Below are 41,579 nucleotides of genomic sequence, written 5' to 3' on the forward strand. Positions count from 1 at the left end.
TGGAGTGCGGAAAACAAAATTAAGTATATTTTTAGCTTTTATTCGATTATTGACTTAATAGCAATTTTGCCATTCTTTCTAGGAATGATGGATATTAGCTTTATCCGCCTACTCCGATGGTTTCGGATTTTACGGTTAATCAGATTTATAGATAGGAAATTTTTATTCGCCAGTATCAGTACCGAAGATGGAATGATTTTTGCGCGAATATTATTTACATTATTTGCAATTGTTTTTATTTACTCTGGCTTAATTTATCAAGTCGAACATCCGGTTAATCCTCAAAATTACGGTACATTTTTGGATGCATTTTATTTCTCTGTTGTCACAATGACAACTGTCGGATTTGGCGATGTTATTCCAATTTCTGAATTAGGGCGCTTGCTAACAGTATCGATGATTTTTACAGGAATTGCGCTGATTCCTTGGCAAGTGGGAGATTTAATTAAGCGAGTTGTGAAAACTGCTAATCAGGTAGAAACAGTTTGTTTAGGTTGTGGTTTGGCTTTCCATGATGTAGATGCTGGGTTTTGTAAAAGGTGCGGGACTAAGTTACCGGCTTTGCAGGATTGATTGAGACGCGATCGCTACCTGCATAATATTAATCTAGGTTAAAATAATCTGTCTTTGCCAGCCGCACAGGAAACGCTATATAACCAATGCCTAACCTCAACCTCATTTCAGAATATAAAAGTTTTGGTGGGAAACTCGGCTTTTACAGTCATCATTCCTCCACCTGTAACGGTGAAATGCGCTTTGCTGTCTATCAACCACCACAAGCAACTCAAAAACCTGTGCCGATTCTCTATTTCCTCTCTGGATTGGCTTGCACCGAAGAGAATTTTATGGTAAAGGCGGGAGTGCAACGCTTTGCGGCTGAGTACGGTTTGATATTGGTCGCACCAGATACGAGTCCGCGTAATACTGGGATTGCAGGTGAGGATGATGACTGGGACTTTGGCACAGGTGCGGGCTTTTATGTTGATGCTACAGAAGAACCGTGGCGTCAACACTACCAAATGTATACTTATGTCGTCCACGAATTACCGGCTTTAATTACCGCAAACTTTCCCACCCAACCTGACAAACAAGGCATTTTCGGTCATTCGATGGGGGGACACGGGGCGCTTGTCTGTGCGATGAGAAACCCAGAACTTTACAAATCAGTATCAGCTTTTGCACCTATTGCTGCACCGATACGTTGTCCTTGGGGTGAAAAGGCTTTCAGTGGTTATCTTGGCAACAATCAAGAAAGTTGGCGTGCTTATGATGCTAGTGAATTAGTCAAAAAAGTCGGATATCACAGTTCAATTCTGATTGACCAAGGAACTGCTGATAAATTTTTAGCTGAACAATTACTGCCAGAGGTGTTTGAGCAAGCTTGTGCAGATGTTAATCAGCCGCTAAACTTGCGTTACCAAGAAGGCTATGACCACAGTTATTATTTCATCGCCAGTTTTATTGAAGATCATATCCGCCACCATGCGATCGCTAATGGAGTTTAATATTTGTGGATCTTTATCACTGATAAAAATGTATGGAAAATAAAACCTAAAACAAAATTAGGTTCTCATATTCCTCTTGATAAGCGAATACAGTTCTATCTTCAATCTTCTTTTCATAAAGCTAATCGTCTTCAGCGACAACTAACAATCGATGATATCGTTGCAGAAGTGATTCCTTATCTTCGTAATGGTATAACTCCCCCGCATCAAAATCTATTTAGTGAACTTGAAAAAATTGCTTATTCTCCTGATGAATTGCATCGCAATTAAATACTTATTCCCAATTGTCGTTAAAGCTTGATATTCCCTAATTACTTCAGTGCGATCGCCGAAATAGCTTTTGCGATCGCACCATTCACTTGGCGATCGTCAACAACATTATTTTTATTTAGCTGATATTAACCGTATCATTGCTGAGTGCATAGCAGTCAACCGCCGCACAATCTGATCAATCTCCAAATCTAATATGCTGTAATCAATGACTGCCTGACGAATCGGTGTATGTCCTTGATTGATAGCTAGTTCTTGGATACGGGCTGTACGCAGTGCTTGTAGGTGTGGTTGGATTTTTTGCAGCGTTTCTTCTAAGTCAGGCAAGGGCGGTGGAGTAATTTCCTGATGTACTGAATCAGCTAACTGCTCTAACACTAGCGAAATTTGGCGGACAAAGGTTTCTAATTCCGGGAGTGGCACTGTTCCTCGAAAATGTTCGAGATGTACTGCTAAAACTGTCACGGCGTTAGTAAAACGTCCCATGTACGCCAGCAGCGTCATTACTGGTTCGACTAATTCTTTGTGCATTTGGGGTTCGCGCAGCAATCCTTGGAACGAGGCTTGGGCATTGCCAATTGCCAGTCCAGTTTGTCGCCGTTGACTGATAATGGTAGAATCACGGTCTTTTGTCCCCTGGTAAACAGCCATCACATCGCTAAAGTATTTGTGACATTCTCGTAGTGCCGTGGCGAGTTGACTGGGTAAACGATCGCGTTCCCAATTTGGCCAGATAAAGTAATGACTCGCAAAAGCCAGTCCCGCCCCAATTAATGTATTCAACACCCGAAAGCCAGCAAATTGCCAACCAATCGGATGACCAATATCGATAATTAGTAAGACAAATATTGATAAGAAAACCACCGAATACCCATAGTTGAAACGGATCAGGGAAACGCCAAAAAATACTGTCAGCAGAATGATTGTGTCTAATACAGGCTGACTCGTGATGGTTGCAAGTAGAACAGCAGCTAACACAGCTCCCAAGATAGTCCCGCCGACTCGCTGGAAAAACCTCTGGAAAGTTGCACCCAAGTTCGGTTTGAGGACTAGCATGATTGTCAGTGTCACCCAATACCCCATTGGTAAATTGGTAATGCTGTATAATATTACGCCTACAGCTAGACTCACACCAATGCGGAGAGCATGACGAAAGATTGCTGAGTCTAAGGTGAGGTTTTCTCTGAGTAAACTTAAGAGCGATCGCTGTTCGTCTTCAACTAAAAGAAGTCTATCTATATCACGTTGACTTCTCTTGCTGTGATCTGCCAGAGATTTAGCTGTCTGAGCCGTGTATTGCAATTGCTTGATCAGCTTTTCGATCATCAGCACCAAGTTACTGAGAGCAACGAGAGTTGTGTAGTCTGTCTCACTCCCAGCAATTGCTTTTCTTTGCAGACTTTCTTGTTCCTTGAGTGCCTCATAGATGCGGTTGAGATTTCCGAGATCGATGCTAGCAGGCTTGCGAGATATGACTTTCGCTATGGCTTGAAGAATGACTGATATTTGTGCGAGTGCATCGTCTACTAATTGCTGGACTGTGTGATATTGCTGTTGTTGGAAGTGAGTTTCTATTAATTCTGTTAAGGCAATAACTGAGCCAAGCAAGCGATCACCATCCTGAATTAGCACCAATAACTGCTCATTCATCCAACTCCGAGCCGACTGTCCAATCCGTAATGTACCTAAAGTAGTCCGTGCTGTCTCTAATGCCTGTCTAATTTCGAGAATATTTTCAGTTGTTGCTACTTTACCTGCAAATGCCTGAATGTAGTTGGCGAGCGCACTGAAGCAAGAAGCCAAAGCTATCCGTAGTGGGTCATAAGGTCTAAAAGGCCACATTACTAAGGAAAGTAGCATCGCCCATCCACCAGCAATTAGACATAGCAGCGATCGCATGAGTGCAGATTCTAAGTCTCCTGACTGTGCGATCGCGGAAACAAATGATATCCCTACCACCAGACCGACATTTGCACCAGCATTACCGTACAGCGACACAAAACCGGAAGCAAATCCCCAGAGAAATGTCAGCACCACAGTTAGCGCTGGCACTTTTGCGACTAGAGTACCTACAAATATTGAAACAGCTATTCCCAAAGTAGCCGCCACCATCGCCTTCGCTTTGATCTGGTAAGGGCCACCAATATTCGCCAAGTTGACAAAGTAAGCCATTAAACCAAGCAATAATCCGCTTTCCCTTTGGTTGATGAGTTGCCCAATTAGCATGGGAACCCCCAACGCTAACGCAGCTCGCAAACCGTTGGATATTGCTGGTTTTCCTGGCTCTGACTGGATCAGAAACCTGAGAAAACTACTTTGATTCAACTGGATTTTTTTTGTTAACAAAACAAAATTTTTATCTGGATTTTCTTAATATTCTTATATATATAGCCGTTCTGGAAGCGATAAGATCAAAAATAAATTCATGTTGTGTTTATGGCAACCCAACTCAGTGAAGCCAAATCCCGAAATGAACTGGTAATCTCTTGGTCAGCCTTACCCAAGGATTTTCAACTAGAGGATGAACCCGTGGAGAATACAGGTCAGCCACTATTGGCTGGTGCTTTGCGTGAAAGCCTAGAAATCAGTGGATTCATCCAACCCCAGATGTTGATCGCTTCAAACTTTGGTCTTTGTGCGACAATCAACGGCCAATTTATTGCCAAAGCACCCGACTGGGTTTATGTGCAGTCGGTTAATGAAGTTGTGAGCAATCGCAAAAGTTATACACCCAATTTAGAAGGAAATATCCCAGCGATCGTTATCGAATTTTTATCTCACGCTGAGGGTGGAGAATATTCGGTAAAGCGAACTTATCCACCAGGAAAATGGTTTTTCTACGAGCAAATTTTGCAGATTCCCATCTACATAATTTTTGAACCAGATGGCGGTTTATTAGAATATTATCAACTCGAAAATAAACGCTATGAGTTAAAGCTACCTGACGAAAATGGTCGTCATTGGATTGATGTAATGGGCTTATTTTTGGGAACTTGGCAAGGAACAAAAGAAGCTCACACTGGTTATTGGTTGCGCTGGTGGGATCAAGCTGGTAATTTATTACCGTGGGCTGTGGAACAAATTGAACAAGAACGCCAACGCGCCGAACAAGAACGCCAACGCGCCGAACAAGAACGCCAGCAAAAAGAACGACTGATTGCTTATTTGCAATCTCAGGGTATTGACCCGAATAATTTGCCTCAGTAGGGGCACAGCAATGCTGTGCCCCTACGCCAGATGTGGTTCAAATACATGAAAACTGCTGTAAGTATGAATTTGCTCTGCTTCTAATTTAGAACCCTTTTTGTCGGCGCAATTCATAAATTGCCCCGACGAATAATTATGCAATTTTGCAAAACAAACCAGTTTAAAAATCAAGCAGTCACAATATAAGGTGAGTTGATCGCTGCTACACGATCAGCATCTACCAAAGCTTGATATACCATCACAGCCACCTCAGCGCGTGTAGCATCGCGGGTAGGATTGAGTTGTTTGAGGTTCGGGTGATTGACAATAATCTGCTTATCTATAGCTTTTACTACCTCATCCTTGGCATATTCAGGAATCTTTGCTTGATCATCGAAAGTTTTGATGGCGGTTGCACTATCACCAGATAATTTCAATCCATTCACTAGGGAGACAATCACTTGTACGCGCTGAATATTTTTGTTGGGGCTGAAGCTATTATCAGGAAAACCAGAGAGAAATGAACCTTGATATGCCTGCTGAATTACCTTAGATGCCCAAAAGTCTGCTGGTACATCTTTGAATTTGATCGCGGGGCGGTTTGACGATGGGTTGAAAGCTTTTACCAGTAATGCGGCATATTGCGCCCGTGTCATTGTCGCATCTGGTTTAAATGTGCGATCGGGAAAACCATTAACTATCCCCAATTTGACTAATTCCCGAATAAACCCACCCGCCCAATGATTACTGGTATCAGTTAATTCGACGGTAGGCGTTGGAGTTGTTGGCGTTGGAGTTGTTGGCGTTGGAGTTGTTGGCGTTGGAGTTGTTGGCGTTGGAGTTGTTGGCGTTGGAGTTGTTGGCGTTGAAGTTGTTGGTGTTGAAGTTGTTGGCGTTGGTGTTGGAACCGAACTATCTGCAAACTCTACGTTTCCCGTAACTTTAGACGTATCTATTTTATTTCCCACAGAAACCAGTTTATTGGAACTGACATTTTGCAAATCAAATTTACCGTTATTGCGTAGAGTATTGCCTCCTGGGTTATTGGTAGTGCCGATATCTGGTAGGGCAGTTCCAACTATAGTTAGACCATCGTCAGTGTTATTTTCACTAACATTATTACGCAATAACGGACGGGCACTACCAGAGATGACAATTCCAGAACGGTTTTCATAAATTTTGTTATCTCGAAGTATAGGTGATGCAGTATCACTAATAGCAATGCCAAAACCTGTTTTAAAGTAGGTGTTATTTTCAATTTGACCTTTAGAATTTTTAGCGATCGCAATTCCATTGGCTGCATTCTGACTGAACACATTACCTAGAATAACTGGGTTAGCCTCCCCTGTAGCAAATACTCCCTCTCGCTTACAGTTGGTGAAGGTGCTATTAGCAACAGTAGGGGCAGTTGATTCAATCCAGACACCACTACCACGGCTAGCCAGATTTGTGACAGTGACCCCCCGGAGTTCGGCTTTATCCAGCAGCACAAATGTCACATTCTGACCAGCAAAAGTACGGCTCAGGTAGTTACCACTTCCTTCAATCAAAATGCGATCGCCTTTGTCGGCTTCATTGCCCACCACTGTTATACCAGATGCGATCGTTAGCGGAAAGACTTCACCGCTAGCAGCATTATAATTTCCATCTGCTAGTTGAATCTTGGTGTTATCTTTAGCTACCTTGAGGGCTTGAGTAATAGTTTTGAATGGGGCTTGTTGGCTACCAGCGTTGGTATCGCTGCCTGTTACTGGATTTACGTAAAAAGTTTGAGCCATATTTATACTTCATAAAATACATAGCTATCCTAGCGCTAACCATGAAAGTCGGTAGCGGTTAATGAATTAGCGGATCTGACTTTTCCCCCTTAGTACAGAACACCACAAAAAGGGTATGGAATTTAATTATTCGTAGTTGGGTAGAACTTTAGTGTTACCCAACATCAAGTCTGAATATTTGCGAACCCCTTTTACTGTGACGTGTACTTAGAGTGTTGGGAAGGGATTAGGTTTTTTGTGGGCTTTTCCATACAACGTGAAAAGTCAGAGATATTGATGAGTATTTTCGCGATCGCTTAAACAAATGTTAACTTTTATCTTCCGTAGGTTGTCCTAATAACATCCCTAATTTTTTGTTGGCATATCTTAACAAACTTAAGTGCGATCGCTTGGAAACTGAAGCAGACAACCGTACTGTCTAAAGAGATGCCAAAATTATAGTTTGGTAACATCTGAAACAGCAGGAATCATTGACAAGCTGAGTATATACCCAATACAATTATTTATAATAGAACCTAAGATAGAGTTAATTTAAATAATCTGCCCAGAAAATAAAGACAAGCAATATTAAAGATAATTTGGATAAAACAAATGAACACCAAAATTATTGCTTTCTTGGCAATTACAGCAGCCTTTGCAAGCTTAGGAAGCCAGGTATACGCACAGTCACCAGCATCAAGCTTAAATCGAGGACAATACAAATTAACTGGTGATTCTCTAGTTGGAATTGATCATAGAACAGCCCAAAATGACTTTAAAAGCTTTTTTGAGCAAACTAATCCAGCAAGCATCTCCAACAATAATAGAAGGAACAATAAAACTCCAGTCAAAATCCACTTTAACGAATCATTATCACTGCCAGACACTTCTGTTTTCTTAACACCGGCTCAGTCGGGGAATGAGAATGATGGATTGCAAGTGCAGTTAGATATAGACAGAGAATAATTCAGGAGTCAGAATTCAGGAGTCAGAATCAAGACGCTCTCTACGAGACGCTGTGCGGAGATTACCCCCGTTTAGGCTACTTGGTGTGCGGTTTTTAACCGCCCTTTTAATCTTAAGTTGATTAAATCCGCCTTCCTGAGTCGATAATTCTGCAATCATTTTGCAGTAAAATTGATCGTCTAGATAGAGGAGGGCTTTGAGATGACTCGTGTCATCATTGTGCGCCACGGTCAAAGCGGTTATAACACCGAGCGGCGTATTCAAGGACGCACTGATGCGTCAACATTAACCGAAAAAGGTCGTAACGATGCTAGTAAAGTAGGCAAAGCCCTCAGCAATATCTTATTTAATGCAATTTACAGCAGTCCCTTGCAACGAGCGAAACACACAGCAGATATTATCCATAGTGAGTTAGCTACTCATCCTGAACAATCTGCTGTAGTCCAAGTTTCTGATTTGCTGCTGGAAATTGACCTGCCTTTATGGGAAGCACTGTTAACTGCTGAAGTCAAACAGAAATTCGCCGAAGACTACCGCACTTGGCACCAACACCCCGACGAACTGCGGATGCTGCTGAATGATGCACAAGGGACAAGAGAACATTTTCCCGTTCTTGCTTTATACGAACAAGCACGGCAATTTTGGCAAGAAATTTTGTCTTACCATCAAGGCGAAACTATTCTCATAGTTGGACATAACGGAATTAATCGCGCCCTGATTAGCACAGCGCTATCTATCCCTCCAAGTCGCTACCATTCAATACAGCAATCTAACTGTGGCATCACCGTACTGAATTTTGCTAGGGGATTGGGCGAACCAGTCCAACTAGAATCTTTAAATCAGACACAACACACCGGAGAAATTCTACCCTCATTGCGACCAGATCATCAAGGAATACGGTTGTTGCTGGTGCGTCACGGTGAAACTGACTGGAATCGCCAAACTAGGTTTCAAGGGCAAATTGATGTGCCCCTCAACGACAACGGTAGACAACAGTCGCAAAAAGCAGGCGAATTTCTCCAACAAGTAGCGATTGACAATGCTTGCAGTAGCACAATGCTGCGTCCTAAAGAAACAGCAGAAATTATCTTAAAACAACATCCTAATGTCAAATTAGAATTGCAAGATGGTTTAAGAGAAATCAGTCACGGACTTTGGGAAGGAAAATTAGAAACCGAAATAGAGCAGGAGTTTCCGGGAGAATTGCAGCGCTGGCGGCTAGTACCGGCGCAAGTGCAAATGCCTGAAGGGGAAAATTTGCAACAAGTCTGGGAGCGCAGCGTTGCAGCTTGGCAATCAATTGTACAAGCTGCATCAACGAATCAATTCAAAACTGTTTTAGTAGTAGCTCATGACGCTACTAACAAAACATTGCTTTGTCACATTCTGGGTTTATCGCTGGAAAATTTCTGGAATTTCCGCCAGGGTAATGGCGCAGTCAGTGTTATCGACTATCCTTCTGGAATCGATGGTTTACCAGTATTGCAAGCGATGAACATCACCGCTCACTTAGGTGGAGGCGTACTAGATAAAACAGCAGCAGGGGCATTGTAATAAAGTTAGGAGTTAGGAGTTAGGAGTTAGGAGTTAGGAGTTAGGAGTTTGGAGTGAGGAATATAGCAGTTCTCGTTTGGATGCAACACATAGTCAACTTAAGGTTAAAAGGGCGGTTATAAACCCCGCGCCAGGTGCAACAAGAGTGGCTCGCCGATGCCCAGTCGCTCATGGGGGAAACCCCCTGTTCCCGCACTGGCTTATCTACACAGGTAAAACCCACCTTAGTGGGTTAAGAATCCTTGATTTTGTATTAGTCCACGGAGGTGGACTTTGTTTGTGTAGCCGCGAATTCTATTCGCCAGGGCTGAAGTTGACACGCATGAGCTTTTTCTGTGCCTCTACGAGTGGTCTGTATTCTATGCAAATAACTCATAACTCATAACTCCTAACCCCTAACTCATAATTAAAAACTTTTATGACTGAACTGCTGCAACAAGTACGGGTGATTGACCCAGTTTCTGAAATCGACGGACTTTTTGATGTGCTGATTGCTGATGGTTATATCCAAGCAGTAGCTTCGCGCATTTCTGATATCGGTTCCGATACTAAAATCAGAGATTGTCAAGGATTAATTCTCGGTAGTGGGTTAATAGATTTGTACAGCCACTCTGGTGAACCTGGCTTTGAAGAACGGGAAACTCTCTTGTCTCTTTTACAAGCTGCTGCTGCTGGCGGCTTTACCAGAATTAACATTTTACCCGATACATCCCCAGCTATTGATAATCCTGCGCTTGTGGCACAGTTGCAGCAGAAGAGAGGTGGGGAGATGAGGAGGATGAGGGAGATAAGGGAGAAGGAGAAAATTAATTTGGCTCCCCCTGCTTCTCCTCTGCCTCTGCTTTATCTCTGGGGTGCTATCACCTTAGATGTTGCTGGGAAACAAATGACGGAATTGGCAGATTTAGCGTCGGCTGGCGTTGTTGGTTTTACGGATGGTAAGCCTTTAGAAAATTTGGCGCTGGTACGGGGAGTGTTAGAATATCTCCAGCCGTTGGGTAAACCAGTAGCTTTTTGGCCTAGCGATCGCCAATTAACAGCAAATGGTGTAATGAGAGAAGGGTCAGATGCTCTGCGTTTTGGTTTACCCCCAATCCCCGCCAGCGCGGAAACTACTGCGATCGCAGCAATGCTTGAATTGGTAGCAACCATAGGCACGCCAGTCCATATCATGCGTGTTTCCACATCTCGCAGCGTGGAATTAATCGCTTCAGCCAAGGCTGCTGGTTTACCCATCACCGCCAGCACCACCTGGATGCACCTTTTACTGGATACAAAAGCAGTTAAGAGTTATCACACCAGCTTGCATTTAGACCCGCCTTTAGGTAATCTGCATGATGTGGCGGCCTTGCGTGCTGGGGTGCGTGCGGGTGTGATCGATGCGATCGCTATTGACCACACACCCTACAGCTACGAAGAAAAAGTCCAAGCTTTTGCCGAAGCACCAGCCGGAGCAATTGGTTTAGAGTTAGCATTACCTTTACTGTGGCAATATCTCGTAGAAACTGGAGAATTTACAGCTTTAGAATTATGGCGGGCATTGAGTAGCAGTCCAGCCGAGTGTTTGGGGCAAAAAGTAAGTGCGATCGCACCTGATCAACCAGCAGAACTTACTTTGTTTGATCCCCAGCAAACCTGGAAAGTCGAACGCAAAAGTCTTTATACACTTTCACAAAATACACCCTGGTTTGGACAACAGCTGAAAGGTCGTGTTGTGCAAATCTGGTGTTGAAATAATTCGTAATTCGTAATTCGTAATAGAGCCTCCGGCACGCTACGCGAACGTAATTAAGTTTTGTAACGGGGATTTAGCGCTGCATTGCGGTCTTGGGGTCTCCCCCGCCGCAGGATGCGCGAAGCGCTGTAGAGGAGCAACTTTGCAAGACAGACCTCATGCGGGGGACTTAAACCCACGGCTGCTAATAAAAAATCAAGAGTTTCATAACCTGCAAAGGCACGTTTTGTCTGTATAGCCAAGCCAGTGTGTTGGGCGGGAAATGCCCGACTTGAAGCACCTAGCGTGCGATTTCTAATCGCCAGGATACTTCTTTTTTGTTAAACTTCTCTACCACCTGTATGTGAGGAAGTTAACGTTAATAGATAGCCGTCTGGCCCAGTCAAAGTAAATGAACTGTGGATTCTCCCTGGTTCGATCTCAGAAACAGTCAGTCCCCACTTCTTAAAAGTATCTCTGGTGGCAGAAACATCATCTACCATCAGATCAAAAGGCGCATTGATTCCAGGCGCGATCGCCTCTGAACTTGTTCTCAAAACTAAGTGCGTTCCTCCCCGTAATTCTAAAACAGCTAATTGTTCTGATTGAGCGATCGGCCGCAGCCCTATCTTGACAAAAAAATCGCTAGCCTCTGGTATATTACTCACATATAATCTCACATGACCAATCGCCACAGGGGGACGGGCATCTTTTTCTTTTGCAATAGTTTCTGGTAGTGACATAGCTTTAATCCAAAAATATTTAGTTACCGTTTAACTCTGTTGACTTCAGTAGGTTTGCTATCTTCCAAATCAGCTTGGTCAAATTCAGCAGTTTTGGGCAAATTTATCTCAACTTTTGATAAAGTATCAAGTTCTATTTTAGCATTTTGGAATTGTCCATCTAAAATATGTCCTCCAGTTTGACGATTTGCAGTTATAAAATGAAAGTGATAGCCATTATAATTTACTCCTTTCATATATTTGGGTGTCCGAAAACCTACTAAAGTACCATTGACATTCCTTAACTCAAAAATTGATTGTTCTTTGACTACATCTGCTAAAGGACGATAGGGTGGGGTTTGTTTGGGAACACTTCTAAATTTGAGATAAGGAAAATTACCTTGAATACGAATAGCATAAGGATAATTTTTAGTCGGTAAGCGCTGATCTAACGATTGCTGCAATTGTTGATAATTAATCTGCCCTTCTAGATTAATTAATGTTTGTGGTTTAAAAAAGGTGACTGTAGCAAAAGGGCTTGTCATCGAATCAGGAATAACAGAGGCAACTCCATCAGATTTTACCTGATAAAACTTGCCATCTAATCCAATTATTTCTCCATCCAGGTAATTGACTGTTCCCAAACCAAAATTACCGTATTTTTTTAATTCTTTAAAATTAGTATTTCCCTCATAAATACCTATTGACAAAGCACTAATTGTAGATGTTTGAAATAGGGTACTTGATGAGGTATGTTGCTGAGTTCTCCCTGGAAGAATGATACCTAATAATACAGTTATGGTTAAAATAGTTATCCATAAATAACGCTTAAGTTTCATAAGATAAAATTATTACTTTTCAATGCTCGTGTACTACGTAGGAAAATTCCTAGACTGCTGGAAGGCGGCTTCTCCTAAAGTAGGAGGTTGACAGCGACTAGCTTACTACGTAGCAATAAATGCAAGCATTGATGAAACAAATCTTTTCGCGGGGTGCTTGATTCTTTTGTCTGTATTGTGATAGTTTTCTTTCTACGCCCTAAAATTACTATAAGTCTATCGAGTTACAGTAGATTGTTAAATATCATTAACCTAGTTGTAGGGATTTGGGGTAAAGAAGGACTAGCGAAATCTATCGACTTTATTATTGTAGGCAGTACATCGTGAACCACCGATCTAGAAATTCATCTCTAAGCCAGGGCATTCTCTATGAGTAAAATACGTGCTGTGATTGTTGATCCGAATGTGGTTGGACGTTTGGCACTGAGTGAAGTGACTGCACCAACACCTGCCCCAGATGAGGCACTAGTCAGAGTGGCCGCGATTTCTCTCAATCGGGGAGAGGTAAAACGTTCAACTTCTGCTGAGGCTGGTTGGCAGCCTGGTTGGGACTTGGCAGGTGTAGTGGAAACCCCGGCTGCCGATGGTTCAGGGCCTGCTCAAGGGACGCGTGTAGTTGGCTTGCGCCGCGCCGGTGCTTGGGCAGAACTGGTATCTGTTCCCACCAACGCCTTAGCAGAAGTGCCGCCATCGGTATCCTTTGCTCAAGCTGCCACACTGCCTGTAGCAGGTTTAACCGCGTATCATGCAGTGCTAAAAGGCGGTTCGCTGTTAGGTCGTCCAGTTCTAGTTACAGGTGCATCAGGAGGTGTTGGTTACTTTGCTATCCAATTGGCGCAACTGTCAGGGGCGCAAGTCGTAGGATACATTCGTCAAGCTGGCTATGAGACTCTAGTTAGAGAAGCAGGGGCACAATCGGTAGTGATTGGCGAAGACCTCTCACCCGCCAGCGAATATGGTCCCTATGATCTAATTATAGAATCAGTGGGTGGCAAGACTTTGGGGGTAGCCCTTAGCTTATTGGCACAGGATGGAAAAACTGTGCTGTATGGAGTATCTGGGGGAGCAGAAGTAACATTCAACGCCGCTCAATTTTTTGGGACTGGTAGCGTCAGTTTGTATGGTTTACGTCTGTTCGATGAACTGAGATTTGAATCAGCCGCAGTCGGTCTAAAACGGCTTTTGAGTCTAGTAGAAGCAGGTAAGTTGCGTCCTCACATTGATTTAGAAGCTTCTTGGACACAAATAGCTGACGTAGCTCAACAATTACTCGATAGGCGTTTTCCTGGTAAGGCTGTGTTACACATTTCCAATTGAGTATTAGCTGATGGCATGGGGAATAGTACTGACTTCTGGTTCAAACTAGATCAACTTGTAGCCGCTAGTAATCTCAAGATAGATCGTCCAAAAGGGACATCACATCCACGTTATCCATACTTCGTTTATCCACTGGACTATGGATACTTGGAAAACACTAGCTCTGGAGATGGAGATGATATTGATGTTTGGATAGGTAGCTTGTCTAGTCAAACAGTAACTGCCGTCATTTGTAGTGTTGATTTGGAAAAGCGAGATACAGAAATCAAGATACTTCTGGGTTGTACATCAGGGGAAAGTCGAACCATTTTCGATATCCACAATACAGGCTCTCAATCAGCAATGTTATTGGTTCGCAAGTAAATTAAATTTTTGAGGGGAACTTTGTATGAGCTTAGAACTAAAATTATCAGGTAAAACAGCGATCGTTACAGGAGGAAGTGCGGGAATTGGTTTAGCCACCGCCAAAGCCCTCTATAGTGAGGGTGTGAGTGTTGCGATCGCAGCCCGCAATCAAGAACGCTTAGATCAGGCAGTAGCTGACATCCAATCCCTACCCACTCCAGGCGCGAAAGTGATTGCCATCAGCGCCGATTTAACAAAAGCAGAGGATGTTGAAAAAGTTGTCTCCACAACATTGGCCCAGTTTAATCAGATTGATATCTTGATTAATAATGCAGGTTCAGCCCGTGCTGGGTCTTTCCTAGAATCCACTGATGATTTATTTTTGGATGCTTGGAACTTAAAATTATTGGGCTATATCCGCCTAGTTAGAGCCGTCGTCCCCCATCAAAAAAGTCGCGGTGATGGCCGGATTGTGAATATAGTCGGCGGTGCAGGACGCACACCTCGTCCTAACTTCCTAGCTGGTGGCACAAGCAATGCGGCTCTGCTCAACTTCACAAAGGGCATTTCTAAAGAGTTAGCCGAGTACAAGATTCGCATTAATGCCATATCGCCCGGTGCTACAGCTACTGGGCGTGCTGAACGTTTAGCCCAGCAGAACGCCCAAGCGCAAGGGATCACTGTTGAGCAAGTGAAGGCACAAAGCATTCAAAGTATTCCTTTAAAAAGAATCGCCCAGCCAGAAGAAATTGCCGCGCTGGCATTATTTTTGGTGTCTGATCTAGCTGCATCGATTACAGGAACAGAGATTATCGTTGATGGCGGATCTACCCCTGGTGTTTAGCAGACGCGATGAATCAGACGCGATTCATCGCGTCTCTACTTTTGTCAAAACATAAACTTCTTGGAGATAAAAACATGGGTTCTCAACACTTTGACATCAAACCAGTTGCAGGACGTATCGGTGCTGAAATCATTGGTGTTAATCTGAGTTCTAACCTCAGCGATGACATCATCAGCGATATTCGCAAAACTCTAGTCAAATACAAAGTGATCTTTTTCCGTGGTCAGCAACAGCTCGATGCTGATGGACAAGTCGCTTTCGCTCGTCGTTTTGGTGAAGTCACTACAGCCCACCCCACCGTACCAGCGCTTCCAGAAAACCCAGAAGTCTTAGACCTGAATTATGGTCGCACCACTTCCCGCGCCAATAGCTGGCATACCGATGTGACATTTGTAGACCGTCCTCCTCTCGGTTCTATCTTGCGAGCGCTTGACATTCCCCCAACCGGAGGCGATACAATCTGGGCAAACTCTGTGACTGCCTACCAAGATTTACCTACCCATCTGCGTAATCTCGCAGACCAACTTTGGGCAGTACACAGCAACAAATACGACTATGCAACTGGATTTGACCTACCTGAAGATGTCAAAGCTTACCGGGCTGTCTTCACCTCGACCGTATACGAGACTCTGCACCCAGTTGTACGCATCCATCCCGAATCCGGTGAACATGGGCTATTCATCGGCGGATTTGTGCGCCAGTTCCGTGGCTTATCAACAACTGAATCAGATGACATTCTCCGACTGTTGCAAGCATATGTAACACGTCCTGAGAACACAGTCCGGTGGCGTTGGCAAGTTGGTGACGTCGCCTTTTGGGATAACCGGGCGACTCAACATTATGCGATCGCAGATTACGGCGACCAGCCCCGCCACGTTCAACGAGTCACAATTGTCGGCGACCTCCCAGTGGGCATCGATGGTAAACAAAGTCAGGCTATCAAAGGAGACGCTTCTGAGTACAACCGACGTGAGGCCGTGACTGCGTAATAGGGACTCGCGTTAAAAATAAAATACCAGCTAGACAATCTCTATGAAGTAGAAGTTTCATGGGCAGAGGAGCGATGCATGGGTGATACACGCGCTACTGTTTTGGAAACAATAGCGGATACTTTAATCGAGCGTGCTGAGGCTCTGCCTTCTCGTGTTCTGCAAGTAGCGGTGACAGGCATTACTGCTAGTGGCAAATCCACATTGGCACAGGAGCTAGCGCAGATATTAACCAGACGGGGAAGAAGTTATGTTCACATTGCAGTGGATGATTTCCATAACCCACGTCACCTGCGCCATCGCCGAGGTCGTGAGTCGGCTGAAGGCTACTATTTTGATGCCTACAACTATCCGCTCCTCAAAAAGCTTGTGCTTGAACCACTGGGGTTTGGGGGTAATTTAATCTACCAGGCACATGGGTTCGACTTGGAAACAGATGCTCCTGTGGAAGAGGCACTTAATAAAGCCAATCCTGGAGATATTTTTCTTTTTGCTGCCAGTTTTCTGCTACGACCAGAGATTGTCTCTTACTTTGACTATCGTATCTATATAGATACAGATTTTGATGTCGCCGAGCAGCGTGGGGTAGACAGGGATGCAGCACGGCTTGGGTCTTGGGAAAACGCAGTTCGTCTATATCGTCAGCGATACCATGCCGCAGAACAAATCTACTTTGCGGAATCTAATCCTATGCAGTATGCCGATGCTTTATTGAAAAACAATAATTTGGCAGAACCGATTCTCTTCTTCAGAGCAAATCATCCTAATTCGTAATGGGCTTACGTCCCGCTTCTCTACGCTACCGTGTATACACAAGTCTTTTAGAGTTGCTACTAGGTAACGTAGGGTAGGTTGATTTTTACAAGCCGATGCAATAGCATTGTCAGCCGATGCAATGGCATTGTCAGTCGATGCAATAGCATTGTTAGTCGATGCAATAGCATTGTCAGTCGATGCAATAGCATTGTCAGCCGATGCAATGGCATTGTTAGCCGATGCAATAGCATTCTCAGCCGATGCAATGGCATTGCGGCATTGCGATCGCTCTCTGTACAGATGATCCTGTCCAAATCTGTACCACGATTGGGCGAGAGTATACAGTAGCCCATGCCCTCGGTTTTTCCGCAGCCGAATTGCTTGCTGTTATCCGTAATGCCATCAAAGTAGCGTTTACATCACCGGAGCGCCGAAACGATCTACTAACCAAGTTGAGCCAATGGAGTGATGCTGATTCAGCTTAGATCGAGACTCAAAGTAGATGCCACAAAAATATCTTTCAGACATTTCCTAATTTATTGACCAGATTTTTTCAAATGTTAAAACGATAGACATTTGAACCCAGTATCTAATGACGATCGCGCTTTTTATGAAACTCTTCTATACACCTAACTCGCCCTATGCACGCATTGCACGGATAGCAACACTAGAACTGAATCTCAGCAATCAGATCGAAACCCAAAAAGTCATTGCACGAGATCCGAACAGCGACCTACTGAATTACAACCCTACAGGTAAAGTACCAACCCTAGCGACTGATGATGGATTTATTTTGAGTGAAACACGTATAATATGCGCCTATCTGAATCACTTAAATCCTGAGATCAAACTTGTTGCTGACATTTCTAATGGCTTTTTACAGCAACTTGAAGGTATAACTGGCGGGTTCATAGATGGCATTGCTGTCTGGGTACGAGAGTTAAGGCGTCCCCTGAGTGAGCAGTCTTTTGGGGTGATCGAGTTTGAGCGATCGCGGGCGTTGAGAATTTTGGACTACTTCGAGAAGATATCAGATAAACTCGACCAAACTCCGAAACTTGCTCATATAACTCTCGCCTCTGCACTTGGACTAGAAATCCGTTTTCCTGATCTGCAATGGCGGCAGAAATATCCAAAACTTGCCCATTGGTACGATGAATTCTCTAAACGACCCTCCATGCAAGTAACAATACCAGAATCCTAATAACTAACACTTTCTTGTTGCAAACAAGAGAACGAAAAAAGCATAAGTACGCCCTCGCAAATAAAAACATGAGTACAAAAAAACAACTTAAACTCGGAGCATTCTTACCCGGTAGTGGTCATCACGTCGCAGCATGGCGACATCCCAACACCCCGGCTGATGGAGGTCTAAACTTCCAACATTACAAGCAGCTGGCACAAACGGCTGAACGGGGAAAATTTGATATGCTTTTTCTCGCAGATGGTTTAGCCGTCTGGGATAGAGGGCAAGGGGCTGAGGCTTTTAGCCGTTCGGGACAATTCAGTGTCCACTTTGAACCTTTAACCTTATTGTCGGCTCTGTCTGCGGTGACAGAAAAGATCGGATTGGTGGCGACATCATCAACGACCTATGATGAACCTTTTCATCTCGCTCGCAAGTTTGCGTCACTGGATTATTTAAGCGGTGGTCGGGCTGGATGGAATCTTGTAACCTCTGCTGCTGAAGCCGCAGCGCAGAATTTCAGCCAAGAAAACCACCTAGAACACTCGCTGCGCTATGAACGGGCGAGGGAATTTGTGGATGTTGTCACCAAACTTTGGGACAGTTGGGAAGACGATGCTTTCCTTCACAATAAAGAGTCAGGTATTTACTTTGATGCAGAAAAGTTGCATATTCCCCACCACAAGGGTAAATATTTCTCAGTGCGCGGGCCGCTGAATGTGGCGCGTCCACCGCAGGGGTATCCAGTAATCGTACAAGCTGGATCTTCTGAGGCTGGCCAGGATTTGGCTGCCCAAACAGCAGAGGCGATCTTCACCGCTCAACAAACACTGGCAGAAGCTCAAGCGTTCTATGCCAACGTCAAGGGGAGATTGGCTAAATACGGACGTTCCCCTGATCATCTCAAGATTATGCCAGGGGTATTTCCGGTAATTGGTAAGACTGAGCAGGAAGCTAAGGATAAATATGAACAACTTCAGGAGTTGATTCATCCCCTGGTAGGATTAGGGCTGCTCTCTGGGCTAGTGGGTGGCCATGATTTGTCTAAATATCCCCTAGATGGGCCATTGCCGGATCTGCCAGATACCAACGGTGGCAAAAGCCGCTTGCAGCTGATCACCGATCTGGCCCGCAGAGAGAATTTAACAATCCGGCAACTGTATTTGTGGATTGCAGGAGCGCGGGGACATCGAACGATTCTCGGAACACCAGAACACATTGCCGATCAGTTAGAAGATTGGTTCGTCAATGGTGGGGCTGATGGATTCAACATCATGCCGCCGTGGTTGCCTGGAGGTTTAGATGAATTCGTGGACTTGGTAATTCCCGAACTGCAACGCCGAGGAATATTTCGTACTGAGTATGAAGGCAGTACTTTACGCGAAAATCTTGGTTTGCCCCGTCCGGTGAACCAGTTCAACGCAAAGACTGCTCCTGAACCTGTGGGCGTCGGTTCCTTGGCATAGTTTTGATTGAACAACTAGCAGTGTTTTTGAAGGACGGCTTTGATTTCCTCAAACTTTATCTGGTTTGTTAATCCAGTGGTTTCAGTTATAAGTTGTTCCACATTCAACTTGCATAATTAGGGCGGGCAAGATGCCCACCCCACAAGAGTTATGTTTAATTCGGTTATGCAAATTAGATGTTTTTCAGCTTACAATCAAGTCGTCTCTAAGGAAACTTTTTATCGTGTTGGGCATCTTGACGGTTCTTCTATCCTCCTTTGTTTTGACGTTTCACAATGTTACTGTCCGAGTTTTGTTTTCAGAACATCTCGTACTAGGTTTATTTTTACTCGGTGGATACGTTAAACCGGATTTGCAGAATTCCTTCTTGCTGATGTTCATGCGAATGCTGCTAGTGGTTCCACTCATGGCATCTCTATCATTCAAGCTATATCCATCTGCTGGAAAAGAATTAAAAGACTTATTCAATCGTGAACGCAGGGATATTCTGATTCAAGCTCTTGGCTGTGGGGTACTGATGTTTGTGTATATTGCCTCACTCTACATTGATATTGGCTTGATTCCCACAGGTATTGCCTTGACACTCTTCTTCACCTATCCCGTATTTACAGCACTGTTGTCATGGAGGTTTTTTGGCGATCGCCCCACATTGTTCCGTTGGCTGGTGATGGGTATTATCCTAGTAGGAAGCGCTCTCACCATTCCTCAATCTTCTGCCACCTACAGCAGTCATACCATTGCGATCGGTATTTTCGCTAGTTTTGGCGCTGGGATCGTTTACGCCTTTTATTGCATCATTGCTCAAAAATGTTTAGAAAAATTCCATCCAGTTCCCTTTACCTGGATCAGTTTTACCTCCACTTTACTGCTTTCTGGTATTAGCTTACTGTTTTGGCCAGCTGCGATCGCCCAACTTGACTGGACACCCCTATGGATTGGCAGCATATTTTCGGGTCTTGTCAGCTTTATCGGACACACTCTAAACAATGTGGGGATTCGGATGGTTGGTGCATCTACCGCTTCTATAATCGGTTCTAGTAGTCCAGCATTGACGGCGCTAGTTGCATGGATAACCATTAGCGAAACTTTAAACGTGATTCAGAGCGTCGGGATTGGTGTTGTCACACTGGGGATCGCGTTACTTAGTGCCGAAGGCTTTGTTAAATCGTTCAAAATTAGGAGTTAAAATTGACTGTCTTAATTACGAATTAATAGTAAGATATGCCTTACTCGGCTGTCCTTTTTGATTTAGACGGGACTTTGACAGATCCTAAACTTGGGATCACTCGCTGCATTCAATATGCTCTATCTGAACTCGGTTACAAACCACCGGATGCTGATGAATTACATTGGTGTATTGGCCCACCACTAAAAGACAGCTTTTCACAGTTACTCAAGACCTTAGATAACACAGTAATTGAACAGGCTATTTCACTGTATCGTCGTCGCTTTGCCACCATTGGATTATTTGAAAACTCCCTTTATCCCCAGATTCCAGAAGTCCTAAAAGCCATTAGTTTTGCTGGTTATAAAACTTTTGTTGCGACTTCTAAACCATACATTTATGCTACGCAGATTATTGAATATTTTGGTTTATCATTGCTTTTTGATGGTGTTTATGGTAGTGAACTTGACGGAAGTAGAAGCATCAAAGGCGACTTAATTCACCATATTTTATTAACAGAAAAACTTTTACCCTCCACTGTAGTGATGGTAGGCGATCGCTCACATGACATCATTGGAGCCAAGCGCCATCAAATCGCCTCAATTGGTGTCACCTATGGCTATGGAACTGAGGAGGAATTAAAAGCTCATGGTGCTGACTTGATTGCTCATTCTCCAAGTGATATTCCCGGACTTATAATTGGTAATTCGTAATTCAAAATAATGCCGCCATCATTAACACTTTTCCATAGTTTACTTCTGTTTAGTACCGCTTTCATTGCAGGCGGTTTAAACGCTGTGGCGGGTGGTGGAAGCTTTATCACGTTTCCAACTCTCATCTTTACGGGTGTACCGCCGATCGCGGCTAATGCCACCAATAATACTGCAATTTGGGTGGCAGCTCTCGCCAGTGCTGGAGCATATCGTCAAGATTTAGGCATCGAGCGACGAGATTTTTTAGTTCTATGTGGTGTCAGTTTATTTGGTGGCATGATTGGCTCCATAGCTTTGTTGTATACATCGCCAGATGTATTTAAAAAGCTGATTCCCTATCTGCTGCTGCTAGCAACAGTTGTATTTACCTTTGGCGAACCTTTCAAAAAATGGTTGCAGCGTCAAAGTCAGAATACATCACCTGAGTCTGTACCACTATTTAATTTGGTACTGGCTCAACTAGCGATCGCAATCTATGGCGGTTTCTTCGGCGCAGGTTTAGGAATTTTAATGCTGGCAACTCTGACATTTTTAGGAATCAAAAGTATTCACAAAATGAATGCTTTTAAGACATTTTTAGGGAGTTGTATCAATGGTATTGCGATCGTTCCATTTATTTTTGCAGGTGTAATTGCTTGGCATCAAGCTATTTTGATGGCAGTAGGTGGCTCTCTTGGTGGTTACTTAAGCGCTCATTATGCTCGTAAACTTGAACCGCACTTAATTCGGAAATTTGTGATGATTGTTGCCTTCAGTATGACTGCCTACTTTTTTATTCACGGTTAAAAACTGGGAACTACTCAGGGGTGATATATGGAAGCATCAAAAAAATCACAAGTCATGCTTCGTGCTTTTGGTTCGAGAAATTTTCGCCTGTACTACATGGGTCAGGGAATTTCTTTGATTGGTACGTCAATGACTCAAGTGGCTACAAGTTGGCTGGTGTATCGCCTCACCGATTCCGCCTGGTTGTTAGGTCTGGTGGGTTTTGCCAGCCAAATTCCCACGCTTGTGTTGATTCCTCTGGGTGGAATCGTCGCCGATCGCTCCAACCGCCATCGCATCCTGACTGTCGCCCAAATTCTAGGGATGCTTCAGTCTTTGGCTCTGACATGGCTGGCTCTGAGCGGTACTATTAATGTCTGGCAGATTGCACTTCTTGGTGGGTTGCAAGGGATAATCAACGCCTTCGATATTCCGACCCGACAGGCATTTTTACCAGAAACGGTCAGCAAGGAAAATCTCGGCAATGCGATCGCCTTGTACTCCTCCCTTGTGAGCGTTTCGGTAATGCTTGGACCTGCGATCGCGGGCCTATTAATTGCGGCCATTGGTTCGGGCGCTTGTTTTCTGATTGATACTATCAGTTATATCGCGGTAATTTTTGCCCTCTTGGCGATGCGGCTTGCCCCCAGAAAAGCCGTCATTTCCACGCGGAAACCTTTAGAAGAATTGAAAGCTAGTTTTAACTATGCCTTTGGGTTTTTGCCAATTCGATCAGTCTTGATTGGTTCAGCTTTAGTCTGCTGCGTGTGGGGATTTTATTTAGCTTTGGGGCCGATTTTTGCCAAAGATATTTTGCAGGGTGGCCCTAACACCTTCGGCTTCTTGATGACAGCTTCCAGTTTGGGAACCTTAGCAGGTGGTATCTATTTAACTAAGCATAGCAATGTCCTGGAATCGGGTAAAGTTCTAGCATTGGGTATATGTTTTATGGGAGTAAGCTTGATTGTCTTTGCTCTATCCCGTGTGTTCTGGCTTTCACTGCTCTCATTATTTGCAGCTGGTTTCGGCTTTATTTTGCAGATAATTGCCGGACGCACTTTACTTCAGTTGTTGGTGAGCGATGAAAATCGCGGACAAATTACCGGTCTTTACGTTATGGCATCTACAGGCGCAGTACCTATAGGCAACTTAATAGCTGGCGCACTAGCAAGTAAAATTGGTAGTAGCAATACTGTCATTTTTGGTGCAAGTATTTGTATTGCAGGCTCAATTTTCTTTATGCAGCAAATCTCCACCTTCCGTGATCTGGTTCGTCTGAATCTACATACTGAAGGATCTTAAAAGAAAAATAGCTCTGACTATTTGAAAGAGTGCATAATCAGCCATAACACCAAAAATTGGTAATAACAATGACTACCGTAAATGACCCTACTGTTGTAACTGAAGTAACTGAGTTGTACCTCAAGTATGAAGAAGCCCTTTGTAATAACAATTTAGAGGTGATGGATATCTTGTTTTGGGATGCGCCCGAAGTAGTGCGGTTCGGGATCACAGAAAACCTCTATGGCGGCGACGAAATTAGTAACTTTCGTCAGAATCGACCAAACCCGAAAATAGAGCGAGAAATCTCGAATCTCAAGGTTGTGACCTTTGGAAAAGATTCAGCAACAGTGACTTTAGAGTTTCGCCGCAATATTAATGGTGTAGAGCGTTTTGGGCGACAAAGCCAGACTTGGTACAGGTTTACCGAAGGATGGAAAGTGGTTTCAGCCCATGTTTCATTATTGCCAGTGTGAATTTCAATATGACTAGCATTACCGAAATTGCCCCAGATATCTATCGATGACAACCTATCCCATCACATCTAGTCCATCATTAGTGCAACAGGCTGAATTTCTGGCTGCACAACTTGAGTTTACCCAATCCTCGCTCCCGGAAGTTGGTCGCTTGTTGCACGTCCTCACCAGCCACATTACACAGGGTCAAATTGGCGAGATTGGTAGTGGATGCGGGGTTGGTGCAGCGTGGATTGTCAGCGCATTACATCCAGATAGTACATTAATTACGATAGAAAGCGATCGCCAGCTTGCCAAACTTGTGCAACAGCTATTTGCAGATAAATCTAATGTCCGCGCACTTCTAGGTGACTGGCGCGATTTACTCATCTATGCTCCCTTTGATTTGTTATTTGCCGATGGCGGAAAGGCAAAACTCACAGAACCTCAGACATTGATAACTGCTCTCAAGCCTGGAGGCTTAATTTTATTGGACGATCTCACACCCGAAGAATACTGGCCTCCAGAATGGCACGGGCGCACAGATCCAATAAGGGAATTTTGGCTCAAAGATCCTCGGATCGCTGCCATAGAAATCCGCGTCACAGCAAAAAATTCAGTGATTCTAGCAACACGCATTCAATGAATTGGATATGACAGTAGCTTTAAGAGAAAACGTACAAAGACTAATTCTAGTTAGACATTCGCTCCCAGAAAAAATAGTGGGCGTGCCTGCTAGAGAATGGCATTTGTCAGCAGAAGGACAGCAACGCTCTCACTTGTTAGCGCAGAAATTAGCAAATTATCAACCGGCAATCATAGCCGCTAGTACTGAACCAAAAGCTATAGAAACTGCCCAAATTATTGCCCAGCAATTTGATAAATCAGTTGAAGTTATGGAAGGATTACATGAACATAACCGTAGTGATCTTAGTTTTGTAGAAGAAAAAAAGTTTATTGAAACTTTAGCTGCTTTTTTCGCCAAGCCAGATGAATTAGTGATGGGACTAGAAACAGCAACACAAGCTTATCAACGCTTCCAGCAAGCTGTAGAAAATATTATCGCTAAAACCCCAAATGGTGATGTCATAATTGTGACGCACGGCACTGTCATGACGCTGTTTATTGCTGCTTTTACTGGCAAAGAAGCATTTCAGTTCTGGCAGCAAATTGAGCATCCGATGGGTATAGTACTACCTTTACCAGATTTAAAATCATTAGAAATAATTACTGTAAAAAGCAGATAAATAGAGATTTAAATATGGTAAATTCATTTGATTGGATTGTATTAAAATCTAGGCAGATAGTAAAAGATAGATGGATTTCAGTACGGTCTGATACTTGCCAAATGCCCAACGGAACAATAGTTGACCCCTATTATGTTCTTGAATATCCAACGTGGGTAAATATTGTAGCTTTAACCAAAAATCAGGAAGTTATTTTAGTAAAGCAATATCGCCACGGTCTGAAAAAAACAATTCTAGAATTGCCTAGCGGTGCTGTAGAGGCTGAAGATGTTTTACCAGTGGAAGCTGCAAAACGCGAATTATTGGAAGAGACTGGTTACACTAGCAATAATTTTATTGAAACTGGTATATTATCACCAAACCCAGCTAATCATAGCAATTTAACCCATTGTTTTTTAGCAACAGATGTAGAACGTGTATCTGATTTAAAGTTAGATGTTACCGAACAAATTGATGTAGTTTTATTACCCCTGGAAAAGGTAATTGAAGGTATTGATAATGGTATATTGCTGCAAACATTACATATTAGTTCATTATTCTTTGCTCTAAAAAAACTTGGTAAAGTGCAATTTTATTAGTCATCTAGCTATAGTTGCCTTTTTCAATAACCATCATGAAAGGATAAAAGATAGATGACTGTAACAATTTCATTTGATCGCGCTATAAACACTGAAGTGCTTACTACATACCAGGCAAAGATAAACTAGACAATGGCTAAAGGAGGATTCACCAATGATATTGGAAACCCAACGCCTATTCTTGCGAGAAATGACGCTTTCTGACCTCGACGCGCTACTGCTTGTCCTCGGCGATGCAGAGTCGATGCGCTACTATCCAAAGCCCTTTGATCGCGAGATGGTGGAAAAGTGGATTGATTGGCATCGCCGCAATTACGCACAGCACGGACTCGGCTTGTGGGCGATGGTTCTCAAGGCAACGGGCGAGGTAATCGGCGACTGTGGATTGGTTTGGCAGGAGGTAGAGGGACACCAAGAACTCGAAATTGGTTATCATGTCCGCCGTGACCAACAAATGCAAGGTTACGCAACTGAAGCCGCATCTGCTTGCCAGAAGTATGCCTTGAACGTGCTGGATAGCGCTCGCGTCATTTCCCTGATTCGCCCTGAAAACATCCCCTCTCGGCGTGTAGCTGAGAAGAACGGCCTCAAAATCGTTCAGGAGACACTCTGGCGCGACATATCGCACTATATATATGCTGTGCAGCGCTCAGAAAATGAACTTCTTACAACAAGCAATTTCTCAGAAGCATAGAAGTCAAAATTCAAGGCGTAGTCGAGGTTTTAGACCCTCTCTTCCCCACTCTCTAACAAATAAATCAACGCCTCCACTAAAGCCTGATTTTGTTCATTAGTACCAACAGTAATGCGTAATTTATCATCTAATCCTGGCTGCTTGAAGTAGCGGATTAAAATCCCCCGTTCCTTCAGTTTTTGATAGAGATATTCTGCGTTTCCTTCTCTTGGTTGTGCTAACAAAAAGTTAGCTTGAGAATCCCAAATATGAAAACCTAATTGTTTTAATTCTGTTGCTAACTTAGTCCGTGATGCCTTAATCTTTGCTACACAAGCATTTTTATAAGCTTGGTCGGTAATAGCAGCCGTGCCAATTGCACAAGCGATCGCATCAATGTTATAGCTATCTTTCACCTTAAACAATCCCTGCAACAGTTTGGGATTCGCCACCGCAAAACCCAGCCGCAATCCCGCCAATGAGTACCCTTTAGAAAGTGTGCGAATTATGATGACGTTTTCGTAATCCTTTACCAAAGCCAATGCATTCTCTTCGGTAAAATCTACATATGCTTCATCAATCACTAAAACTCCAGATAACTGGCTGGCTAATTTTCGCAGATCATTTGTTGCTACCACATGCCCCGATGGACTATTAGGCGACGCAATGAATGTCACAGAACCATCGACAGCAAGCAGTTCTTCCAAAGGTAAACTGTAGTCCTCGCTGTAGGGAATCTCAATAATTTCCGCAGCTTGCATTTCTGTTAATGTGCGATATAGGACGTAAGTTGGCATCGGATAAACTACCTTCTTCCCAGGTTCTGCACAGGCTCGAATCACCACACTCAACAATTCGTCACTGCCATTCCCGACAATGATCCAATCGCTAGGAACTCCTAAAACTTTACTTGCGGCTTGCCGGAACTCTCCCCCGAAAGGTTCTGGATATCGCCGCAACCACTCGCCATCGATATTTTGTAGCACAGCTAATGCCGCAGGAGAAGGAGGATAGGGGTTTTCGTTACTGTTGAGTTTAATAATCTGTGTACCGCGTTGGGGCTGCTCACCGGGAATGTAGCTAGCCATTGCATTAACATTGGAGCGAAAGTAGTTGCTCATAGGGCATGGAAAAAACAGATTTTTAGGAGTGAGGAGTTAGGAGTTAAGAGTTAAGAGTTTGGAGTTTGGAGTTGACTAGGCATTCAATCCTTTTTATTTTTATAAGAAGAATTCAGAACTCAGGAGTCAGAATAAAGTCATGAATTCTGTACGAGTGGGTGATGAATATTGGTTAAAACCTCGCCCCTGGTGGGCGAAAAAAATTAAAATATTCTCGCCTTAAAACTCTATCCCTTTATGGGTAGAGTATTCACAATTGGTGAATTCTGACTCCTGTTTTATATGATGCCTAAATCCTTGCATACATAATTTTGTCCAGCAAACACTCATAAGCCCCTATGGGAGAAGAAAGAAATAACTAATACCCCATGCCCAATGCCCAATGCCCAATGACAAACCATTACCGATATATTATTTTTTACAAGCCCTATGGCGTTCTCAGCCAGTTTACAAAAGATGCTCCCACACATAGCACCCTAAAAGATTATATTAATGTGCCTGATGTGTATCCTGTGGGACGCTTAGACTGGGATAGTGAAGGGTTGCTGTTATTAACGAACGATGGACAATTGCAAAATCGTCTCGCCCATCCGCGTTTTGGTCATAAACGTACTTACTGGGTACAGGTAGAACGAATTCCAGATGCAGATGCGATAAAAAGGTTGCAAACAGGTGTGGAAATTCAAGATTACCGCACTCAACCGGCAGAAGTTAGGCTGTTACCAACAGAGCCACAGCTACCTGAACGCACCCCGCCGATTAGATTTCGCAAAAATGTACCCACAGCTTGGCTGGAAATGACCTTGACAGAGGGAAAAAACCGCCAAGTACGGCGCATGACTGCGGCTGTAGGGTTTCCAACTTTGCGGCTGGTCAGGGTCAGCATAGGTCACCTACAATTAGATGACTTGCAATTGGGTCAATGGCGCGACCTCACTGCATCTGAACTCCAATTTCTGCATAATTTCAGTAAATCGAAAAGTTTTCCTCCAAAGGCAAATGCTCTTTAACAGTAATTATTAAAGATTTACAGAAAATCTACATTATGTCACTCAGTCGTAGCGACCTCGAAGCCGGAAATGAACAGACAAGACTCTTAGATGCATCACACTCTGGAATCAAGCTAACTACCCTGAGCGAAGATGAGTTACAGCGATCGCTCGATGATACAGTACAACAGCAACCAGCAAATTCTGATATCTGGATATTTGCCTACGGTTCGCTGATTTGGAATCCCCTAATCACATACGTCGAGCGCCGTGCTGGGATCATTTATGGTTGGCATCGGTGCTTCTGTACATGGATGATCCTTGGTCGCGGCACTCCAGAGAATCCCGGATTACTCTTAGGACTTGATCGGGGCGGTAGTTGTCGTGGAATTATTTATCGAATTGCTGCTGCTGATGTCGCATCCGAATTACTGCTGATTTGGCGACGAGAGATGGTGGCTGGTGTCTACGTTGCTCGTTGGGTAAAAGTATTTGATGGTACGCAAGAATTCCAAGCGATCGCCTTCGTTGCCAATCGCCAACATCCCAGGTACGCTGATCAAATACCATTAACAACCACTGTTAATAGTATTGCCACCGCATCGGGAAAATTGGGTTCCTGCGCTGATTATCTGATGAAAACTGTCGATGGATTAGTCGCAGAAGGCATTAAAGATAGACAATTACTTTTGTTACGCAAACAAGTGCTGGCAAAACAACAAGCGAATTTAGTTAGTGGCGATCGCTCTACTTTACCTAATTTTAGATTTTAAATTTTAAATTTTGGATTGAAGATTCAAAATTTAAAAAGGTCTGAGAGCAAGCAAATTTATTTGTGGAACAAATCCAAAATCCAAAATCTACAATTCTTTATTTAAAGCCCCTGCATTGATGCATGGGGTGAATCTAAAATCCAAAATCTGTCTTGAAAAGTTTGCTCAACGGGGGGAACCCCCGCACGCAACTTTTCGCAAAATCCAAAATTTATTGACCGCCTATTTATGGGCAACAGCCATGATGTGAGCGCTCATCCCCAATATAGAGGGTTCGGTTTCTAACCAACGAATCGCTTCTAAAAGGCGATCGCGGCGACCTAGCTCATTCCAGTGTTCCTGAAAGTTTTGTAGTAACCAGCCTGGGCCTTCAATCGCTAAAGTCTTTTCAAAATGTAAACCCGCTTCTTCAACCTCTGCTCTGAGTTCTTCTGGATGATGAAGGAAGGTTTTTGTGAAGTAGTTAGGATGGTTATTTGGGTTGCGGTGTTGACCATCAATTAGATCCTGTTTAACAATCTCTGCAAACTCTGGATCATCTAAATATCCCCGAAATAATCCATCTAAGGTTGAAGCAAAGCGAGAAACTCCCACCGCGAAAGCAAAACCTCCAGTTTTTAAGATGCGATGAGCTTCACGCAAAGCAATAATACGATCTGTGCGCTCAGTCAGATGATACAAAGGCCCAAGCAAGAGAACAGCATCAACACTATTATCCGCCCGATTCAGTTGACGAGCATCTCCAACTGCCAAACTAGCTAAAGGATATTCCAGTTGAGCTTGAGACAAATGTCGGGCTTGCTCTATGTGCAAAGGAACCGCATCAATGAGATGGACTTCATAGCCCTGTTGAGCCAGCCAAAAAGAATAGACGCCAGCGCCACCGCCAACATCGAAAATCACTGCGGGTGGAGGTGGTAGGTAGCGGCTAATAAGTTCTTGGCTTCGGGCTAATTCCAGCAAACCTGCACCTTTTGATAATCGCTTTTGCTCCCGACCACTCGCGTAATGGATTAACGCTTCATCTGCAAGCAGATTGTTTAATTCAGATAAATCTGACATCAGAAATCTCAACTTCAATCAAGTCATTATCTTTAAGATTATATAGTTCACGAAGTTTAACATCGCAAGCTATCTCAATAATTGTTTTCGGATGATCTCCACTCTCAGTATTGTTTTTGTCTGTTCTTAAGATAAAAGCATCTCTTCCAAATATCTCACAGGGAACAATGCTAACAGAAACAGTCCCTTCATATTCTTCCTTTTCCAGACGAATTACATTTTTCGGGAGATGGTAAGGTTGATCTAGCTGAATATTTAAAGTTCCAGGGAAAAATTTCATTCCCGTTTTTCTCAAGTAATATTCCTGGAGTTTCTCAATCCAGTAAGAAAAGTTTCCTAAACCACTGACAACTTTACCTTTCAAGATTTTCATATATCTTAATTATTGTCTAATTTGGCTTCTATCTTAGAGGCTGTTTGACAACTGAGAGTGGAGTGGCACTGATACCGCGCACAAAAATATCTACACAGGTTTCAATATAGTCCTCACAACTATAGCTGCCTTGATTGAATTTTGCACTGCGGCATAGCATTCCAGCTAACAGCATTCCTTTAAACATATCGACTGCTGGAAATGGATCAAGGTCTGCTCTGACAGTGCCTAGTTTCTGACTCGATTGCAGGTAAGCTACCAGTTTTTCTCCTAAGAGCTTGGCAGCTTCTTGAATCACTTGTTTGGCTTCTTCTGGATGACGTTTAGCTTCTCCAATGAAAGTACGAATTAAGTCTTCCTGTGCCTCTAACATCGTATTATAAAGATGGGCATAGTGTCTTAAATCAATTTTTAGATCCTGCGTCCACGCTTCGGGGTGTGCAAGGGCTTCTGTCTGGAGTGCAAAGGCATTTTCGATTACTGCTGCCAGAAGTTGTTCTTTGCTAGCAAAGTGGCGAAATAAAGTCACCTCATTCACACTAGCAACACGAGCTATTTCACGGGTAGTTGCTCCTTGAACACCTAAACTAGCAAATACCTGCGAGGCGGCTTCTATCAAACGTGTACGGGTGAGAGTTGATGAACGGATGCTTTTATTCATTTGTGCTGGCAAGTACTTACTTACATCATAAGTTATGTAGAAAAAGTGGCCATAACTTGGGGAAAAATAATCTTGATACCAGGATTTTTAAATTTGTTAAAAATCTTTACCCTCTCAAATTTATCGAAACAGAATAAAGGCGTCAGTCGTCAGAATTCAGAATGAATTTTGACCGAAAAAGCGGATAGTGCCACGCAGAGCGAGTCTGCGTAACCCTGCGGGGAAACAAGCTACGCACACTGGTAGAGAGCGTCTTGATTCTGACGCTTCGGCGGAGCGTCTCCGGTTCCTGAATTCTGACTCCTGAATTCTGAATTCTGAATTCTTCTTCAATTCGGTGCGGTAGCTAATGTTTTACTCATTTGAGTAACCGGGACAACTACCCCACTTCTTAAATAAAGAGGCGCTCTTTGGATGGCAGTAAATCCCAGTCGTAAATAAAACCCTTCGGCATAAAGACTAGCAATTGTAATTACCTTATCTATACCTTGCTCAGTTGCTTGATCGCAAAAATGTTGAACTAAAGCACGCCCAATCCCTTTGCCTTGATATTTAGGATGGACATACAGCCCGATGAGTTCATCAACAAAAAAACTAGCAAAACCTATAACAAAATCTCCCTTGATCGCAACCCAGAAAGTTTCTACTTCCATCCTCTTCAATATATTTGAACCATCCGGTTTGTCGCGGTAATTACGCCAAGCTAAAAGTTCTTTTTGGGTGTAGAAAGTTGCAGGCAAAGCTTTGATAGCAGCAATATGAATTGCACTCAGCACCCACGCATCTGTTTCCTGGGCAGGTCGAAGAGATATTTCGTTATAGTTCATAGGTTCAGGGCTGGCATTCAGATTAAATACCTGTTTGACTTTTTGGTATGTTATCAGAAATTTTACTTGGGTAGGCGTAGCCCATCGTAGACATTGCAACACATCAACTAGCCAAATTCTCAACGACTTTACCGAAGAAGAATTCTGTCTTCTGACCGAATTCTTAATTGCTGGGGTCAATCTAAAATCTAAAATCTAAAATCCAAAATTGTTTGACTCCTTCTCATATAATTACATAATATTGATGGGGTCTACATCAATGGTCAAGCTAACAGATTGGGGACAAAGCGATCGCACTTCTTCCCAATCTGGCAATTGTGGCAATGCATCGGGGGCAAATTTAATCAATATCTGCCAGCGATAACGATTAGCTACCCGTAAAATACTCGCTGGTGCTGGGCCTAATATCTCGAATTCTTCTTCTGTACTCAAAGCTGTGGCAATAATTTGCGCCGTATTCTGCACTTGAATGGGATCGAGACTACTTAAACGCAATAAAATTAACCGCCCATAAGGGGGATAATTGAGTGCTTGGCGTTGTTCTAACTCAGCTTGAGAGAAAGACAGATAATCGTGCGATCGCACTGCTGCAATTACCTGATGCTCTGTAGTATAAGTCTGCACAATTACCCTACCTGGATCATCGCCTCTCCCAGCACGTCCAGCTACTTGAGTCAAGGTTTGAAATGCCCGTTCACTGGCGCGATAATCTGATAAATTTAGCAATCCATCGGCAGCAACGACGCCCACAAGTGTCACCTGCGGTAAATCTAAACCTTTGGTGAGCATTTGCGTTCCGACTAATAAATCTGCTTCGCCGTTGGCAAACTGGGTGAGTAGAGTACGATGCGAGCCTTTGTTGCGGGTGGTATCGCTATCAAAACGAATCAAGCGCAATTCTGGGAATTGTCGCGCTAATTCCTGCGTGACTCGTTGAGTACCGCTACCGAAAAATTTTAGGTAAGGGGAACTACAATCAGGGCAGAATTTGGGATGCGATCGCGCATAGTTACAATAATGACAGCGCAATAATTCCGGCGCTTTTTCTTCGGTGTGGTGATACGCCAGCGATACATCACAGTGCGGACATTCCAACACATATCCACAACTGCGGCAAGATACAAAAGTACTGTGTCCCCGGCGATGAATAAATAAAATTCCCTGTTGTTTTCTCTCTTGTAGCTGTTGCAAAGCTGCTTGCAGCGATCTACTAAATATAGAACGATTTCCCTGCTGCAACTCTTGCCGCATATCGACGATTTCCACTGGCGGTAGAGGGCGCGAGTTGATGCGTTCGGGCAAACTTAAGTAATAACTGCTGAGTGCTGAGTTAAGATTTCTTTCCTGTCCCCCCTCTCTGCTTGCGGAGACGGGGCTAGGGGGTGAGGTTCCGACACTTACCCAACTTTCCAACGAAGGGGTAGCGGAACCCAACACCAAGGGGCAATTTTCTAATTCTGCTCGCCACTGGGCGACAGTACGGGCGTGGTAGGTGGGTATGGGGGAATCTTGCTTAAAACTGCTGTCGTGTTCTTCATCTAAGATAATTAAACCTAATTTAGGCAAAGGGGCGAAAACGGCGCTGCGGGTACCAATGACAACTTGGGGTTCCCCGGCGAGCATTTGTCGCCAAGTGTCGTAACGTTCACCATCTGAGAGGGCGCTGTGATAGACGCTGACTTTATTCCCAAAACGGGCGCGAAAACGGTCAGTTAGTTGGGGTGTGAGTCCAATCTCTGGGACTAAGACAAGGGCGGATTTGCCGACTTTGAGGAGGGGTGCGATCGCTTGCAAATATACTTCGGTTTTTCCCGAACCTGTCACTCCATGTAACAAAACTTGAGCAAATCCATCTAGTGCCTGGATTGTTTCTAAGGCGCTAGCTTGGGCAGCAGTTAAGGATTTAGCGCTATCACCGACTAATGTTGGCCCTTGTTCTGTTCGCAATACTTCCCGTTCTTCGAGGACGATGTAACCCTTTTGAGCGATCGTCTTGAGGGTAGAGGAACTAGCATTGCAAATTTGCAATAATTCATTTTGCCATAACTCACCACCACGCCGCCGCAGCACTTCCAAAATTTCTCGTTGGCGAGTCGTTAAATCGTGGTCAATTGTACCGATAAGCGTGACTGCTTTTTGCAGCTTTGGTCGAGTTAGGCGTGGTGGTTCTAAGTAGCTTTCTACTAAACCGAATCGCAACAACTCCCGAATTCCCCGATAAGCAGATTTGACTTTTTGTTGGAGGTAGACGAAACTGTAGTCTCCTACCGACTGCGCTTGTAAAAGTTCCCAAATTTGCCGCGCAGTTGGAGTCAGAAAAGCTGAAGGATTGGAAGATGGCAGTAAATAATTACTTCCCTGTGCCCCTGTGCCTCTAGTGACGCGGATACGACGCTGCGATCGCCCCAGCAACCCTGGTGGCAGAGCAACCCGGATCACTTGAATAAGGGGCGTATAGTAATATGCAGCAACTCGATTGAGTAATTCCCAATAAGCACTTGGGAAAAATCCAACGCTGACTATATCTTCTACTTCCCGGATTTTTTCTGGTGGTAAATCAACATTTGGTTGTGACAGTAACCGAATAGCGATCGCTCCTAATTGTTGTGCCCCAAATGGCACGCTCAGAATATCCCCTGGTTTTATTTCTAACTGGGCTGGCAATCGATAAGTAAATAGTCCTATATTTCCTGGACAGTCTACCAGTACTTCAACCCACCGATTAAGAATTGCACCCGACTGGTATGATTCACTAGCTTGAGCCACCACTAAACGAGGTAAATTTACGTCATTAATATACATATTTGCTGACTTTATAGTTAGACATTTTACTCACATAGTTGGTCAAAATTAGCCTAGCTAACTAAACTCTATTTTTTTGCTTTTTTGGACTCAAATGGTATTTCCCAATACTGTTATCCTTCATAATACTTGATAAGTTTCCTCTTATGTAATCTACTAGACAATTTTGCCTCTTCTATACGTGCAATAAATATTTTGTGCCTACCTTACAAATAAAAGCATCTCCGCTAAATCTACAAAAGTTACTCCAACTACTAAATAGGGAGTAGCCTTTTTCCGCCTATCGATAGATATTCAACCCTTTCTGTATATGGGATTATTTTATACATATAAGATCATTCCGAAATTAAGGTGCCATTATTGTAATTTCTATCATTTCGGTAACTTTAAATCGGGAATGCATAACCCCAGCAGCAGGTTTTCGATTTATCCAGTGACTTCCAACCCCTAAACATTAAAATTATTTATAAAAATATATGAAAGTTTAGGAAATTGGGATGGTTAGCTGAGATTTTTATATTTGTTAAGGTTGAGAAAGTTTGAGGAGGATTTGACATATTTGATAATTTAGAAAAAAATGAAGAATATATATGCTGTGAGCCTGAGAAGAAAGTTTTGTTGGATGCTAAGTCCAGTTTAGTTATAGGTTGTATCTAACTGTAACCTATAGTTGGTAGGTAGATACGTATTTTTATTTATGAAGAGAATTAGCAGAAGCTTGTATTTCGCTATATAAACGGGTGCATTCGTCCATTAGGGAAAACTACCAAGCCTCAAACGAGTAGCTGTAACTAAATTATGTACCAAACCAAACAACAATCCCTAAAGGAAACTATGAATATTGTTGAATTAGGAAAAATGGAAATACTGGAGAACACTGCTGATAGCGAAGAAGCATCACTCGAAAGTTTAGATCCAGTAGCAGATGAAGAGTCTCCAATTGTAGTAGAAAATCTGGAATCAGACGAACGGGATGGAGATGAGATGGGGGCGGCTCGTCCTTCGGGATATAATAAAACCGAACATGATGATGCCGTAGGCGCATTTTTTAAAGAAATGGCGCGTTATCCGCTTCTAAAACCTGATGAAGAGGTAGAGTTAGCGCGGCGAGTCAGGTTTCTAGAAGAAGTTAGGGAATTACAAGCCGCCTTACACTTAAAACTTGGACAGGAACCTAGCAAACTAGAAGTGGCTTCCGAGCTAGAAATGACGGAAAAGCAATTAGAAAGTCGCTTGTATCAAGGTAGAGTAGCGAAACGCAAAATGATTCGCTCGAACCTGAGATTGGTAGTTTCTATTGCCAAGCGATATTTGAATCGGGGAGTGCCTTTTCTGGATTTAATTCAGGAAGGTGCAATGGGTTTAAATCGCGCTACAGAAAAGTTTGATCCAGATAAAGGATATAAGTTTTCTACTTACGCCTATTGGTGGATTAGACAAGCGATTACCAGAGCTATAGCTAATGATGCGCGGACAATCCGGCTACCTATTCATATTGTTGAAAAGCTTAACAAGCTGAAAAAAGCCCAACGGGAACTCAAACAAAAACTCTCTCGTAATCCCACCGAAGCTGAAATGGCAGAAGCTTTGGAAATGAGTGTACAACAACTACGCCAGCTACAACAACTACGGCGTCAAGCACTTTCTCTCAACCACCGCGTCGGTAAAGAAGAAGACACGGAATTGATGGATTTGCTAGAAGATGAAGATAACCTATCTCCAGAAGCAAAAATGAATGAAAACATGATGCGTCAGGAGATTTGGGAAGTTTTGGGTGACGTGTTAACTCCACGGGAGAAAGATGTGATTTCTCTGCGTTATGGTTTGACAACCAGCGAACCATGTACTTTAGAAGAAGTTGGCAATATGTTCAATCTTTCTCGTGAGCGAGTGCGACAAATTCAAAGTAAAGCTATGCGAAAATTGCGGCGTCCTCACATAGCTAAACGTTTAAAAGGTTGGTTGATTTAATGAAGATAGAGATACAATACCTGATCTAATTAGCTTCATTAACGAACATAGATCAAATAAAGTGCAAAACTTTAAATTTAGTCGGGCTACACTCACTCTCATTGGGAGTGTGTGGAGTACGTCACAGAGTTTGTATCTGTATATTTCTTGAGCTTCACTTACTCCAAGTTGCAAAAACCGGGCGTTTTGTACCTTTTTTCGACTTTTATTTAGTTATTACTCAAAAAAAATGCACAGTTGCCTATAGACTATGAACTATGGACTATAGACGAATGACTTTGCGTAGCAATTTGATTGTGCGTTTTGCCCAACCAGCCGATTACAGCGTACTGTTTAAATTAATTCAGGGACTTGCAGAGTATGAAAAATTATCTCACGCGATCGCAGGCAATGCTCTGGCACTTAAGGAACATTTATTTGGTTCACGGACGTATGTAGAGGCAATTTTAGCAGAATCTGGGGGTCAAGCTGTTGGTTTTGCCCTATTTTTTCATAATTATTCAACATTTCTGACTAAGCCAGGAATTTATCTGGAAGATTTATTTGTTTTACCAGAATATCGCAGGCAAGGTATTGGTAAAGCTCTCATTACTAAAGTAGCCCAGATAGCTGTAGAACGTGATTGTGGGCGATTAGAGTGGAGTGTGTTGGATTGGAACGAATCAGCCCAAGAATTTTACCGTAGTATGGGAGCATCTATATTAGATGATTGGCGAATTTGTCGTGTTACAGAAGATGCGCTTATTCAGTTAGGATCTGTCAAATAGTTAAGATCTGTCAAATAGTGCCCCGACAACAAATGTGGTTTAAATAAATGAAAACTGCTGTAAAATCCCGAAGATTAAAATAATTCGTAATTCGTAATTCGTAATTAAATTTTGCAACGTTCGCGGAGCGTCTCGTAGAGAAGAGTGCTGTTATGGGGACGGTTTCCGTCCACATAACTTCGGGGGATTTAGAACAAGACTTACATACTTGCGGCCTGTAGAGGTAGGGGAATTAAACCCCTAAACTTTGTTCAAAATCTAAAAACTTTCATAAAAGGAAGTTTGACAGCTTGTCATTTGACTATGGCAACGCCTCAACTGACAATTATAGAAGATATTGCACCGAATAAGCCGTTATTGCAGAGGGAACACGAAATGAAAAAAATGATTACAGTGATACTGTTAGGCATAGCAATCTTCACCTTTGCCTTCAGTAGTCCAGCATTGGCAGCAGATGCTGTTAGTGGAGCTAAAGTATTTAGTGCCAATTGTGCTTCTTGTCACGCGGGAGGTAAGAATCTGGTTCAAGCTAACAAAAACCTGAAGAAAGATGCTTTGGAAAAGTATGGTTTGTACTCAGAAGAAGCGATTATTGCCCAAGTTACAAAAGGTAAAAATGCCATGCCTGCTTTCGGCAGTCGTTTGAAACCTAACCAAATTGAAGATGTAGCGGCTTATGTGCTTTCACAAGCAGATAAGGACTGGAAGTAGACTAAAATCTAACTTCAAGAATTAACAATTAGCGGGACAAAAAGCCCCGCTAATTTTAGGATTGCCGAAATTGTCAAATAGGATGCTTATACTAATTTTGGATTTTAGATTTTGGATTTTGGTGAAGTGATTATCGAAACAGAATTCTGACGACTGACGGACTCGCTACCGCGACGCTATTAGTGGTGGTCACTGACTTGTGCCGAGCGCAGTCGAGGTAGCTTTGTCGAACTGTTGATCTGAATCTCCGACTGATGGTTACTGAGCTTCCGTGCTTTTAGGTCGGAGTCATGTCACAGACAATCACTATTGTAAAAGTAAATATTGGAATCTGGCTAAACGCATAGCTGTACAGAGGTTGTTAGTACAGATAATATAGATAAGAAGAGTGTCAAGAAATTTGGCATATACGTGGATTCGGGAGAAATTTGGGGTGCCTACACTTGGCGTTAACATTGACCACATCGCCACTATCCGGCAAGCACGGCGGACGGTGGAACCAGACCCCGTGGCGGCGGCGGTACTGGCAGAATTAGGAGGTGCAGATGGGATTACGGTGCATCTGCGCGAAGATCGGCGGCATATCCAAGATCGGGATGTGCTAATATTGCGGCAAACAGTGCGATCGCATCTTAATTTAGAAATGGCCGCTACAGATGAAATGCTCGCGATCGCTCTCGATATTAAACCAGATTACGTGACTTTAGTCCCCGAAAAACGCGAAGAAGTCACAACAGAAGGCGGACTAGATATTATCGGTAAAATTGCTAGAATAGGTGAGATAGTCGATAAATTGCAAAGCGCTAGCATTCCAGTTAGTTTATTTATCGACGCGGAAATAGCACAAATCGAAGCATCTGTCAAGGTACAAGCGCGGTTTATTGAGTTGCATACCGGACAATATGCTGAGGCTAAGGATGAAACAAATCGCCAACGAGAATTGGCCGTATTAGCCAAAGGCTGTGAACAAGCGATTAAAGCTGGATTGCGAGTTAATGCTGGTCATGGACTCACCTACTGGAACGTCTATCCGGTGGCTGCGCTTCCAGGCATGGAAGAACTGAATATCGGTCATACCATCATCAGTCGGGCAGCATTAGTAGGTATGGAAAGGGCAGTCCGCGAGATGAAACAAGCTATAAGAGGGAATGGGGAATAGGGCATGGGGCATGGGGCATGGGGCATTGGGCATTGGGCATTGGGCATTGGGCATTGGGAATAGGGAAGAAATTTGTTCAATAATTCTCCCCCATCTCCCTCATCTCCCCACTCCCCACTCCCCACTCCCCACTCCCGTGTCTTAAAAGAGGGGATTGTCACTGCGAAATCTAGAAATTGGGATCAAATCTTCAGTAAAAACTTCTATGAGCGCAACACAATCTAACGATCTGCCGCTTTGGGTACAGGATAGAGATCAGGTAATAGCAGAAAGCACTGATGTTGAGTGGCGCTATCAGACACCGCCTGATTATTCCCGTTCAAAAGAGAATCTCGCCCAAGAAAGTATCTACAATCACCTTGAAGGTACATTAGAAGCGATCGTGCAAAACTTGGTACGAACCTTAGAGATGGAGGTATCCTTCAAAGCTAACCCGCAAGAGTGGTTATCTATTGCAAATGACAAGTTTCGCGTTAGTAGCAATGGTGGAGTCGAGTACACAGCAGCAGATTTATCAGCCCAAGGTACTTACAATCTATTTATGGCTGATTCAGAACATTACAAGGCTTCAGAAGAAAGTTTTGAATCATCCGCAAAACTCTTCCACACAACATTTCCCCAAGGATTCCCTTGGGAAGTGGTGGAAGTTTTCTCAGGCCCACCAAATGTTACATTTAAGTGGCGGCATTGGGGACATTTTAACGGAGAATACAAAGATCATGCACCTACTGGAGAGACAGTAGAAATTATCGGCATGACCATTGCGAAAGTTACCGATGACTTGAAGATCATTTCCTTAGAACACTACTTTGACAATAGTCTGTTCTTGGAAAAGCTAACATCTGGTGGCAAACAGACAAAAGCTAAAAACCAGGGGAGTGCTTGTCCGTTCAGTTCTTGGTTCAAGAAATCTCCCAAAAGTTAGTTTTTAGGGGTACAGTGCTGCACTCTGTACCCTTAAATTATTCACATAGCAACCAAAGGATGAAGATGCAAACATACTATTACGTTTTGGCCAGTCAACGCTTTCTTCTCCAAGAAGAACCAATACAGGAAGTTATTAAAGAGCGCACCCGTCACTACCACGAGCAAGAAAAACAAATAGATTTTTGGTTGGTTGAGCAACCAGCTTTCTTGGAAACACCTCAGTTTACAGAGCTAAAAGCGAAGTGTCCCCAACCAGCAGTAGCAATTATTTCTACAAATCCCCAATTTATTACTTGGTTAAAACTGCGTTTAGAGTACGTCATCACTGGTGAATTCCAGGCTCCTTCTGAGACAATACCAGATGCCTTGGCATCGTTGGCGACTGTTTGATGATCTTAATATTGGGCTAGGGGACAGGTAATACAGAACGCGAACCGCCAAGCCCTATTCCCTCAAGAGCATCTGGTAATTCGGCTCTGTCATATACAGGACTTACGCAAACAATAACCGAAAAGAATGATTTTCTTTTTAGGGGCAATTTATGAATTGCCCCTATCGCGTGTGTTTTTGCTACTGCTAACAGCACTCTTCAATAACACAGAGGGCAGTATTCTTCCTGCAAGAACTGCCCTTTTTCTCTTGCCTTCCTCGATAAATTTGACTTTATTAGGACTTAGGGACTTCCAACAAATAAATTACCCAATCTTGTGGGGTGGGCATCTTGCTATTGGTGTCAAGTTAAGACGAAATCACTTTGGTCAACTAGTAATTATGCTGAAAACCAGCCACACTACAAAGTATTAAATTAACTTTTGTACTGGCTTTTGAGGGCAAAAATCAATGATGCGTTTAAATATGACGCGTAAGCTAGCCTAAAAACTGTGTTTTCTACCCCGATTTCAGCAAACTTTTGAGTAAGATTACTTATTGACAATTGCTCCTTAACTTTAAGTTGACACCACTGGCGAGACACCCACCCCACAAGAAAAAGTTTTAATCTCGAAGACTTAAAGTTCAAGCTTAAAGGCTTAAAGTTCAAGCTTAAAGACTTAAAGTTCAAGCTTAAAGACTTAAAGTTCAAGCTTAAAGACTTAAAGTTCAAGCTTAAAGACTTAAAGTTCAAGCTTAAAGACTTAAAGTTCA

Annotated in this window: 45 protein-coding genes (1 of these 45 only partly in view); 33 read left to right on the forward strand and 12 right to left on the reverse strand. The window is 43.2% G+C overall.

Annotation, left to right across the window (positions count from 1 at the left end; all coding sequences use genetic code 11):
- The 3 genes from V7L05_RS29525 to V7L05_RS29535 form a co-directional block, all read left to right on the forward strand.
- Positions 1 to 573: the 3' portion of an ion transporter gene (locus tag V7L05_RS29525; RefSeq protein WP_335169496.1), read on the forward strand. 216 nt of this gene lie to the left of the window's left edge; the window shows 573 of its 789 coding nt (coding positions 217-789); its start codon lies off the left edge, out of view; the stop codon is at positions 571 to 573.
- 86 nt (positions 574 to 659) lie between these two features.
- Positions 660 to 1,505, forward strand: coding sequence for an S-formylglutathione hydrolase (gene fghA / locus V7L05_RS29530; protein WP_335169498.1), 846 nt, complete (start codon positions 660 to 662; stop codon positions 1,503 to 1,505).
- 3 nt (positions 1,506 to 1,508) lie between these two features.
- Positions 1,509 to 1,775: a hypothetical protein gene (locus V7L05_RS29535; protein ID WP_335169499.1), complete on the forward strand. Its 267-nt coding sequence runs from the start codon at positions 1,509 to 1,511 to the stop codon at positions 1,773 to 1,775.
- Between the two features lie 114 nt (positions 1,776 to 1,889).
- Here V7L05_RS29535 and V7L05_RS29540 read toward each other — a convergent pair whose 3' ends face one another.
- Positions 1,890 to 4,001: an FUSC family protein gene (locus V7L05_RS29540; protein ID WP_335169501.1), complete on the reverse strand. Its 2,112-nt coding sequence runs from the start codon at positions 3,999 to 4,001 to the stop codon at positions 1,890 to 1,892.
- 210 nt (positions 4,002 to 4,211) lie between these two features.
- Here V7L05_RS29540 and V7L05_RS29545 point away from each other — a divergent pair, with 210 nt between their 5' ends.
- Positions 4,212 to 4,982, forward strand: a complete 771-nt coding sequence (locus V7L05_RS29545) for a DNA-binding protein (RefSeq protein WP_335169502.1) — start codon at positions 4,212 to 4,214, stop codon at positions 4,980 to 4,982.
- Between the two features lie 167 nt (positions 4,983 to 5,149).
- Here the strand turns inward: V7L05_RS29545 and V7L05_RS29550 are convergent, their stop codons facing one another.
- On the reverse strand, positions 5,150 to 6,739 hold the full coding sequence (locus V7L05_RS29550) for a DUF1565 domain-containing protein (protein WP_335169503.1): 1,590 nt from the start codon (positions 6,737 to 6,739) through the stop codon (positions 5,150 to 5,152).
- Between the two features lie 591 nt (positions 6,740 to 7,330).
- Between V7L05_RS29550 and V7L05_RS29555 the strand changes: the two genes are divergently transcribed.
- The 3 genes from V7L05_RS29555 to V7L05_RS29565 all read left to right on the forward strand — a co-directional run bounded on the left by V7L05_RS29555 (position 7,331) and on the right by V7L05_RS29565 (position 10,970).
- Complete coding sequence (locus V7L05_RS29555) at positions 7,331 to 7,684, forward strand: hypothetical protein (RefSeq protein WP_335169505.1); 354 nt, start codon at positions 7,331 to 7,333, stop codon at positions 7,682 to 7,684.
- 201 nt (positions 7,685 to 7,885) lie between these two features.
- On the forward strand, positions 7,886 to 9,238 hold the full coding sequence (locus V7L05_RS29560; RefSeq protein ID WP_335169506.1) for a histidine phosphatase family protein: 1,353 nt from the start codon (positions 7,886 to 7,888) through the stop codon (positions 9,236 to 9,238).
- 418 nt (positions 9,239 to 9,656) lie between these two features.
- Positions 9,657 to 10,970 carry a dihydroorotase gene (locus V7L05_RS29565; protein ID WP_335169508.1) on the forward strand — a complete coding sequence of 438 codons (1,314 nt, stop codon included), beginning with the start codon at positions 9,657 to 9,659 and terminating at the stop codon, positions 10,968 to 10,970.
- 56 nt (positions 10,971 to 11,026) lie between these two features.
- On the opposite strand, the gene V7L05_RS29570 is transcribed toward V7L05_RS29565, so the two are convergent.
- The 3 genes from V7L05_RS29570 to budA form a co-directional block, all read right to left on the reverse strand.
- A complete protein-coding gene (locus tag V7L05_RS29570; protein ID WP_335169509.1) occupies positions 11,027 to 11,215 on the reverse strand; it encodes a hypothetical protein in 189 nt (62 codons plus the stop codon).
- A 78-nt stretch (positions 11,216 to 11,293) separates the two neighbouring features.
- Complete coding sequence (locus V7L05_RS29575) at positions 11,294 to 11,695, reverse strand: VOC family protein (RefSeq protein ID WP_335169510.1); 402 nt, start codon at positions 11,693 to 11,695, stop codon at positions 11,294 to 11,296.
- Between the two features lie 23 nt (positions 11,696 to 11,718).
- The gene (budA, locus tag V7L05_RS29580; protein ID WP_335169512.1) at positions 11,719 to 12,513 is read right to left on the reverse strand and encodes an acetolactate decarboxylase; all 795 of its coding nucleotides are present in this window, start codon (positions 12,511 to 12,513) and stop codon (positions 11,719 to 11,721) included.
- A gap of 369 nt (positions 12,514 to 12,882) precedes the next feature.
- On the opposite strand from budA, the gene V7L05_RS29585 reads away from it, so the two are divergent.
- The 18 genes from V7L05_RS29585 (at position 12,883) to V7L05_RS29670 (ending at position 26,314) form a co-directional block, all read left to right on the forward strand.
- Positions 12,883 to 13,830: a zinc-binding dehydrogenase gene (locus V7L05_RS29585; protein ID WP_335169513.1), complete on the forward strand. Its 948-nt coding sequence runs from the start codon at positions 12,883 to 12,885 to the stop codon at positions 13,828 to 13,830.
- Between the two features lie 15 nt (positions 13,831 to 13,845).
- Positions 13,846 to 14,193: an inorganic diphosphatase gene (locus tag V7L05_RS29590; protein WP_335169514.1), complete on the forward strand. Its 348-nt coding sequence runs from the start codon at positions 13,846 to 13,848 to the stop codon at positions 14,191 to 14,193.
- Positions 14,194 to 14,218: 25 nt separating this feature from the next.
- Positions 14,219 to 15,019: an SDR family oxidoreductase gene (locus tag V7L05_RS29595; RefSeq protein ID WP_335169516.1), complete on the forward strand. Its 801-nt coding sequence runs from the start codon at positions 14,219 to 14,221 to the stop codon at positions 15,017 to 15,019.
- A 74-nt stretch (positions 15,020 to 15,093) separates the two neighbouring features.
- A complete protein-coding gene (locus V7L05_RS29600; RefSeq protein ID WP_335169518.1) occupies positions 15,094 to 16,008 on the forward strand; it encodes a TauD/TfdA dioxygenase family protein in 915 nt (304 codons plus the stop codon).
- Positions 16,009 to 16,086: 78 nt separating this feature from the next.
- A complete protein-coding gene (locus V7L05_RS29605; protein ID WP_335169520.1) occupies positions 16,087 to 16,782 on the forward strand; it encodes a hypothetical protein in 696 nt (231 codons plus the stop codon).
- Positions 16,783 to 16,888: 106 nt separating this feature from the next.
- On the forward strand, positions 16,889 to 17,068 hold the full coding sequence (locus tag V7L05_RS29610) for a hypothetical protein (protein WP_335169521.1): 180 nt from the start codon (positions 16,889 to 16,891) through the stop codon (positions 17,066 to 17,068).
- A complete protein-coding gene (locus V7L05_RS29615; RefSeq protein WP_335169523.1) occupies positions 17,025 to 17,249 on the forward strand; it encodes a hypothetical protein in 225 nt (74 codons plus the stop codon). The genes V7L05_RS29610 and V7L05_RS29615 overlap by 44 nt, the downstream gene beginning before the upstream one ends.
- A gap of 125 nt (positions 17,250 to 17,374) precedes the next feature.
- Positions 17,375 to 17,968 (forward strand): glutathione S-transferase family protein, encoded by a 594-nt coding sequence (locus tag V7L05_RS29620; protein ID WP_335169525.1) that lies wholly within the window; start codon positions 17,375 to 17,377, stop codon positions 17,966 to 17,968.
- Positions 17,969 to 18,036: 68 nt separating this feature from the next.
- A complete protein-coding gene (locus V7L05_RS29625; RefSeq protein ID WP_335169527.1) occupies positions 18,037 to 19,416 on the forward strand; it encodes an LLM class flavin-dependent oxidoreductase in 1,380 nt (459 codons plus the stop codon).
- Between the two features lie 130 nt (positions 19,417 to 19,546).
- On the forward strand, positions 19,547 to 20,602 hold the full coding sequence (locus V7L05_RS29630; RefSeq protein WP_335169529.1) for a DMT family transporter: 1,056 nt from the start codon (positions 19,547 to 19,549) through the stop codon (positions 20,600 to 20,602).
- Between the two features lie 35 nt (positions 20,603 to 20,637).
- Positions 20,638 to 21,294: an HAD family hydrolase gene (locus V7L05_RS29635; RefSeq protein ID WP_335169530.1), complete on the forward strand. Its 657-nt coding sequence runs from the start codon at positions 20,638 to 20,640 to the stop codon at positions 21,292 to 21,294.
- Between the two features lie 9 nt (positions 21,295 to 21,303).
- A complete protein-coding gene (locus V7L05_RS29640; protein WP_335169533.1) occupies positions 21,304 to 22,080 on the forward strand; it encodes a sulfite exporter TauE/SafE family protein in 777 nt (258 codons plus the stop codon).
- A 27-nt stretch (positions 22,081 to 22,107) separates the two neighbouring features.
- The gene (locus V7L05_RS29645; RefSeq protein ID WP_335169535.1) at positions 22,108 to 23,361 is read left to right on the forward strand and encodes an MFS transporter; all 1,254 of its coding nucleotides are present in this window, start codon (positions 22,108 to 22,110) and stop codon (positions 23,359 to 23,361) included.
- A 68-nt stretch (positions 23,362 to 23,429) separates the two neighbouring features.
- Complete coding sequence (gene hpxZ / locus V7L05_RS29650) at positions 23,430 to 23,816, forward strand: oxalurate catabolism protein HpxZ (protein ID WP_335169536.1); 387 nt, start codon at positions 23,430 to 23,432, stop codon at positions 23,814 to 23,816.
- A 46-nt stretch (positions 23,817 to 23,862) separates the two neighbouring features.
- Complete coding sequence (locus tag V7L05_RS29655; protein WP_335169538.1) at positions 23,863 to 24,441, forward strand: O-methyltransferase; 579 nt, start codon at positions 23,863 to 23,865, stop codon at positions 24,439 to 24,441.
- 7 nt (positions 24,442 to 24,448) lie between these two features.
- Entirely contained in the window at positions 24,449 to 25,042 is a 594-nt protein-coding gene (locus V7L05_RS29660) for a histidine phosphatase family protein (protein WP_335169539.1), read from the forward strand.
- Between the two features lie 14 nt (positions 25,043 to 25,056).
- Complete coding sequence (locus V7L05_RS29665; RefSeq protein WP_335169541.1) at positions 25,057 to 25,620, forward strand: NUDIX hydrolase; 564 nt, start codon at positions 25,057 to 25,059, stop codon at positions 25,618 to 25,620.
- A 154-nt stretch (positions 25,621 to 25,774) separates the two neighbouring features.
- A complete protein-coding gene (locus V7L05_RS29670) occupies positions 25,775 to 26,314 on the forward strand; it encodes a GNAT family N-acetyltransferase (protein WP_335169542.1) in 540 nt (179 codons plus the stop codon).
- 29 nt (positions 26,315 to 26,343) lie between these two features.
- Here the strand turns inward: V7L05_RS29670 and hisC are convergent, their stop codons facing one another.
- Positions 26,344 to 27,414 (reverse strand): histidinol-phosphate transaminase, encoded by a 1,071-nt coding sequence (gene hisC / locus V7L05_RS29675; protein ID WP_335169544.1) that lies wholly within the window; start codon positions 27,412 to 27,414, stop codon positions 26,344 to 26,346.
- 389 nt (positions 27,415 to 27,803) lie between these two features.
- On the opposite strand from hisC, the gene V7L05_RS29680 reads away from it, so the two are divergent.
- Both V7L05_RS29680 and V7L05_RS29685 read left to right on the forward strand, forming a co-directional pair.
- On the forward strand, positions 27,804 to 28,424 hold the full coding sequence (locus V7L05_RS29680; RefSeq protein WP_335169580.1) for an rRNA large subunit pseudouridine synthase E: 621 nt from the start codon (positions 27,804 to 27,806) through the stop codon (positions 28,422 to 28,424).
- Between the two features lie 35 nt (positions 28,425 to 28,459).
- Positions 28,460 to 29,176 (forward strand): gamma-glutamylcyclotransferase, encoded by a 717-nt coding sequence (locus V7L05_RS29685; protein ID WP_335169546.1) that lies wholly within the window; start codon positions 28,460 to 28,462, stop codon positions 29,174 to 29,176.
- 222 nt (positions 29,177 to 29,398) lie between these two features.
- Here the strand turns inward: V7L05_RS29685 and V7L05_RS29690 are convergent, their stop codons facing one another.
- The 5 genes from V7L05_RS29690 to priA form a co-directional block, all read right to left on the reverse strand.
- Positions 29,399 to 30,238 (reverse strand): class I SAM-dependent methyltransferase, encoded by an 840-nt coding sequence (locus V7L05_RS29690; RefSeq protein ID WP_335169548.1) that lies wholly within the window; start codon positions 30,236 to 30,238, stop codon positions 29,399 to 29,401.
- Entirely contained in the window at positions 30,222 to 30,611 is a 390-nt protein-coding gene (locus V7L05_RS29695; protein WP_334948551.1) for a DUF120 domain-containing protein, read from the reverse strand. Before V7L05_RS29695 ends, V7L05_RS29690 begins: the two co-directional genes overlap by 17 nt.
- A 28-nt stretch (positions 30,612 to 30,639) precedes the next feature.
- The gene (locus V7L05_RS29700; RefSeq protein WP_335169550.1) at positions 30,640 to 31,272 is read right to left on the reverse strand and encodes a TetR/AcrR family transcriptional regulator; all 633 of its coding nucleotides are present in this window, start codon (positions 31,270 to 31,272) and stop codon (positions 30,640 to 30,642) included.
- 329 nt (positions 31,273 to 31,601) lie between these two features.
- Entirely contained in the window at positions 31,602 to 32,222 is a 621-nt protein-coding gene (locus V7L05_RS29705) for a GNAT family N-acetyltransferase (RefSeq protein WP_335169552.1), read from the reverse strand.
- 108 nt (positions 32,223 to 32,330) lie between these two features.
- Entirely contained in the window at positions 32,331 to 34,901 is a 2,571-nt protein-coding gene (gene priA, locus V7L05_RS29710; protein WP_335169553.1) for a primosomal protein N', read from the reverse strand.
- A 798-nt stretch (positions 34,902 to 35,699) separates the two neighbouring features.
- Between priA and V7L05_RS29715 the strand changes: the two genes are divergently transcribed.
- The 4 genes from V7L05_RS29715 (at position 35,700) to V7L05_RS29730 (ending at position 39,509) form a co-directional block, all read left to right on the forward strand.
- Positions 35,700 to 36,872, forward strand: coding sequence for an RpoD/SigA family RNA polymerase sigma factor (locus tag V7L05_RS29715; protein WP_335169555.1), 1,173 nt, complete (start codon positions 35,700 to 35,702; stop codon positions 36,870 to 36,872).
- Between the two features lie 272 nt (positions 36,873 to 37,144).
- Complete coding sequence (locus V7L05_RS29720; RefSeq protein ID WP_335169557.1) at positions 37,145 to 37,639, forward strand: GNAT family N-acetyltransferase; 495 nt, start codon at positions 37,145 to 37,147, stop codon at positions 37,637 to 37,639.
- A gap of 375 nt (positions 37,640 to 38,014) precedes the next feature.
- A complete protein-coding gene (gene petJ / locus V7L05_RS29725) occupies positions 38,015 to 38,350 on the forward strand; it encodes a cytochrome c6 PetJ (RefSeq protein WP_335169582.1) in 336 nt (111 codons plus the stop codon).
- 433 nt (positions 38,351 to 38,783) lie between these two features.
- Positions 38,784 to 39,509 (forward strand): pyridoxine 5'-phosphate synthase, encoded by a 726-nt coding sequence (locus V7L05_RS29730; RefSeq protein WP_335169559.1) that lies wholly within the window; start codon positions 38,784 to 38,786, stop codon positions 39,507 to 39,509.
- Here the strand turns inward: V7L05_RS29730 and V7L05_RS29735 are convergent.
- On the reverse strand, positions 39,422 to 39,634 hold the full coding sequence (locus tag V7L05_RS29735; RefSeq protein WP_335169560.1) for a hypothetical protein: 213 nt from the start codon (positions 39,632 to 39,634) through the stop codon (positions 39,422 to 39,424). The genes V7L05_RS29730 and V7L05_RS29735 overlap by 88 nt on opposite strands.
- 80 nt (positions 39,635 to 39,714) lie before the next feature.
- On the opposite strand from V7L05_RS29735, the gene V7L05_RS29740 reads away from it, so the two are divergent.
- On the forward strand, positions 39,715 to 40,434 hold the full coding sequence (locus tag V7L05_RS29740; protein ID WP_335169562.1) for a SnoaL-like polyketide cyclase: 720 nt from the start codon (positions 39,715 to 39,717) through the stop codon (positions 40,432 to 40,434).
- Positions 40,435 to 40,499: 65 nt separating this feature from the next.
- Entirely contained in the window at positions 40,500 to 40,826 is a 327-nt protein-coding gene (locus V7L05_RS29745) for an MgPME-cyclase complex family protein (protein ID WP_335169564.1), read from the forward strand.
- The last annotated feature ends 753 nt before the right edge of the window (positions 40,827 to 41,579 follow it).

This window comes from Nostoc sp. (assembly GCF_036917755.1).
Taxonomy (GTDB): domain Bacteria; phylum Cyanobacteriota; class Cyanobacteriia; order Cyanobacteriales; family Nostocaceae; genus Nostoc.

Bases quoted from the DNA above. Each gene is read 5' to 3' on its own strand.
- fghA (WP_335169498.1), top strand. From the start codon at position 660: ATGCCTAACCTCAACCTCATTTCAGAATATAAAAGTTTTGGTGGGAAA.
- V7L05_RS29540 (WP_335169501.1), bottom strand. From the start codon at position 4,001: ATGCTAATTGGGCAACTCATCAACCAAAGGGAAAGCGGATTATTGCTT.
- V7L05_RS29545 (WP_335169502.1), top strand. From the start codon at position 4,212: ATGGCAACCCAACTCAGTGAAGCCAAATCCCGAAATGAACTGGTAATC.
- V7L05_RS29550 (WP_335169503.1), bottom strand. From the start codon at position 6,739: ATGGCTCAAACTTTTTACGTAAATCCAGTAACAGGCAGCGATACCAAC.
- V7L05_RS29555 (WP_335169505.1), top strand. From the start codon at position 7,331: ATGAACACCAAAATTATTGCTTTCTTGGCAATTACAGCAGCCTTTGCA.
- V7L05_RS29560 (WP_335169506.1), top strand. From the start codon at position 7,886: ATGACTCGTGTCATCATTGTGCGCCACGGTCAAAGCGGTTATAACACC.
- V7L05_RS29565 (WP_335169508.1), top strand. From the start codon at position 9,657: ATGACTGAACTGCTGCAACAAGTACGGGTGATTGACCCAGTTTCTGAA.
- V7L05_RS29575 (WP_335169510.1), bottom strand. From the start codon at position 11,695: ATGTCACTACCAGAAACTATTGCAAAAGAAAAAGATGCCCGTCCCCCT.
- budA (WP_335169512.1), bottom strand. From the start codon at position 12,513: ATGAAACTTAAGCGTTATTTATGGATAACTATTTTAACCATAACTGTA.
- V7L05_RS29585 (WP_335169513.1), top strand. From the start codon at position 12,883: ATGAGTAAAATACGTGCTGTGATTGTTGATCCGAATGTGGTTGGACGT.
- V7L05_RS29590 (WP_335169514.1), top strand. From the start codon at position 13,846: ATGGGGAATAGTACTGACTTCTGGTTCAAACTAGATCAACTTGTAGCC.
- V7L05_RS29595 (WP_335169516.1), top strand. From the start codon at position 14,219: ATGAGCTTAGAACTAAAATTATCAGGTAAAACAGCGATCGTTACAGGA.
- V7L05_RS29600 (WP_335169518.1), top strand. From the start codon at position 15,094: ATGGGTTCTCAACACTTTGACATCAAACCAGTTGCAGGACGTATCGGT.
- V7L05_RS29605 (WP_335169520.1), top strand. From the start codon at position 16,087: ATGGGTGATACACGCGCTACTGTTTTGGAAACAATAGCGGATACTTTA.
- V7L05_RS29615 (WP_335169523.1), top strand. From the start codon at position 17,025: ATGCAATGGCATTGCGGCATTGCGATCGCTCTCTGTACAGATGATCCT.
- V7L05_RS29620 (WP_335169525.1), top strand. From the start codon at position 17,375: ATGAAACTCTTCTATACACCTAACTCGCCCTATGCACGCATTGCACGG.
- V7L05_RS29625 (WP_335169527.1), top strand. From the start codon at position 18,037: ATGAGTACAAAAAAACAACTTAAACTCGGAGCATTCTTACCCGGTAGT.
- V7L05_RS29630 (WP_335169529.1), top strand. From the start codon at position 19,547: ATGCCCACCCCACAAGAGTTATGTTTAATTCGGTTATGCAAATTAGAT.
- V7L05_RS29635 (WP_335169530.1), top strand. From the start codon at position 20,638: ATGCCTTACTCGGCTGTCCTTTTTGATTTAGACGGGACTTTGACAGAT.
- V7L05_RS29640 (WP_335169533.1), top strand. From the start codon at position 21,304: ATGCCGCCATCATTAACACTTTTCCATAGTTTACTTCTGTTTAGTACC.
- V7L05_RS29645 (WP_335169535.1), top strand. From the start codon at position 22,108: ATGGAAGCATCAAAAAAATCACAAGTCATGCTTCGTGCTTTTGGTTCG.
- hpxZ (WP_335169536.1), top strand. From the start codon at position 23,430: ATGACTACCGTAAATGACCCTACTGTTGTAACTGAAGTAACTGAGTTG.
- V7L05_RS29655 (WP_335169538.1), top strand. From the start codon at position 23,863: ATGACAACCTATCCCATCACATCTAGTCCATCATTAGTGCAACAGGCT.
- V7L05_RS29660 (WP_335169539.1), top strand. From the start codon at position 24,449: ATGACAGTAGCTTTAAGAGAAAACGTACAAAGACTAATTCTAGTTAGA.
- V7L05_RS29665 (WP_335169541.1), top strand. From the start codon at position 25,057: ATGGTAAATTCATTTGATTGGATTGTATTAAAATCTAGGCAGATAGTA.
- V7L05_RS29670 (WP_335169542.1), top strand. From the start codon at position 25,775: ATGATATTGGAAACCCAACGCCTATTCTTGCGAGAAATGACGCTTTCT.
- hisC (WP_335169544.1), bottom strand. From the start codon at position 27,414: ATGAGCAACTACTTTCGCTCCAATGTTAATGCAATGGCTAGCTACATT.
- V7L05_RS29680 (WP_335169580.1), top strand. From the start codon at position 27,804: ATGACAAACCATTACCGATATATTATTTTTTACAAGCCCTATGGCGTT.
- V7L05_RS29685 (WP_335169546.1), top strand. From the start codon at position 28,460: ATGTCACTCAGTCGTAGCGACCTCGAAGCCGGAAATGAACAGACAAGA.
- V7L05_RS29690 (WP_335169548.1), bottom strand. From the start codon at position 30,238: ATGTCAGATTTATCTGAATTAAACAATCTGCTTGCAGATGAAGCGTTA.
- V7L05_RS29695 (WP_334948551.1), bottom strand. From the start codon at position 30,611: ATGAAAATCTTGAAAGGTAAAGTTGTCAGTGGTTTAGGAAACTTTTCT.
- V7L05_RS29700 (WP_335169550.1), bottom strand. From the start codon at position 31,272: ATGAATAAAAGCATCCGTTCATCAACTCTCACCCGTACACGTTTGATA.
- priA (WP_335169553.1), bottom strand. From the start codon at position 34,901: ATGTATATTAATGACGTAAATTTACCTCGTTTAGTGGTGGCTCAAGCT.
- V7L05_RS29715 (WP_335169555.1), top strand. From the start codon at position 35,700: ATGTACCAAACCAAACAACAATCCCTAAAGGAAACTATGAATATTGTT.
- V7L05_RS29720 (WP_335169557.1), top strand. From the start codon at position 37,145: ATGACTTTGCGTAGCAATTTGATTGTGCGTTTTGCCCAACCAGCCGAT.
- petJ (WP_335169582.1), top strand. From the start codon at position 38,015: ATGAAAAAAATGATTACAGTGATACTGTTAGGCATAGCAATCTTCACC.
- V7L05_RS29740 (WP_335169562.1), top strand. From the start codon at position 39,715: ATGAGCGCAACACAATCTAACGATCTGCCGCTTTGGGTACAGGATAGA.
- V7L05_RS29745 (WP_335169564.1), top strand. From the start codon at position 40,500: ATGCAAACATACTATTACGTTTTGGCCAGTCAACGCTTTCTTCTCCAA.